Raw genomic sequence first — 56519 nt, 5'->3', positions numbered from 1 at the left:
AGGTGGTGACATGCAGCCCCTCGGCCGCCCCGCTCACGGATCCATGGCGGGCCACGGCGTGCAGCGTGCGGAGACGATCCAGGTTCATGTAAGCAATACTACGCGATACCGCGAACGAATTCTCGCTTGTCCTAAGAGGTTGTAGCCCACATCGTAAGGGCATGACCTCAGCCGCCGCCTCGGCGCCCCCTGCCGCCGCCTCCATCGCGGAGCCCTCCTCCGACCCCGTCCGCCGACCGCTCCTGGACTGGCGCATCCGCTTCGGCGCGCTCTCCCTGGTCTGGGGGTTCAGCTTTCTCTTCATCAAGGTGGGCAATGAGGCGTTCGCCCCCTTGTACGTCACGCTCGGGCGGATGCTGTTCGGCACGGCCGTGCTGCTGGTGACGCTGGCGGTGAAGCGGGAGCGGCTGCCGCGCGGGGCGCGGGTCTGGGGTCATCTGGCGGTGGCCGCGTTCTTCCTGAACGCGCTGCCGTTCTCGCTGTTCGCCTACGCCGAGCTGACCATCCCCTCCACCCTGGCCGGGATCTGCAACGCCGCCTCGCCGCTGTGGGGGATGCTGCTGGCGGTGGTCGTGGTCTCCGACGACCGGCCGACCCGTCAGCGTGTCGCGGGTCTCGGGCTCGGCTTCATCGGCGTGTTGATCGTGCTGGGCGCCTGGCAGGGCTTCTCCGGCCAGGATCCGCTGGGCACGGCGCTGGCGCTGATCGCCTCGGCCAGCTACGCGGTCGGCTGGCAGTACGTCCGGCGCACGCTGAGCGAGACGGGCCACTCCCATCTGTCGATGTCCGGCGGGCAGTTGCTGCTCGGCACGGTGCAACTCGCCCTCGTGGCACCGGTGTTCGCACCGACGCCCACCTCCTTCCCGGTCCTGCCCCTGCTCTCGGTGCTCGCCCTGGGCGCGCTGGGCACCGGGGTGGCGTTCCTGGTCCAGTACGGACTCGTCGACGAGGTCGGCCCGACGACGGCGATGATGGTCACGTACTTCGTCCCGGTGATCGCCACCACCGCGGGCGTGGCGATCCTCGGGGAGCACCTCACCTGGAACACGCCGGTGGGCGCCGTGATCGTCCTCATCGGCGCGGCCCTGACCCAGCGGCGCTCCGGCGCGTCCCGGGCACCCTCCGGCGGACATATCCGGACCGTACGGATCCATCGCACAGGCTCCTAGTCCAGCCGTCCCGACAGCGTCGCCCCCGCCGCCGCGGCCACCGCGTCGGCGACCGTCCCGATCTCATCGGCGGCCAACGGCGAGACCGTCAGCCGCACCGCCGGTGGCGAGGCCACGCGGAAGCGCGCCCCGGGGGCGACGGCCCAGCCCGCGGCCAGCAGCCGGGCGACCGCGCCGGTCTCGTCGGGGACCGGCACCCACACATTCATCCCGCTGCGCCCGTGCGCGGCGATCCCCCGCCCGCGCAGCGCCCGCACCAGCGCCGCGCGCCGCGTGTCGTACGACGCCGCCACCGCCGCCGGGTCGACCGCGCCCGTCCGCCACAGCCGGGCGACGGCGTCCTGCAGCAGATGGCTGACCCAGCCAGGCCCCAGCCGCTGGCGGCCGCGCACCCGGTCCAGGGTGACGGCGTCGCCGGTGAGCACGGCGAGCCGCAGATCGGGGCCGTATGCCTTGGCGGTGGAGCGGACCAGCGCCCAGTGGTCGGTGCCCCCGGCCAGGGGGCGCAGCGGGACGTCCACGATGCCGTGCCCGTGGTCGTCCTCGATCAGCAGCACATCGGGGTGGGCGGCGAGCACGCCTCGCAGCTCATGTGCGCGTGTCGCGCTCACCGCCGCGCCCGTCGGGTTCTGCGCCCGGTCGGTGACCACCAGCGCCCGCGCGCCCTGGGCCAGCGCGTGCTCCACCCGCTCGGGCAGCGGTCCGTCGTCGTCGACCCCTACGGGTACGGCGCGCAGCCCGAGCGCCGGGATCAGGTCGAGCAGACTGCCCCAGCCGGGGTCCTCGACCGCGACCCCGTCACCGGACCGCAGATGCGCGGCCAGCACCCGCTCGATCGCGTCGAGCGAGCCGGAGGTGACGGCGACCGGCCCGGGCGGCACCCCGTCCGCGTCGAGGGCGACCCGGGCGAGCTCGGCCACCTCGGGGACGACGTCCGGCGCGCCGTACAGCGTGGGGCGCTCCGCCGCGCGCGCCGCGGCCGCCGCGAGCGGCGCGCCGAGCGGGGGCAGCAGCGCGGGGTCGGGGTTGCCGCTCGACAGATCGCGCGCGCCGGCGGCGTCGACGCCGATCCACTCGCGGGGCGTGCTGGAGGGACGGGAGCGCACCCGGCTGCCCCGGCGCCCCGCCGTCTCGATCACACCCCGTTCACGCAGCACGCGATAGGCGGCCGCGACCGTATTGGGATTCACACCCAGCCGCTGGGCCAACTCGCGCAAGGGCGGCAGCAGTTGGCCCGGTGGCAGCTCACCGGCGCCGACCGCGCGCTCCACACTGGCCGCGATCTCTGCTGCGCGACGACCTGCGATCGGATATTCTCCTAGCACAAACGCTATTTTGCACTAGTGCAATGGAGGACGCAAATGCCCGCCCCGGACGCCACCGCCGCGACCAACGCGCCCGACAGCGCCTACACCCCGACCGACCGCACCGTGCCCACCCGCTCCCGCGAGCGCGCCTCGTACGACCGGGAGGTGGTGCACGCGATCCTCGACGAGGGCTACGTCTGCCATCTGGGCTTCATACGCGATGGCGCCCCCGTCGTCCTGCCGACCCTCTACGGCCGGGTCGGGGAGCGGCTGTACGTCCACGGCTCGACGGGGGCGCGGCCGCTGCGCATGGCGGGCGGGGCGGGCGCCGAGGAGCCGGGGCTGCCGGTGTGTCTCACCGTGACCCATGTCGACGGGCTGGTCCTGGCCCGCTCCGCGTTCCATCACTCCGTCAACTACCGCTCGGTTGTGGTGCACGGCACCGCCCGCCCGGTGACCGATCCGGACGAGCGCACCGCGGCCCTGGACGCCCTGGTGGACCATGTGGTGCCGGGCCGCGCCGCCGACTCCCGGCCCGCCAACGCCAAGGAGCTGGCCGCCACCGCGGTGCTCCGCCTCGACCTCGAAGAGGTCTCCGCGAAGGTCCGCACCGGCGGACCCAACGACGACGACGAGGACCTGGAGCTCCCCCACTGGAGCGGCGTGGTACCGGTCGCCCGCACCTACGGCGCGCCGGTCCCCGCCGACGACCTCGCGCCCGACACGCCGGTGCCCGGCTACCTCACCCGGCTCTGACCGGGCCGCCCCGCCGCGCTTCGGGGTGTCGTTCACGACGTCGCACGCAGGGCGGCGGGGCCGGTCATCCTCCCGCCGTGAACTCCCGTTCCCCCTCCACCGGCGCCGAGGCCGCCACCGGCTCGGCCGCGGCGGCCTTCGGGGTGGAGGTCTGGGCGATCAGGGCGCCCGTCAGCACCACCGCACCGCCGACGACCTGTGCCACGCCCAGGTGCTCATCGAGCAGCACCCACGCCAGAACGGTCGCGATGACCGCCTCCAGACAGGCCACCACCCCGGCCACCTGCGGTGAGAGCCGACGCACCGACACCACCCCGGTGAGATACGCGAGCACCGTCGCCACCAGCACGATCCAGGCGAGCAGCGCCAGTGCGGGGACCCGGGCGCCCGCCAGGTCGGCGCGGCCGGTCAGGACCGTCCAGTCCATGCCCCAGGGGCGGCCGACCACGGTCAGCGCCACGGCCCCGATCAGCAGTCCATAGGCGATGACGCCGAGCGGATCCGCCGGGTCCCGGCCGTCGCTGCCGTGGTCGGAGAGGACGAAGTAACCCACCTGACAGAACGCCGCGCCGAAGGCGAGCAGCACTCCGGGGGGGTTGAAGCTCAGCCCGGACCAGACCTCCACCACACAGGTAAGGCCGCCGACCGCGAGGATCACCCCGACCGCCGCGGCCCGGCTCACCGGCCGGCGCTGGACGAACCGCACCCACCCCAGCACCAGCGCGGGCGCGAAGTATTCGATGAGCAGCGCCACGCCGACGGGGATCCGGGAGAGTGCCGCGAAGTAACACGCCTGCACCCCCGCGACGGCCAGCAGACCGAACCCCACCAGCAGCGCGGGGCGGCGGGTCAGCAGCCCGCGATGGCGCCAGGCCAGGGGCAGCAGGACCAGGGCCGCGCCCGTCACCCGCAGCCAGGTGACCTCGAGCGGTGCGAGCCCCGCCTCGATCAGCGGTTTGGCGGCGACGCCCGATCCGCCGAACGTGAACGCCGACAACAGAGCGAGCCCGAGGCCGACGTTCCTTTGCTGTGAGTGATCTCCGGATACGCGCACCGGGCCATCATGTCAGCTCGCGTCAGCACCGTCACCCCTTTGACTCCTGTCAGATTCCCCCCTCCAACGCGGTGACCAGTGGCGCGACGGCGACACCCGCGCGTCGCAGTACCTCCACGGCACGACACTCGCGGTCACGGACGAACGCGGCGAGGAGATCGAGACCGTCGGCACGGGACGCGCCACGGGAGGCGGCGCGGCGGACCGCCGTATCGAGGGCGGCCACCGCGGCGGGCGACCAGCCGGCCATCCCGCTCCCCGCCGACGGCGCCGCCCCCGAGCCCTCGACGCTGCCGCTCCACCGGAGCCCGTAGCCGATGGCGCGCTGCACCAGATACCCCAGCAGCCGGATCATCTGGGGCGGGCCGCCGGGAAACGCGTCCCGTACGCCCGGGTCCGACTCCAGGAGGCCGTGCAGCAGATGGGCGGTGTCGATCTGCGCGTCACCGTCGCGTACGGCGCGCCGGCGGGCCCCCGCGATCACGGCGGCCACCACGTCGCTCACCCGGTCCTCGCATCCGGTGGCGTCCGGGCCGGCGGAAAGGGTAGGACTTCGCACACTCTCACCCCATCAGTCCCTTGAGGCCGGAGCATCCTCGCCGGGAAGCATGTGCGCATCCCACCGTGGTTGTGCGTGGATGACCGGTTCTCCTCCTCGGGGAGGAGAGGGGCGGAGACCGGCCCTGACGGACGGGAACTGATGACCCGTCAGTATTGAATGTTCCGCAGCCCGGGGCTACGTTGCCCGGCACCGTCGCACCACACCCCGCAGCAACGCGCCGAAGGGACTCCCCCATGGCCGAGGTCAGCGCGCAGACACGCATCGAGGCACCGGCCGAGAAGGTCTGGGCCCGGCTGACGGACTTCTCCACGTACGGCGACTGGAACGCCACCCACACCAGCTTCCCGCAGGGCGGCCCGGCCACGTTGGACGTGGGGGCCACCTATCAGGAGAACATGAAGCTGATGGGCTTTCCGGCCGAGGTGACCTGGACCGTCGAGGAGTGCGAACCGGCCCGGCTGCTGACCACCCGGGGCAAGGGCCCGATGGGCGTGAACCTCACCATGCGGTACTCGCTGACACCGGACGGCGATGCCACGACGGTGCGCGTCGACGGGGAGTTCACGGGGGCGGCGGTCTCCTTGATGGCCGGGAAGCTGAAGGACTCGGCGACCACCGCGCTCAATGAATCGCTGCGCAAGCTGAGCGCACTGGTCGTCTGAATCCCCCTCGACCCCGAGCCCCGCCCCGCCGCCCGCGTGCGGCCGCACCCCCGTCCCCAGCGGGGCTCAGCTCTCGCCGCCGCGCTCGGCGCCGCCGTTCGCCTCCTCCTGCTCGGCGAGGATGAGGTACAGCCGCTTGCGCGACTCATTGATGACGGAGACGGCCTTCTGCCGCTGCTCCGCGCTGCCGGTACGCCAGACCTGGGCGAACGCCTCCATCAGCCCGAAGCCCGCCTGGCGGACCTCCTGCATGGCCTCCCAGTCGATGCCACGCCCGGCCTCCTCCCACGGGGCGGCGGGCCCCGCCTCGGCCTCGGCGCGGCCGGCGTCGGTGAGCGCGAACAGCTTCTTGCCGCCCTCGCTCTCGCTGCCGATCAGCCCCTCGTCCTCGAGCAGCTGAAGGGTGGGGTACACCGAACCGGGGCTGGGCCGCCAGGCTCCCCCGCTGCGCTCGGTGATCTCCTGGATCATCTCGTAGCCGTGCATCGGGCGGTCCTTCAGCAGGGCCAGGATCGAGGCGCGCACATCGCCGCGCCGCGCCCGACCGCGCATCCCCCGGCCACCCGGCCCGCCGCGGCCACGGCCGCCGAACGGGGGGCCGCCGAAGGGCGGCCCGTCGAAACCGGGGCCGAACGGGCCGAACGCCGCGCGCCGCCCCTCACCTTCACCCAAGCCACGGTGGCCGGGTCCGCAGTGCTCACGTCCGTGTCCATGTCCATGAGAACGCATCGTGACGCTCCTTTCTATCGTCGATCCATCACGACATCTCAACGATATATCGGAACCGATCGGATGCCAAGCCCGATGTCGATCCGGTACGTGCGTCGAGTGGGCCGCGATCTGGAAGCCGCTCCCCAAGGTGGTGTTCTCCACCACGCTGTCGGCGGTGCAGGGCAATGCCCGCCTGGCCTCCGGCGGCCTGGCGGAGGAGATCGAGCGGTTGCGAGCCGAGCCGGGAGAGGGCGACATCGCGATCGGCGGCGCGACTCTCGCCGCCGAGGCGGCCGCGTTGGGTCTGATCAACGAGTACCGGGCCAGGGTCTGCCCGGTGCTGGTCCCCGGACAGCACACCTAGGCCGTGTCGGACACCCGAGACCCCGGTCACCCTGAGAGCCGATTCCCGCACCGCGGCCCCCCGTCAAGCAACCCGACCCGCTCCAGAGAGAGCCACATCCGAGCGATTGGCCATGGCTCACCCGCCGCTCGCCCCCTACGGTCGGCTTATGCGGATACGAATCGTCGACGCGTTCACCGACCGCCCCTTCGCCGGCAACCCGGCCGGGGTCGTCCTCCTCGACTCCGACGCCTTCCCGGACGACCACTGGCTCCAGCAGGTCGCCGCCGAGGTCAACCTCGCCGAGACCGCCTTCGCCCATCCCCTCCCCCGGGCCGCGGATGCCGACTGGGCGCTGCGCTGGTTCACCCCGGCCACCGAGGCGCCCATGTGCGGCCATGCCACGCTCGCGACCACCCATGTACTGAAGACCACGGGCGCCGCGACCGGCACGGTCCGCTTCGCCACCCTCAGCGGGGTGCTGTCGGCGACGGCCGACGACGGCGGCTCGATCACACTGGACTTCCCCACGGCCTCACTCACCGAGCTGCAGGTGCCCGGGAAGACGGCCGAGGTCGGCGCGGCGCTGGGCGCCGAGATCGTGGCCGCCCATCACGCCGGCCCGTTCATCGACGACCTCCTGATCGAGGTGGCCGACGAGAAGACCGTGCGCGCCCTGGCCCCCGACCTCGCCGCGCTCAAGCGGATCAGCCACCGGGGCGTCATCGTCACGGCGGCCGCCGAGGACCCCGGGCGCGGCTACGACTTCGTCTCACGGATGTTCGCCCCGTGCGTCGGCATCGACGAGGACCCGGTCACCGGCAGCGCGCACACCGCGCTCGCGCCCTACTGGTCGGCCCGGTTCGGCCGCGACGAGCTGACGGGACTCCAGGCGTCCGCGCGCACCGGCCTGGTCCGCACCGCGCTGCGCGGCGACCGTACGCTGCTGACGGGCGGCGCCGTCACCGTCATCGACGGCGAGCTGCTGACCTGAGACTGGTAGGACACGCCGGACGGCGGGTCAGGCCGTGGGCAGCCAGTCCACCCGGCCCGCCAGCACGGCGTATCCGACGAAGGCCACGATGTCGATCAGCGCGTGTGCGGCGACCAGCGGCCCCACCCGCCCCCAGCGGCGGTAGAGCAGCACGAAGACCACGCCCATCGCCAGATTGCCGAAGAAGCCGCCGATCCCCTGGTAGAGGTGGTACGAGCCGCGCAGCACCGAGCTGGCCAGCAGGGCGGCCATCGGGGTCCAGCCCAACTGCCCGAGCCTGCGCAGCAGATAGCCGACCACGACCACCTCCTCCAGCACCGCGTTCTGCACGGCGGAGGCGATCAGTACGGGGATCTTCCACCAGACGTCGGGCAGTGACTCGGGCACCACCGTGAGGTTGCCCCCGGCGGCCCGCGCCCCGAGGTACAGCAGCAGCCCGGTGCCGCCGATCGCGGCCGCGACCGCGGCGCCCCACGCCAGGTCGAACCGGGGCCGGTCGCGGTCGAAGCCGATCACCCGCAGCCCGGCGCCCTCGCGCAGCAGCAGATGGGCCACGAGCGCGACCGGCACCAGCGCGGTGGTGATGCCGAACAGCTGCCAGGCGAGATCCAGCCAGGGCCGCCCCGGCGCCGCGGAGGAGTTGAGATTGGCCGCCTGGTCCTTCAGCCCACCCGGTTTGGTCACCGAGCCGATAAAGCTGATCAGCGCGGACAGCCCGCTCGCGCCCAGGGACAGCGCCAGCACGAGCAGCGTCTCATCGCGCAGCATCCGCCGCGAGAGCCCGTCCTCGACCACGGACGACTCCGCGCCCCGCGCCTGTGACCGCACTCCTGTCCCCACTTCCGTCTCTCCGCCTCATCGGTGCACCCGCCCCGCTCACCGGACAATACGGGGTCGTGGTCCACGGTGGGGACGTCACCCGGAGAGATCGGTGGGCCAGGTGTGCACCGGTGCGTCGGTCCGCATCAGGGCGCAGTAGCGGCGGGTCATGGCCGCGAGGGCGGCGTCCCGGTCCAGTCCGCCGCCCAGCGCCCGGTGATAGGTGGCCGCCTGCCAGGACGCGCCGTTGACCCCCAGCTTGCAGCGCTCCTCGATCACGCCGAGATAGCGGTCGCGGTCGGCGGGCTCCACGCCCCAGGAGTCGAGGCCGGACGCGGCGAGCGGCAGCAGCTCCTCGCGGACCAGGCGTACGGCGGAGGTACGGGTCAGGGACGCCGAACGGCCGGATTTGGGCCACTGGAGGACCGCGTCGATGCCATGCCGGCACGCCGCCTCGAAGTTGGCCGTGGCGGCCGCGAACGGCAGCCGGGTCCACACCGGGCGGGACTCCGCGGCGAGCGCCCTGACCAGCCCGTAGTAGAAGGCGGCGTTGGCGATGACATCGGTGACGGTGGGCCCGGCCGGGAGCACGCGGTTCTCCACGCGCAGATGCGGCACACCGTCCACGACGTCGTAGACGGGCCGGTTCCAGCGGTAGATCGTGCCGTTGTGCAGCGCCAGTTCCTGGAGCTCGGGCACCCCGCCCTCGTCCAGCACCCGCAGCGGGTCCTCGTCCTCGCCGGTGGAGAGCAGGGGCGGGAAGTAACGCAGATTCTCCTCGAACAGCTCGTACGCGGAGTCGATCCAGCGCTCGCCGAACCAGGTGCGCGGGCGCGCCCCTTGGGCGGCGATCTCCGGCGGGCGCACATCGGTGGCCTGGAGGAACAACGGCGGCCGGGATTCGCGCCACGCCTCGTGGCCGAAGACGAAGGGGGAGTTGGCGCCCACCGCGATCTGCGCGGCGGCCACCGCCTGCGCCGCGTTCCACGCGTCCGCGAAGCGGCCCGGGGTGACCTGGAGATGGAGCTGGACGGAGGTGCAGGCCGCCTCGGGGGCGATGGAGGAGCTGGCGTAGGTGAATCGCTCCCGGCCCTCGATGTCGATGAGGAAATCCTCGCCACGAGCGGCCAGCATCTGCTCATTGAGAAGTTTGTAACGGTCGTCATAGGAGAGGTTCGTGGATCCCAGATCGTCTGCGGCGAGGGTCGGCAGAATTCCGATCATCACGATCTCGGAGGACACTTCCCGCGCCTTGCGATCGGCATATGACAAACCGGTTCGGAGCTCTTCGGAGAGCTGATCGAGAACGCGTCCGTGCAAACGGTGGGGCACGATGTTTACTTCAAGATTGCACTGCCCGAGTTCGGTCTGGAAATCATGACTCCCGATGCGCTCCAGAACCTCCGCGTTCATCATCCTCGGCAGCCCGTCGGCCCCGGCGAGATTCAGCTCGATCTCCAGCCCCATCAGATTCTTCGGGCGGTCGAATCGCTTGTCGTCCAGGAGCCGGCCCAGCCCGTCGAGGCACTGCCGCAACCGGACGCGCTGCCGTCGCCGGCCGGACGGGTCGAACTCACCGGCTATGAGCTTCTCCCCCATCGAAGCGTCCCTCCTCGAGTGGATCATCGGTGCCGGCCGTGTGCACACCACGCTCGATGATGCCCACCAATGTGATCGATAACGCCCCGCGATCCCCACCCAGCCGGTAGGCTCTGTGGCACTGCGCATTGCGCTGGGAAATGGACCAGCGAGTTCCAGCCTACCGCGCGGGCCTCAAAATGCCAGGTCATATCCGTTCATCTGGCACTGAATCGGGGAAAATCCCCGCCTTCCCGGGGTCTGGATAACCTCTTGTCGGCGATATCGGCAACGGCTAGATGAAACACAACGGGAACACTTGTCGTATAAACTCGGCTAACGAGGCAGAGAGATAACGCCCGAACAGTCTGTTCCGGCTCCCCTCTGACCCGTGTTCCACCGACAGCGCCGCCCAAACCCGGCCCGCTATCGCTTCACCGTGTCTTCAAAGCGAGAGGCGACCCACCATGCCGCTGCATGTGCCCCAGGCCCCCGCGCCCGCCCTGCGCAGCGTCCTCACGGCCCTTGATTCCCCCACCGCCGTCCGCGAGGCCCGCACCCCCGTGCTCTCCACGCTCACCGGCCCCTTCGAACCCGAACTCCCGCTCCCCGTCCATGTCCTGGACGACATCACCGCCGCCGACGGCCCGCCGCGCACCCGGCTCACCGGCTGGCGGTTCCTGATCCGCGACGGCGACCGCACGGTGGCCGCCGCGGAGGCGGTGCTCACCGCAGACGGCTGGACCTTCTCGCACTTCTCCGAGGGCCCGTATGTCAGCTCGGCCGAACTCGCCCTGAGCGAGGCCGAGTCGCTGCTCTCGGCGTACCAGCCGCGGCTGCTGTCCATCCCCGAGCTCTACATGGTCACGCTCTGGCTGCACGGCGACCTGACCGCGGACGGCGCCGAAGGCGGCCTCGGCGCCGGGGACCTGCTGGTGCCGCTCGCCCCGGCCCCGCCCGGTATCGCGGCCCACCGGGCGCACCGCGCAACCGATCTGCTGCCCGTCCTCACCCACCGGCTGACCCGGGCTCCCTTGCTTGGCTCACCCGCCTGACCTGGGCCTTCATCAGATTGGGAGCGCCCCGTGACCGCCGGGTCACGGGGCGCTCCGCAGCATCCTCGTAACAGTCCGGCCGCGATGAACCTACCGGACGGGTGATGCGTCATTATCTAGCGAGACCGGTACCGCGAAATCCCTGCGGATTCCAGGCCGCGGGGCAACACTGGAGCAATCGACCGACTCAACCACGGGGGGCGGCCATGAACGCCGCAGCGAGCCGCAGGACCTTCACCACTCCGCAGCGAAAGAACCCTGTCATGTGCCAGCATCAACCACCCTGCCCGTCAGCCGACTCCGCCGACCGGGAGGCCGCCCATCTCGTGGCGCACCACCCGGAGCAGGGATGGAGCCTGCTGTGCAACGGCGTCCTGCTCTTCGAGGACACCGGTGAGCTGCTGCCGGACGGGCGCGTGATCGCACCGTGCCGACCGCTGGGTTCCGAGCACGTCGTCACCGCGGCCTGACGGCCGCCGTCGACGGCACGTACATATAGGGGCCGGCCCGGCGCATCCGCCGAACCGGCCCCACTGACGCATCGGGCGGGCTCGAGCCCCCCTCAGCCCTCGTAGGACTCCAGCGGCGGGCAGGAGCAGACGAGGTTGCGGTCCCCGTAGGCCCCGTCGATCCGCCGCACCGGCGGCCAGTACTTGTCGGCCGCCGAGACCCCGGCCGGGAAGACCGCTTCCTCCCGGGAGTACGGGCGGTCCCACTCCCCGGTCAGCGACGCCGCCGTGTGCGGGGCGTTCCGCAGCGGATTGTCCTCCTTGGCCCACTCGCCGGAGCCGACCTTCTCGATCTCGGCCCGGATGGCGATCATCGCCTGGCAGAACCGGTCCAGCTCCGCCAGGTCCTCGCTCTCGGTCGGCTCGATCATCAGCGTCCCGGCGACCGGGAACGACATCGTCGGCGCGTGGAAGCCGTAGTCGATCAGGCGCTTGGCCACATCGTCCACGGTCACGCCGGTGGCCTTCGTCAGCGGACGCAGATCCACGATGCACTCATGCGCCACCAGGCCGCCGGGGCCGGTGTAGAGCACCGGGTAGTGCGGCTCGAGGCGCTTGGCGACGTAGTTGGCGCCGAGCACCGCGACCTGGGTCGCGCGGCGCAGCCCCTCGGCGCCCATCAGCCGAATGTACGCCCAGGAGATCGGCAGGATCCCCGCGGAGCCCCACGGCGCGGCCGAGACCGGGCCCACGCCGGTGGCCGGGCCGGCGGCGGGCTGCAGCGGATGGTTGGGGAGGTAGGGCGCCAGGTGCTCGCGCACCGCGATCGGGCCGACACCGGGGCCGCCGCCGCCGTGCGGGATGCAGAAGGTCTTGTGCAGGTTCAGATGCGAGACATCGCCGCCGAACCGGCCCGGCTCGGCGAGCCCGACCAGCGCGTTGAGGTTGGCGCCGTCCACGTAGACCTGGCCGCCCGCGTCGTGCACGGTCGCGCAGATCTCGGTGATGTGCTCCTCGAACACCCCATGGGTGGAGGGATAGGTGACCATCAGGACGGCCAGCTGGTCGCCGTACTGCTCGATCTTGGCGTGCAGGTCGTCGGTGTCCACCTCGCCGTCCTGGCCGGTCTTGACCACGACGACCTTCATGCCGGCCATCACGGCGCTGGCGGCGTTGGTGCCGTGCGCGGAGGACGGGATCAGGCAGACGGTGCGCTGGGTGTCCCCGCCTGCCCGGTGGTAGGCGCGCACCGCCAAGAGCCCGGCGAGCTCGCCCTGGGACCCGGCGTTCGGCTGCAGCGAGACCTTGTCATAGCCGGTGACCTCGGCCAGCCGCTCCTCCAGCTCACGGATCAGGGTCAGATAGCCCTGGGCCTGCTCGGCCGGTGCGAAGGGGTGCAGCGCGCCGAACTCGGGCCAGGTGACCGGCTCCATCTCGGTGGTCGCGTTGAGCTTCATGGTGCAGGAGCCGAGCGGGATCATGCCCCGGTCCAGGGCGTAGTCCCGGTCGGCCAGGCGCCGCAGATAGCGCAGCATCGCGGTCTCGGAACGGTGCTGGTGGAAGACCGGGTGGGCCAGATAGCCGTCCTGGCGCAGCAGGGCCGTGGGCAGCGCGTCCGGCGCCGAGGCGTCCAGCTCGTCGATCCCCGGGATCCCGGAGGCGTCGCCGTTGCCGCCGTCCGCCCCGAAGGCGGACCATACGGCGGCGAGCTGCGCGCGGCCGGTGGTCTCGTCGCAGGCGATGCCGACGTGGTCGGCGTCGGTCAGCCGGAGGTTGACCCCGGCCTCGCGGGCCGCGGCGACGACCTCGGCGGCCCGGCCCGGCACCCGCGCGGTGAGGGTGTCGAAGAACGCGCCGTGCACCACCTCGACGCCACCGGCCCGCAGCCCCTCGGCGAGCACGGAGGCATAGCGGTGGGTGCGGCGGGCGATCGCCGCGAGCCCGTCCGGGCCGTGGTAGACGGCGTACATCCCGGCCATCACGGCCAGCAGCACCTGAGCCGTGCAGATGTTGCTGGTGGCCTTCTCCCGGCGGATGTGCTGCTCACGGGTCTGCAGCGCCAGCCGGTACGCCTTGTCGCCGTCGGCGTCCACCGAGACCCCGACCAGACGGCCGGGGAGGTTGCGGGCGTAGGCGTCGCGCACCGCCATGAAACCGGCGTGCGGCCCGCCGAAGCCCATCGGGACGCCGAACCGCTGGCTGCTGCCCACCGCGATGTCCGCGCCCAGCTCACCGGGCGAGGTGAGCAGGGTGAGCGCGAGCAGATCGGCGGCGACGGTGACGACGGCGCCCAGCTCATGGGCGCGCTCGATGACCGGGCGCGGATCGCGCACCACACCGGAGGCGCCCGGGTACTGCAGCAGCACACCGAAGACCCCGCGCTCGGCGATCTCGGCCGGGATGCCCTCGGCCAGGTCGGCGACGACGACCTCGACACCGGTCGGTTCGGCGCGGGTCCGTATGACCGCGATGGTCTGCGGCAGACACTCGGCGTCGATCAGGAAGACGCCCTCCTTGACCTTGCCGACGCGCCGCGACAGCGCCATCGCCTCGGCGGCCGCGGTGGCCTCGTCCAGCAGCGAGGAACCGGCCGTGGGCAGCCCGGTCAGATCGGCGACGACGGTCTGGAAGTTCAGCAGCGCCTCGAGCCGGCCCTGGGAGATCTCCGGCTGGTAGGGCGTGTACGCGGTGTACCAGGCGGGGTTCTCCAGCACATTGCGCAGGATCACCGGCGGGGTGTGGGTGCCGTAGTAGCCGAGGCCGATCATCGACGGCAGCACCTGGTTGCGGTCGGCGAGCGCGCGCAGCTCGGCGAGGACCTCCGGCTCGCTGCGGGCCGGGGGCAGGGCGTCCAGCGCCTCGGTGCTCTTGATGACGTCCGGTACGGCGGCCTCGGTCAGCTCGTCCAGCGAGCCGAAGCCGACCTGGGCGAGCATCTTGGCCTGTGCCTCGCCGTCCGGACCGATGTGGCGCTGCTCGAACGGAGTACCAGATTCCAAGTCGGAGAGTGCGATGCGATTGGCGGTCATCTGCGGGGGCCTCCTGGTCTGTGACGACCTACGAGGGGCACCGCGACTCGGGTGCCCGGACGGCCTCCCCCTCTGTCATCTCAACCTGAGAGCTTCACCGGCCCGCATACCGCCTGACCGGCTTTCACCGTCGGTGAGGAGGGGTTCCGGAGCTCTGCTCGCCCGTGGCCCACCCTGCTTTCCAGAGTGACCTCACCCGCACGGTACGTGTGCCTGAGAGATTCCGGGGAGGGTTTGCTCCTTCGGCGCCTCCGACAGCGTCGGCGGAGGACTCTCCCGCACGGGGTCTGCAGCCACAGTCAGCGTACCAGCGGTTCTGCCACGGGGGACGGTCGCGGGCGTTCGAGTGGCCGAGCGCGGCGATGTGGCTTTTTGTAGGTAGCAATGGGCACTTGCCACGTGCTTGTCATCTGTTTGCCACCTGTGGGAGAGAGCGTGCAGACCGATATCGACCCGCGGACCCTGATCGGCCGCAAGGCATTCGACCGCGAGGGCGCCAAGATCGGCACCGTGGACGAGGTCTATCTCGACGACGCGACCGGCGAGCCCGAATGGGCGGCGGTACGCACCGGGCTGTTCAGCCGGGACGTCTTCGTACCGCTCGAACCGAGCGAGGTCGTCGGCGACACCCTGCGGGTGCCGTACGACCGATCCCTGATCAAGGACGCCCCGGACTTCGGGGTAGGCCGCCATCTCTCCCCCGAGCAGGAGCTTCAGCTCTACCACCACTACGGCTTGGACGTCACGGGCTGACCCCGCCCCCGGCCGGGCCCGTGCTCGGACCGGCCACCGGGCTCCGGGGCCTGCCCGTCCCGGCCCTCGGCCTCCTCTGGGGCCGGGCCTATGTCCTCACCCGGGTGTGGGGCCGAGATCCCCTCCGGGGCCGGGTCCGCGGTCTCCTCCGGAGCCAGGCCCACGACCGCCTCCCGGTCCGCCTCGGGGTCCGGAGCCTCATCCGGGGCCTCTCCCGGGGCCGAGTCGGCGACTGCCTCCGGGGCCGGATCCGGACCATCGGGCTCTTCCGAGTCCGACTCCGCGTCCGGGCGCAGCAGCGGTAGGGGGTCGGCAGGCTGTAGCGCCGGGTCGTCCACGGGGAACGTCCGTACTCGGCCCGGTGGCGACCATGGTTCCTCGAAGCGCACGGTCACCCGGCCCACCCCGCTCCCCTGCACCCAGCCCGCCCCGTACTCGGCGTGCCGGACATCCGAGCCCGGGAGCCAGCGCCGCGGCTTCTCAGCGTCCCCAGACGGCCCTCCCGCGCCCTCTCCGACGGGCTCCGGTCTCTCGGGGCCCGGCGGACGCCCGGCGCCCGCCAGGGCCTCGTGAGCGGCTTGAGCGACCGGAGCGGTCTGGGCCGCTTGCGCGGCCTGTGCGGCCTGTGCGGCCTGAGCGAAGAGATCCTCCTGCGTGTAGTCCGCCAGACCGCTGACGCCGACCCCCAGCAGTCGCACACCCGCCGTGGTGTCCACCCCGTCGATCAGCCGCGCCGCGGCCTCCCGCACCACCGCCGGATCGTCGGTCGGCCCGCGCAGGGTCTCCGAACGGGTGAGCGTGGAGAAGTCGTACCGCCGCACCTTGATCACGACCGTCCGCCCCGAGCGGCCCGCCTCGCGCAGCCGCCGCACACAGCGGTCGGCGAGCCGCGCGATCTCCAACTGCACCCGGGTGCGGTCGGTGAGGTCGACGTCGAAGGTGTCCTCCACCGAGATCGACTTGGCGTCCCGCTCGGCGACGACGGGCCGCTCGTCCCGGCCCTCGGCCATCAGGAACAGCGACGCGCCGTGGGCCCGGCCCAGCAGCCGCACCAGCTCGGCCTCGCCCGCCTCCCGCGTCTCGGCCACGGTGTGGATCCCGGCCCGGCGCAGCGCCTCCGCCGTGGCCGGGCCGACCCCCGGGAGCGTCCGCACCGGCATGGGGCCGAGCAGATCGCGCTCCGTCCCGGGCTCGATGACCACCAGGCCATCCGGCTTGGCCTGCTCCGAACCAATCTTGGCGAGCATCTTGGATCCGGCGAGCCCCACCGATCCGGTCAGCCCGGTGACCGCCCGGATATCGGCCCGCAGCCGCTCCGCCACGGCGCGCGCCGCGTCCACGGTGGGCTCGGTGCCGCCCGCCTCCAGATCGACGAACGCCTCGTCCAGGCTCAGCGGCTCCACCAGGGGCGACAGCGTGTGCAGCAGGGCCATGACCGCGTCGCTCACCTTGCGGTAGAGGGCGAAGCGGGGGATGAGGAACGCCGCGTTCGCACACAGGCGGCGGGCCTGGGCCATCGCCATGGCCGAGTGCACCCCGAAGACCCGGGCCTCGTAGGAGGCCGTGGCCACCACGCCACGCGGCCCCAGGCCCCCTACGATCACCGGCTTTCCGCGCAGGCTGGGCTTGGCCGCCTGCTCCGCCGAGGCGTAGAAGGCGTCCATGTCCAGATGGAGAATCGTCGGCGCACCCCTCACACCTCCGATGCTGCCGCACACCACTGACAATGGGGCGGCACGACGGCCGGGGGCGGGCCCGGGGCGCCGTTCGGTTCACCACCGGGGCGCCCGACAGAAGGGCTGGTGCTAACCCGCCCGATTGCGGCGTGCCGCGAGCTCGTCGGTCGGATTGGGCCGGATCAGCGTCTCGCCGGTGTCCACCCGCTCGCCGTGCAGCTGGGACAGCGCGCTCTCCACATCCCGCCAGACGACGCCCACGGCGATGCCGAAGACGCCCTGGCCGCCCTGAAGGAGGTCCACGACCTCATCGGGCGAGGTGCACTCGTAGACGGTCGCGCCGTCGCTCATGAGCGTCATCTGGGCCAGGTCCTCGAGCTCCCGGGCACGCAGGTGTGCCACCGCCGCCCGGATGTTCTGGAGCGACACACCGGTGTCCAGCAGCCGCTTCACGATCTTGAGGACGACCACGTCCCGGAAGCTGTAGAGCCGCTGGCTGCCCGAGCCGTACGCCGGCCGGACGCTCGGCTCCACCAGCCCGGTGCGAGCCCAGTAGTCCAGCTGGCGATAGGTGATGCCCGCGGCCGCACACGCCGTGGGTCCGCGGTATCCGATCCGCTCCGTCCCCCCCGCGGCGGGCTCACGCGGCGGTGCGGCCTGTGCCGCGACCCGAGCCTTCAATGCCGGATCGGCCGATGCGCTCCCCTGGAGCGCGTACGGACCTCCGGCCGCCGTGCCGTCGCCGGTGCTTCTCACGCCGACCTCCGTCCTCGACCTGCCACCTTGAAGGTAGGCAGTCACCCGGGGTGCGTCAACGATCGCCACACTCGGCACGCCGAGTGATAATCACCCTAAGGGTGGTTTCCCGTGTCCCTCGTCCGGGAAAGGCTACTCGAATGCGCGAGCGAGGACCGGCATACGGTTCACTGGCTGCTGGTTCCGAAGTCCTCGGGCGAGATCTGGTCGAGGAACTCGCGGAACTTCTCCACCTCGTCCTCCTGCTCGTCCGGGATCGCGATACCGGCGTCGTCCAGCACGCCGTCACTGCCGTAGATCGGCGTTCCGGTGCGCAGCGCGAGCGCTATGGCGTCGGACGGCCGAGCGCTGACCTCCACGCCGCTGGCGAAGACCAGCTCCGCGTAGAAGACCCCCTCGCGCAGATCCGTGATCCGGACCTCCGTGAGCTGCTGGCCGACCGCTTCGAGTACATCTTTGAAAAGGTCATGGGTCAGCGGGCGCGCCGGAGCCATGCCCTGCTGAGCGAAGGCGATCGCGGTCGCCTCACCTGGTCCGATCCAGATGGGGAGGTAGCGGTCGCCTCCCACTTCACGCAGGAGCACGATCGGTTGGTTGGAGGGCATTTCCACCCGGACACCCACGACGTCGAGCTCGTTCACACAGCAACCCTAGGACGTGCCCGGCCGGTTTGGATAGTCGGGGCCCGGTCGGTCACCGCTCCTGGACCCTCAGAGCCGACCGCACCAGCGCCGCGTGCAGCTGTACGGAGAGCGTGGCGAGCTCCCGCACACTGGCCTCCGCATGCGCTCTGGTCTGCGGGTTTCTATGCAACCGCAGCGGAGCGACCACCTGCTCGACCATTCCGGCCTCGCGCTCGGCGGAAGCTTTCATGATGCGCAGGTGACGTGGTTCCAGGCCGAAACGACCGAGCTCGGCGATGAGCCGGGCGACGGTCACCGCCTCGATGTCGTACCCGCCGGCCGCGGTCGGCGCGAGCAGCCCGTACGACTCCCATTCGGCCAGCTCCGCCTCGCTGACCTCGACCGTTGCCAGCAGCTCGGCACGGCCGACCCGGGCGGCCGTGGGGCCGTCCGGCGCCGCTTCGGCGCCGCCGTCGAGCAGCCCGGACTGCCGCGCTCCCTGCGAAACGGCAGGAAGCTGCAACGGTTCGCCCCGCTCCAGGGCGTCCAGATGCTCCCGGATGACCTTGAGCGGCAGGTAGTGGTCACGCTGCATCCGGAGGATATGGCCGAGCCGCTCCACATCCTGCTGGCTGAATTTGCGGTAGCCGGACGGCGTCCGCCGCGGCTCCACCAGCCCCTCCGACTCCAAGAAGCGGATCTTGGAGATGGTGACCTCGGGGAACTCGTCCCGCAACAGGTTCAGCACGGTGCCGATGCTCATCGACCGGCTGCCCGTGGGGGCGGTGCCGGTATCGGCACCGCCCGACGGTGTCTGAAGCATGGACCTCCCCTGACGGGTCAGATGCCGACGCCCCGCTGGCTCGGGTAGAAGACCAGCCGGTACTTACCGATCTGCACCTCGTCCCCACTGGTCAGGACCACTGCCGCGTCGATCTGCTCCCGGTTGAGATACGTCCCGTTGAGGCTGCCGACGTCCGCGACGGTGAAGCTGCCGTCCTGGCCGCGCCGGAACTCCACATGGCGGCGGGAGACCGTCACATCGTCCAGGAAGATGTCGCTCTGCGGGTGACGGCCCGCCGTGGTGACATCACTGTCCAGCAGGAAGCGGCTGCCGGAATTCGGCCCGCGGCGGACCACCAGCAGCGCCGACCCCAGGGGCAGCGCCTCGACGGCGGCCTGCGCCTCCGGGCTGAGCGACGGCAGCGGCGTCTGCCCGGTCACCTCGGAGTCGTACGCCTCGAGACCCGAGATCGAAATGGTGGAGGTGGTCTCCGAGGCACGCTCGGAGGGCGCGCCGCCGCGCAGCGGGGCGCCGCAATTGGAGCAGAACCGGCTGGCCTCCGCGTTCCGGTGGCCACACCGCTGACAGACCGGCAAGCCGAACCCTCCACCACTGCGAGAGGCCGATGGGTCCTCGAAACCTATGGGCCCGGCCGCGGAGGGGTCAACAGACGCGCCCTGCCCGCCGACCTGGTCACGGAAGAGCGGGCGCTCCTCGGTTCCCCCTCCGCTCTCCTCCGCGGCACGCGAGGCGCGGTGGCGAGCGGTGCTGCTGCCGCCATCCTGGCGGGCACTCTTACCGAACAACTTCCCGAACAACTTCACGGGCGATTCCCCTTGACTGAAACAGACCCGCCCGTGGGGCAGGACAAACCCTCGATGCACACACCAGACGGTCCGGACATCCTCACAACGTCCGTGACCACCAGACAGTTTCCATCACGCGCGGATCTTCCGGTGCGTTGACCCCCCGCGTCCACATGGTCTCCCCGAGAGACCCTCATTTCGAACCGCCTCACCGTGATGACGACCGAGCGTAGTCAGGCCGCTTCGCCGATCGCAAGGCATCCACAACGATCTTCTTATCCCGCCGCACGGACACAGTGGCCTGCTCCTTCTCCAGGCTCTGCACCACCCCGCCCGGGATGTTCAGGGCCGGCTCCAGATCCTCCGGCTTGCCGATCACCTTCACAACATACGGTCGCGTGACTTTCCGTCCATCGATCCGGATCGCACCACCGCTGTCCGAGAAGTAGGTGCCGGCGACCACGCGCACCTTGCCGATCTGGATCGCCTCGGCGCCCGCCGCGCGCAGCTCCTGGACCGTGTCGAGCAGCATGTCCGACTCCACGGAGCCCCGGGAGTCGTCGATGGTGATCGTGATACCAGGACCCTGTGCTGCCACCGTACCGGCGAGCACGCCCAGCTGCTGCTCCTTCTGGAGCGTCTGCTTCCGGGCCTCCTCGGCCTGGTCCGAGCTGTTCTCCAGCTCGGTGCGCTGGTTCTCCAGCCGGCGCTTCTCGTCCTGGAGCCGCTGGGTGCGGGAGTCCAGCTCGTCGAGGATCCGGACCAGGTCCTCCTGCCGGGCGCCGCGCAGCACGCTGTTCTCGTTGGTCGAACGCACCTGGATGGCGAGGCCCAGGCCGAGGCCGAAGAGCAGCAGGGCGACGATCAGCTGCGCACGGGTGAGCCGCGGCGGCCATACGCCCTTCACCAGCCGCTGGCGGCCGGTCAGGGCGTCCTCCGGCCCCTGATCGGCCCCGGGGCTCCCAGGGCCGGAGGCGGGCCCGGGGGCGGGCCCCACACGCTCTCCGGGGCCGCTCCGGGATCCGCCGGTGGACCTGGGGCCCTCGGCACGTGTCCCGGGCGTGTCCGCCGTGACGGACCGGCCCTGGGCCTGCGGCGGCAGGGCCTCGGGCAGCACGGCCTTGGGCAGGGGCTTCCTCAGAGCGAGGTCCTTGAAGCCGCCCGGCGGGGGCGTGGGGGGCCTGCCCGGCCGCTCCGCGGGCGCGTCACGGCGCTCGGGCCTCCGGGCCGGCGACGGGGTGGCCGGGCGCGGCGGCCCGGCCGCCGACGGCCGCTTGGGCTCGGCACGCTTGGGCTCGGCCCGCTCGCGGGGCTCCCCGGGGCGCGCGGGCTGCTCGGGCGTCTCCGGCCGACGGGGCGGTTCGGGCGACCGCCGGGGCTGCTCAGCGGCCTTCTCGGGTGTTTCGGCCCGCGCCGCTCGTCCGTCCTTCGCCGGCTGCTCGGCCTTCGCGTCCCTCTCGGCCGGCTCCGGCGTGTCGGCCGACTGGCGCGGTGTGTCGGCGGACTGTCGCGGCGTATCGGCCGACTGCTGTCGCGGCGCGCCGACGGACCGACGCGGCGTGTCGGCCGGCTTTCGTGGCGTGTCGGCCTGCCGTCGGTTTTCGGCCGACTGTGCCCTCTCGGGCTTCTCCGGGGTGTCGTCGGTCGTCATCGGCCTCACGCCCGGAACACATGGCGGCGGATCGCGGCCGCGTTGGAGAAGATCCGGATACCGAGCACGACCACGACTCCCGTCGACAGTTGGGCACCGACGCCCAGCTTGTCACCGAGGAAGACGATCAGTGCGGCCACCACCACATTGGACAGGAACGATACGACGAAGACCTTGTCGTCGAAGATCCCGTCCAGCATCGCCCGGAAGCCCCCGAAGACCGCGTCGAGTGCCGCCACGACGGCGATCGGCAGATAGGGCTCGACCACCGTCGGCACCACGGGTCGGACCACAAGTCCCACCACGACTCCCACGATGAGCCCCAATACGGCGATCACGATGTGCCCTTCCCTGTGTCGGCGTCACCCTTGCCGGAGCCACCGGCTATCGGTTCCGCGGTGCGTACGATCAGGCTCGGCGCGGCCGGAAGCCGGAGCGAGTCCTGGGCGGAAATGCTCGTACGGATGTCATAGTTCTGCTGCAGCACATGCAGGTACTGTCCGTCCGCACTGTTCTGGAAAGCGGTGCTCAGCCGCTGCCCGTCCCCCACCGCGAGCACCGTATACGGCGGCGCCAGCGGCTTGTTGTCGACCAGTATGGCGTCTCCCGCGGCCCTGATCGCCGAGAGCGCCGTCAGCCGCTGCCCATTGATCGAGACAGCCTCCGCGCCCGACTCCCACAGGCCGTTGACGACGCGCTGCATGTCGTGGTCGCGCACCCGGCCGGTGTCGGAGAAGTCGGCGCTCTCCCGTGGTCCCCCGCCGCTGCTCGCCGCGTCCTTGGCGTCGTCGACCACCAGCTTCACCCCGGGGCCCGTCACCTCGTTGGCCCCCGAGAGCAGCGCCACCAGATCGGCCTTGGCCCCGCCGTGCTTCTCCAGTGCCTGCCGCTGCTTCTCCCCGACCTCGCCGCGGAGCTTGTCCACGCTCCTGGCGAGCTTGTCCGCGTTCGAGTTCCCCGTCTCGATGCGGTCGATCAGCTCTCCCCGCTCCTTGGCCAGCGTCGGCGCCGATATCCGCGCCTCGGCGGCGCCGATGGTGATGACGACCGCGACCAGGACGAGACCGAAGGCCAGCCCCAATTTGGCCCGCACCGTGCGCGGCAGGCCCGAGCGACCGGTCTCCCCGCGCCGCGCGGCGGCCTCGGCGTAGCCGTCGTCGAGGCTGTGGTCCATCACATTGGTCAGCAGCGACATGGACGCGTCGAGGCGCGGGCGCGGGCGCGGCGATGCTGTGCTCCGAACGGGGGGCTGCTGCGACATGCCGCACATCGTCGCACGTGGCGGCCGCCGCCACCGAATGGCCCCTCCGGCGTGCCGGATCCGGGACCTCGGGACGGCGGCCCCACGCGCTCAGACGTGCTCGGGCGGCCCCGGGATCAGCGCCCCGCGCTGTCCACGACGCTGGACCACTCGTCCAGCAGGGCCTGCGCGGACGCGTCGTCCGGGCCCTCCGCCCACAGATGGGTGACCGCCTCGGCCGGGTCGGGCAGCACCATGACCCACCGCCCGTCGGTCTCCACGACCCGCACCCCGTCGGTGGTGTCCACGGAACGGTCCCCCGCGGCCTCCACCACATGCCGCATGACCAGGCCCTTGACCGCCCAGGGGGTGGCCAGATCGCGCCGCTGGACATGCGCCCGCGGAATCCGCGCATCGATCTGACTCAGCGTCAGCTGAGTGCGCGCCACCAGGCCGATCAGCCGGACGAAGGCGGCCGTGCCGTCGAAGACGCTGCTGAACTCGGGGATGATGAACCCACCGCGCCCGTCGCCTCCGAAGATGGTCGACTCCGACCGGGCGACCCGGGTCAGATCGTCCGCCGCGGTGGTCGTCCACTCCACCTGTGTGCCGTGGTACGCCGCCACCTGCTCGGCGATACGGGTCGTGGTCACCGGAAGCGCCACCCGTCCGCTCCGCCGCTCCGCGGCCACCAGGTCGAGCATCACCAGCAGCGCCCGGTCGTCCTCCACGATGCGGCCGCGCTCGTCGACGAGCGAGAAGCGCTCACCGACCGGGTCGAACCGCACTCCGAACGCGGCACGCGCCGAGGCGACGATCTCGCCGAGCCGGGCCAGCCCCGACCGGCGGGCGTCGGCGGTCTCCGTCGGACGCGACTCGTCCAAGCCCGGGTTGATGGTCAGCGCGTCCACCCCGAGCCGGCCCAGCAGGCTGGGGAGCACCAGCCCGGCGCTGCCGTTGGCGGCGTCCACGACGACCTTCAGGCCGGACTCGGCGATGCCGCTGATGTCCACGGCGCGCAGCAGCGAGCCCGTGTACGAGTCGAAGACGCTCGACGGGAAGCTGAGGTCACCGATCTCGCCCGGGAACGCCCTGCGGTACTCCTGGCGGGCGTACACCCGGTCCAGCTTCCGCTGACCGCCCGCGGAGAGATCGGCGCCCCGCTCGTCGAAGAACATGATGTCGACCGAGTCGGGCACCCCGGGCGAGGTCCGGATCATGAAGCCGCCGGCGCTGCCGCGCGCGGTCTGCTGCCGGGCCACCGGCAGCGGCACGTTCTCCAGGTCCCGCACGTCGATGGCGCTGGTCTGCAGGGCGGAGATCATCGCCCGCTTGAGCGCCCGCGCGCCCCTGGAGTGGTCACGCGCCGTGGTGACGGTGGAGCCCTTCTTGAGCGTCGTGGCGTACGCCCCGGCGAGCCGCACCGCGAGCTCCGGGGTGATCTCCACATTGAGGATGCCGGAGACGCCGCGGGCGCCGAACAGATGGGCCTGCCCCCGGGACTCCCAGATCACCGAGGTGTTGACGAACGCGCCCGCCTCGATGGTCTTGAACGGATAGACCCGGACATTGCCCTGGACGATCGATTCCTCGCCGATCAGGCACTCATCGCCGATGACGGCGCCGTCCTCGATCCGGGCGGCGCGCATGATGTCGGTGTTCTTGCCGATGACACAGCCGCGCAGATTGCTCTGCTGGCCGACATACACGTTGTCGTGCACCACCGCCTTGTGGAGGAAGGCGCCGCTCTTCACCACGACATTGGAGCCGACGACGGTGTGCTCACGGATCTCGGCACCGGCCTCCACCTTGGCGTAGTCGCCGATGTAGAGCGGACCGCGGAGCACGGCCTCCGGATGCACATCCGCCCCTTCGGCGACCCATACGCCGGGCGAGATCTCGAATCCGTCGAGCTCGACATCGACCTTGCCCTCGAGAACGTCCGCCTGGGCCTTCACATAGCTCTCATGGGTGCCGACGTCCTCCCAGTAGCCCTCGGCGACATAGCCGAAGATGGGCTTGCCTTCCTTCATCAGCTGGGGAAAGACATCTCCGGACCAGTCGACCGGAACATCGGGATCGACATAGTCGAAGACTTCCGGCTCCATGACATAGATGCCGGTGTTGACCGTATCGGAGAAGACCTGGCCCCAGGTGGGCTTCTCCAGAAAGCGCTCGACCTTTCCACCCTCGTCGACGATGGTGATACCGAACTCGAGCGGATTGGGAACGCGCGTCAAGCAGACGGTGACAAGGGCGCCCTTTTCCTTATGGAAATTGATCAGATCCGTGAGGTCGAAATCCGTCAGGGCATCACCCGAGATCACAAGGAAGGTGTCGTCCTTGAGCGCCTCCTCCGCGTTCTTGACGCTTCCGGCGGTGCCGAGTGGCTTCTCCTCATTCGCGTACGTGAGCTCCATGTCGAGCTCCTCGCCGTCACCGAAGTAGTTCTTGACGAGGGAGGCGAGGAACTGGACTGTCACCACGGTCTCGCTGAGACCATGCCGCTTGAGCAGCCGCAGCACATGCTCCATGATCGGCCGGTTGGCCACGGGCAGCAGCGGTTTGGGCATGGTCGAGGTCATCGGGCGCAGACGAGTCCCCTCGCCCCCTGCCATCACGACGGCCTTCATATCGGAAGCGTCCTCCTTGAAGAGACGACGGTCATGCCGACCGCGCACGCCCGATGGCCCTCACACCTAAAAGCGCTACGGGCCCCGGCCTCTATGGACGCCGCTACGGCGAGCTCAGTCGGCCGCGGTGTCCGCCCTGACGAGTCGGCGGACCTGAACCACGTAGAGGACTCCTGCCCACCAATAGAGTGTTGTACCCCATCCGGCGAACGCCCATCCGAAAATAGCGGCGGTCGTGTGAAGCCAGCCACTTCCCTCACTCAGAAGGAGCAACGGGAAGGCATACATCAGGTTGAAGGTGGCCGCCTTGCCGAGGAAGTTCACCTGGGGCGGCGGATAGCCATGGCGCCGGAGGATGCCCACCATCACCAGCAGGACCAACTCGCGCGCGAGAAGGACCGCGGTGAGCCAGAGGGGCAGGATCTCGCGCCAGGTGAGACCGACAAGAGTCGACAGTATGTAGAGGCGGTCGGCCGCCGGGTCGAGAAGCCGGCCGAGACTGCTGATCTGGTTCCAGCGACGGGCCAGCTTCCCGTCGAGATAGTCGCTGACACCGCTGAGCGCCAGTACCAGCAGCGCCCAGCCATCGCTGTTGGGCCCGCCGAACTCGGGCCGGAGGATCAGCCACAGGAAAAGCGGCACGCCGACGAGGCGCGCAGCGCTGAGGATGTTCGGGATGGTGAGCACACGGTCCGTCTGAACGCGTGTCTCCTGTACCTCCACCCGGGAGCCTCCCGTGAGAAACAGGCCGATGATGCCCCATGACTCTACCGGTAGGCCCGCACAGGCCCCGCACCGGGGCGTAGTGGACATGGGCACGAAAAAGACCCCGAGGGGAATGAATTTCCCATCGGGGTCTTTAGAAGAATTGTTCGGCGGCGTCCTACTCTCCCACAGGGTCCCCCCTGCAGTACCATCGGCGCTGAAAGGCTTAGCTTCCGGGTTCGGAATGTAACCGGGCGTTTCCCTAACGCTATGACCACCGAAACACTATGAAACAAACACCGGACACAACCCATACACATGGGGGTCAGACGGTTCATTGCTTCAGAACCAACACAGTGGACGCGAGCACCTGAGGACAAGCCCTCGGCCTATTAGTACCAGTCAACTCCACCGGTCACCCGGCTTCCATATCTGGCCTATCAACCCAGTCGTCTACTGGGAGCCTTAACCCATCACGTGGGTGGGAGCCCTCATCTCGAAGCAGGCTTCCCGCTTAGATGCTTTCAGCGGTTATCCCTCCCGAACGTAGCCAACCAGCCATGCCCTTGGCAGAACAACTGGCACACCAGAGGTTCGTCCGTCCCGGTCCTCTCGTACTAGGGACAGCCCTTCTCAAGACTCCTACGCGCACAGCGGATAGGGACCGAACTGTCTCACGACGTTCTAAACCCAGCTCGCGTACCGCTTTAATGGGCGAACAGCCCAACCCTTGGGACCGACTCCAGCCCCAGGATGCGACGAGCCGACATCGAGGTGCCAAACCATCCCGTCGATATGGACTCTTGGGGAAGATCAGCCTGTTATCCCCGGGGTACCTTTTATCCGTTGAGCGACGGCGCTTCCACAAGCCACCGCCGGATCACTAGTCCCGACTTTCGTCCCTGCTCGACCCGTCGGTCTCACAGTCAAGCTCCCTTGTGCACTTACACTCAACACCTGATTGCCAACCAGGCTGAGGGAACCTTTGGGCGCCTCCGTTACCCTTTAGGAGGCAACCGCCCCAGTTAAACTACCCACCAGACACTGTCCCTGATCCGGATCACGGACCCAGGTTAGACATCCAGCACGACCAGAGTGGTATTTCAACAACGACTCCACACTAACTGGCGTCAATGCTTCACAGTCTCCCACCTATCCTACACAAGCCGAACCGAACACCAATATCAAGCTATAGTAAAGGTCCCGGGGTCTTTCCGTCCTGCTGCGCGAAACGAGCATCTTTACTCGTAATGCAATTTCACCGGGCCTATGGTTGAGACAGTCGAGAAGTCGTTACGCCATTCGTGCAGGTCGGAACTTACCCGACAAGGAATTTCGCTACCTTAGGATGGTTATAGTTACCACCGCCGTTTACTGGCGCTTAAGTTCTCAGCTTCGCGGGATCGAAACCCCACTAACCGGTCCCCTTAACGTTCCAGCACCGGGCAGGCGTCAGTCCGTATACATCGCCTTACGGCTTCGCACGGACCTGTGTTTTTAGTAAACAGTCGCTTCTCGCTGGTCTCTGCGGCCACCACCAGCTCAAGGAGAAAATCCCATCACCAGCAATGGCCCCCCTTCTCCCGAAGTTACGGGGGCATTTTGCCGAGTTCCTTAACCATAGTTCACCCGAACGCCTCGGTATTCTCTACCTGACCACCTGAGTCGGTTTAGGGTACGGGCCGCCATGAAACTCGCTAGAGGCTTTTCTCGACAGCATAGGATCATCCACTTCACCACAATCGGCTCGGCATCAGGTCTCACCCTTAAATGAGGGACGGATTTACCTACCCCTCGGGCTACACCCTTACCCCGGGACAACCACCGCCCGGGCTGGACTACCTTCCTGCGTCACCCCATCACTCACCTACTACAAGTCTGGTCCGGCGGCTCCACCACTCCCCTTCACCCGAAGGATCCAGGGCGGCTTCACGGCCTTAGCATCGCCTGATTCAGCGTTGACGCTTCAAAGCGGGTACCGGAATATCAACCGGTTGTCCATCGACTACGCCTGTCGGCCTCGCCTTAGGTCCCGACTTACCCTGGGCAGATCAGCTTGACCCAGGAACCCTTAGTCAATCGGCGCACACGTTTCTCACGTGTGTATCGCTACTCATGCCTGCATTCTCACTCGTGAACCATCCACAACTCGCTTACACGGCTGCTTCACCCGGCACACGACGCTCCCCTACCCATCACAGCCCCCGTTAGGGGTCATGCTGCAATGACACGACTTCGGCGGTACGCTTGAGCCCCGCTACATTGTCGGCGCGGAATCACTTGACCAGTGAGCTATTACGCACTCTTTCAAGGATGGCTGCTTCTAAGCCAACCTCCTGGTTGTCTCTGCGACTCCACATCCTTTCCCACTTAGCGTACGCTTAGGGGCCTTAGTCGATGCTCTGGGCTGTTTCCCTCTCGACCATGGAGCTTATCCCCCACAGTCTCACTGCCGCGCTCTCACTTACCGGCATTCGGAGTTTGGCTAAGGTCAGTAACCCGGTAGGGCCCATCGCCTATCCAGTGCTCTACCTCCGGCAAGAAACACACGACGCTGCACCTAAATGCATTTCGGGGAGAACCAGCTATCACGGAGTTTGATTGGCCTTTCACCCCTAACCACAGGTCATCCCCCAGGTTTTCAACCCTGGTGGGTTCGGTCCTCCACGAAGTCTTACCTCCGCTTCAACCTGCCCATGGCTAGATCACTCCGCTTCGGGTCTTGAGCGCGCTACTAAACCGCCCTATTCGGACTCGCTTTCGCTACGGCTTCCCCACACGGGTTAACCTCGCAACACACCGCAAACTCGCAGGCTCATTCTTCAAAAGGCACGCAGTCACGACCGTGCTCCAAAGAACACGGCGACGCTCCCACGGCTTGTAGGCACACGGTTTCAGGTACTATTTCACTCCGCTCCCGCGGTACTTTTCACCATTCCCTCACGGTACTATCCGCTATCGGTCACCAGGGAATATTTAGGCTTAGCGGGTGGTCCCGCCAGATTCACACGGGATTTCTCGGGCCCCGTGCTACTTGGGTATCGCACAAGCAAGTTGCTGACATTTCAGCTACGGGGGTCTTACCCTCTACGCCGGGCCTTTCGCATGCCCTTCGCCTACATCAACAATTTCTGACTCACCCAGCCGCCGGCAGACGACTGAAGTACGAACCCACAACCCCGCATGCGCAACCCCTGCCGGGTATCACACACATACGGTTTAGCCTCATCCAGTTTCGCTCGCCACTACTCCCGGAATCACGGTTGTTTTCTCTTCCTGCGGGTACTGAGATGTTTCACTTCCCCGCGTTCCCTCCACATACCCTATGTGTTCAGGTATGGGTGACAGCCCATGACGACTGCCGGGTTTCCCCATTCGGACACCCCCGGATCACAGCTCGGTTGACAGCTCCCCGGGGCCTATCGCGGCCTCCCACGTCCTTCATCGGTTCCTGGTGCCAAGGCATCCACCGTGCGCCCTTAAAAACTTGGCCACAGATGCTCGCGTCCACTGTGCAGTTCTCAAACAACGACCCGTACCCCGTCACCCACACTCACCGTGCAGTACACCGGGACCGGCCCGAAGGACAGACCCATGGCCCGTACCCTCAGACACCCAACAGCGTGCCCGACACCCTCAACCCTCCATCTCACGTTCCACGCCGAAGCAGTACTAGCGACCAGAGCAGGTCAAGTGTGCCGAATAGTCAACGTTCCACCCATGAGCAACCGTGCAAGACACTTGCTTGCAGTCGGCCATGTGCTCCTTAGAAAGGAGGTGATCCAGCCGCACCTTCCGGTACGGCTACCTTGTTACGACTTCGTCCCAATCGCCAGTCCCACCTTCGACGGCTCCCTCCACAAGGGTTGGGCCACCGGCTTCGGGTGTTACCGACTTTCGTGACGTGACGGGCGGTGTGTACAAGGCCCGGGAACGTATTCACCGCAGCAATGCTGATCTGCGATTACTAGCGACTCCGACTTCATGGGGTCGAGTTGCAGACCCCAATCCGAACTGAGACCGGCTTTTTGAGATTCGCTCCACCTCACGGCTTCGCAGCTCATTGTACCGGCCATTGTAGCACGTGTGCAGCCCAAGACATAAGGGGCATGATGACTTGACGTCGTCCCCACCTTCCTCCGAGTTGACCCCGGCAGTCTCCTGTGAGTCCCCATCACCCCGAAAGGCATGCTGGCAACACAGAACAAGGGTTGCGCTCGTTGCGGGACTTAACCCAACATCTCACGACACGAGCTGACGACAGCCATGCACCACCTGTACACCGACCACAAGGGGGACCCTGTCTCCAGGGTTTTCCGGTGTATGTCAAGCCTTGGTAAGGTTCTTCGCGTTGCGTCGAATTAAGCCACATGCTCCGCCGCTTGTGCGGGCCCCCGTCAATTCCTTTGAGTTTTAGCCTTGCGGCCGTACTCCCCAGGCGGGGAACTTAATGCGTTAGCTGCGGCACGGACAACGTGGAATGTCGCCCACACCTAGTTCCCAACGTTTACGGCGTGGACTACCAGGGTATCTAATCCTGTTCGCTCCCCACGCTTTCGCTCCTCAGCGTCAGTATCGGCCCAGAGATCCGCCTTCGCCACCGGTGTTCCTCCTGATATCTGCGCATTTCACCGCTACACCAGGAATTCCGATCTCCCCTACCGAACTCTAGCCTGCCCGTATCGAATGCAGACCCGGGGTTAAGCCCCGGGCTTTCACATCCGACGCGACAAGCCGCCTACGAGCTCTTTACGCCCAATAATTCCGGACAACGCTTGCGCCCTACGTATTACCGCGGCTGCTGGCACGTAGTTAGCCGGCGCTTCTTCTGCAGGTACCGTCACTTGCGCTTCTTCCCTGCTGAAAGAGGTTTACAACCCGAAGGCCGTCATCCCTCACGCGGCGTCGCTGCATCAGGCTTGCGCCCATTGTGCAATATTCCCCACTGCTGCCTCCCGTAGGAGTCTGGGCCGTGTCTCAGTCCCAGTGTGGCCGGTCGCCCTCTCAGGCCGGCTACCCGTCGTCGCCTTGGTAGGCCATCACCCCACCAACAAGCTGATAGGCCGCGGGCTCATCCTGCACCGCCGGAGCTTTCCACCACCAGACCATGCGGTCGGTAGTCATATCCGGTATTAGACCCCGTTTCCAGGGCTTGTCCCAGAGTGCAGGGCAGATTGCCCACGTGTTACTCACCCGTTCGCCACTAATCCCCGGCCGAAACCGGTTCATCGTTCGACTTGCATGTGTTAAGCACGCCGCCAGCGTTCGTCCTGAGCCAGGATCAAACTCTCCGTGAATGCTTCCGGGCTATCCCGGCAACACATCACGAGAGCGGAACGGAACCGGAGGAATAACCCGGACCGTCCACAGCGTCCTCGCTGTTGTGTTTCTTCAAAGGAACCTCGTCCAAGAAGGACGGGGTATCAACATATCTGGCGTTGACTTTTGGCACGCTGTTGAGTTCTCAAGGAACGGACGCTTCCTTCGAAACCGTTTCACCGGCTTCTCCGGGCGCTTCCCTTCGGTGTTTCACACGCTATCAGACTATTTCCGGCTCTCCGTACCCGTGTCTCTCGCAAGGCATGCGAAAGCGGATCCGAGATTTGGATCAAGTAACTGATGGCGCCGCCCTGAACCTGGATGTGCACGCGGATGTTCGCGGTGCTTCATCCGGTGGGCAGGGATACGACAGTACAGCGCCCCGCGCGGCCGTGGCAAATCGATTCGCGGCCCGGGCACCCCCTCCTGCCTGCGCCACGTGTGCGGAATCCGTAGTTCCTATGACTTACTCTTCTGGGCAGTGCGCTGTCCGGGACAGGTGGTGACGGCGCGTGATGAATCTTCACCCCCCGGGAGGCTCCCATGACCAGCGTGACCTCACCGGTCGCCGGCCGCGTGATCGGACTCGAAGCGGTACCCGATCCGGTGTTCTCCGGCGCCATGGTCGGTCCGGGCACGGCGATCGATCCGGTGCTCGAGCCCTTCGTGGCCGTGGCTCCGGTCGACGGCATCGTCGTCTCCCTGCACCCTCACGCGTTCGTCGTCGTGGACGGGGAGGGGCACGGTGTGCTCACCCACCTCGGCATCGACACGGTGCAGCTGAACGGTGAGGGATTCGAGGTCCTCATCAACAAGGGGGACACCGTCAAGCGCGGTGACGCGATCGTGCGCTGGGACCCGGCCACCGCCGTGGCCGCGGGCAAGTCGCCGATCTGCCCGATCGTGGCGCTCGAGGCCACGGCCGATGCCCTGTCCGACGTCAAGGAGGACGTCGATGTGAAGGCGGGCGACGCACTCTTCGACTGGTGAGCCGGGCGTGCGCCCGGCGGCCGATGGGGACCGGGCCGGGCGGCGCACTGCTGGTACGACATCCACCATGGCGGGGTTCCGCCGCATCGACCGGGGACGGGTGACATGGAGACAACGCTGCGAGGCGTCGGCGTGAGCCACGGGGTGGCCATCGGCGAGGTGCGCCATATGGGAACGGCGGTCCTGGAGCCGCCGGCGAAGCAGATTCCGGCCGATGAGGCGCCGCGCGAGCAGGGGCGGGCGCGCCAGGCGGTGGAGGCCGTGGCAGCCGATCTGGTCGCGCGCGGCAATCTGGCGGGCGGCGAGGCCCAGGCCGTGCTCGAGGCGCAGGCCATGATGGCGCAGGACCCGGAGCTGATCGCCGATGTCGAGCGGCGCATCGCCGTGGGCAGCACCGCCGAGCGCGCGGTGTACGACGCCTTCGCCGCCTACCGGGCGCTGCTGGCGGGGGCCGGTGACTATCTGGCAGGCCGGGTGGCCGACCTCGACGATGTGCGGAACCGGATCGTGGCGCGGCTGCTGGGTGTGCCGATGCCGGGTGTGCCGGACAGCGATGAACCGTATGTGCTGATCGCGCGGGACCTCGCCCCCGCCGACACCGCGCTGCTCGACCCGACGCTGGTGCTGGGGTTCGTGACCGAGGAGGGCGGGCCGACGAGCCACAGCGCGATCCTCGCCCGTGCCCTGGGGGTGCCGGCCGTGGTCGCGCTGCCCGGTGCCGGGGATCTGGTCGAGGGAACCCTGATCGCCGTCGACGGCAGCACCGGTGAGATCTTCGTGTCCCCGAGCGAGGCGAAGCGGGACGAGCTGACGCGGGCCGCCGAGGAGCGCCGGGCCGCGCTGGCCGCCTCCTCCGGTCCGGGCGCGACGTCGGACGGGCACAAGGTGCCGCTGCTGGCGAACGTCGGCGGACCGGCCGATGTACCGGCGGCGGTCGAGGCGGGCGCCGAGGGTGTGGGGCTGTTCCGCACCGAGTTCCTCTTCCTCGACGACAGCACTCAGGCGCCGTCGGAGGAGAAGCAGGTCGCGGCGTACCGGCAGGTGCTGGAGGCGTTCCCCGAGGGCCGGGTGGTGGTGCGGGTCCTGGACGCGGGCGCGGACAAGCCACTGGACTTCCTCACCCCGGCCGATGAGCCCAACCCGGCGCTGGGCGTACGCGGTCTGCGTACCCTGCTGGACCACCCCGAGGTGCTGCGGACGCAGCTCACGGCCCTGGCCAAGGCATCGGAGGGGCTGCCGGTCTATCTCGAGGTGATGGCCCCGATGGTGGCCGACCGGCTGGATGCCAAGGCGTTCGCCGACGCGTGCCGTGAGGCGGGGCTGCGGGCCAAGTTCGGCGCGATGGTGGAGATTCCGTCCGCCGCGCTGCGGGCGCGCTCGATCCTCCAGGAGGTCGAGTTCCTGTCGCTGGGCACCAACGACCTGGCGCAGTACACCTTCGCGGCCGACCGTCAGGTCGGTGCGGTGTCACGGCTCCAGGACCCGTGGCAGCCCGCGCTGCTCGACCTGGTGGCGGCGTCGGCGGAGGCCGCGCAGGCCGAGGGCAAGAGCTGTGGTGTCTGCGGTGAGGCCGCCTCCGATCCCCTGCTGGCGTGTGTGCTGGCCGGTCTGGGTGTCACCAGCCTCTCCATGGGCGCGGCCTCCATTCCGTATGTGCGCGCGACGCTGGCCAAGCACACGCTGGCGCAGTGCGAGCGGGCCGCCTCCGCGGCGCGCGCGGCGGACACCGCGGAGGATGCCCGCCGGGCGGCACAGGCGGTGCTGTCCGGCGAATGAGCCGGTGAACCGCGCTATGTGAGCCGTGGGCTTTGAGCCGTGAAATATGAGCTTTGGGCTTTGATCTGGAGTGAAGGCGTCCCGCCGGGTGGCGGGACGCCTTCGGTCATTCCGGGCGGCTGAGCGGGATGCCCGCCCGGTATTCGACGCCGTGCTCCGGAGGGATGGGTTCACCGGTCTCGGCGTCGGTGCAGTACGCCGTGAACACCTCCGCTTCGCTCAGCGGGCGCAGCCAGCCGTCCTGCAGCGCCCAGCCGCGGACCGTCTCCGGGGAGTCCGCCACGATGGTGCGCAGCACCAGGCCGCCGGGGCTGCGCAGGGCGAAACCACAGGCCAGGACGGTACGGAAGACCAGCCCCGAGGGCTCGGCCAGCTTCGGCGGGCCCGCTTCCCGCGCGTCGGCGTGGAGCACGGCGACCAGCGAGGTGCCGTCCGCCGGGACGCTGCAGACCAGATGGTGGATGCCTGGCCCGGCCGCCTCGACGGCCGCGCGCAGCGCGGCCCCGGCGCGGTCGAACGCGGCGCGGGCGGTGGTGTCGTCGCGGCACTCCCCCCGGTGGCCCGCGCGGGAGAGCAGCGCCGTGGCGTACTCCCAGGTGGCCTGCTCCTCGGCCACGCCGATGAGCCGTGGCACCAGGCGGGCGATCGGCTGGCCCTCGTAGGTGACGGTGCCGCCGGCGGCGGCCAGCTCCGCCGTATAGCGCGTGCGGCTGGCGGCGGTGTCGGGGTCGAGCCTGGTGTCCGCGCAGAACTCCTCGTAGGCGACGGGGTCGAAGAGGGCGACGGTGGTGTGGACGCCCTTGGCGGCGAGCGCCTTCAGCAGCCCCTCCATCTCCCTCAGATACGCTCCGTGGTCGTCGAAGGCGAACGACGCGTAGTGCCGCATGGCGGCGAAGTCCCGCTCGTCGGCGAGCAGGGCCACGGTGCTGGGCACCTCTCTGCGGAGGGCGCGCCGGGTGGTCTGCCTCCTCGTACGCTGCCGCGTCGTCGGCTTCTGTGTCTTCGGCTTCTGTGTCGTCGGCTTCCTGTGCCCGCCCGGGCGGTTCCGGTGGCTCCTGCGTCCGGTGTGCGCCATGACTCCCCCTCAGCGCGGATGTTCAGTGCTCACTCACCGTAACCGGGGCCACTGACAACGCTCCGTCACCGCGAGGGGCCCGCGCCGCGCCGGACGGCCTGGGCCGGGCCGTGCACACCGAGGGAGGCGCCTTGTGCGGCGGGCGGGGCGAGGACGACGGACAATTCCCAGGAGATCGTGACGTGCGGCATCTCCGCCACGGTGCGCCGGAGGGTGTGGCTCCACCCGGGGCGCCTCAAACGCCGGAGGGGCTGAGCACTCAAGCCCCCGCCCCGCCCTTCTCCTGGGCCAAGCGTTCGTAGTACCGCAGCAGTTCCACGTCGTCCACCGAGCCCGGGTTCACCGCCTTGTCCAGGGAGGTGCCCTGGAGGAGGCGCTTGACCGGGACCTCGATGCGTTTGCCGGTGAGGGTGTGGGGGACGCCGGGGACCTGGATGATCTCGTCGGGGACGTGGCGGGGGGAGAGCTGGGTGCGGATGGTGGTCTTGATGCGGGTCAGGAGTTCTTCGTTCAGGGTGGCGCCGGGGGCCAGGTGGACGAAGAGGGGCATCCAGTAGCCGCCGTCGGGCTGTTCGACGCCGATGACGAGGGATTCGCGGATCTCCGGGAGGCGTTCGACCGCCTCGTAGATGTCGGCGGAGCCCATTCGGACGCCCTGGCGGTTGAGGGTGGAGTCGGAGCGGCCGTGGATGATCACGGTGCCGCGGGAGGTCAGGGTGATCCAGTCGCCGTGGCGCCAGGCGCCGGGGAACATCTCGAAGTAGCTGTCGCGGTAGCGGCTGCCGTCGGGGTCGTTCCAGAAGCGGACCGGCATCGACGGCATGGGGCGGGCCACGATCAGCTCGCCGACCTCCTCGACCACCGGTTCGCCCTGTGGGTCCCACGCCTGGAGGTCGGTGCCGAGGCCGGGGGCCTGGAGCTCGCCGATGTAGACGGGGAGGGTGGGCACGGCGCCCGCGAAGCAGCTGCACACATCGGTGCCGCCGCTGACGGAGGCGATCCACATGTCCTCGGCCACCTCGTCGTGGATCCACCGGAAGCCGTCGGGCGGCAGCGGGGAGCCGGTGGTGGCGACGCATTTCACGGCGGAGAGGTCGAAGTCGCGGCCCGGGTGGACGTCGGCCTTGCGACAGGCCATGACGTACGCGGCGGAGGTGCCGTAGAGCGTGGTTCCGGTGCGCTCGGCGACGCGCCACTGGGCGGCGGTGTCCGGGTGGCCGGGACTGCCGTCGTAGAGGACGACGGTGGCGCCGACCAGCAGCCCGGACACCAGGAAGTTCCACATCATCCAGCCGGTGGAGGTGTACCAGAAGAAGCGGTCGTCGGGGCCGAGGTCGCAGTGGAGGCCGAGCTGCTTGAGGTGTTCGAGCAGGATGCCGCCCTGGGACTGGACGATCGCCTTGGGCAGGCCGGTGGTGCCGGAGGAGTAGAGCACCCACAGGGGGTGGTCGAAGGGGAGCTGTTCGAAGACCGGCTCCGCCGGTTCGCGGACGATGTCGTCCCACACCAGCGTCCCCTCGGGAGCGGGCGTGCCCAGCAGCGGGATGTGCACGACGGCGCGCAGGCTGGGCAGCTCGGCGCGCAGCTCGGTCACGGTGGCGGTGCGGTCATGGGTCTTTCCGCCGTAGCGGTAGCCGTCGACGGTGAAGAGCACCACCGGCTCGACCTGCTGGAAGCGGTCCAGGACGCTCCGGGCGCCGAAGTCGGGGGCGCAGGAGGTCCATACGGCGCCGACGGCGGCGGCGGCCAGGAGGGCCACGGTGGCCTGGGGGATGTTCGGGACGTAGCCGCTGACCCGGTCGCCCGGGCGGACACCGAGGCGGCGCAGCTCGGCGGCGACCGCGCCGACCTGGCCGCGCAGTTCGGCCCAGCTGACCGGGCGCGGGTCGTGGACCTCGTCGACGTGGAGCAGCGCGGGGTCGTCGGCGCGGGCGGGGTCCTCGGCGGCGCGCAGGGCGTGCTCGGCGTAGTTGAGGGTGGCGCCGGGGAACCAGCGGGCGCCGGGCATGGCGGCGTCGGCGAGCACCCGCTCGTACGGGGTGGCGAAGCGCACCTCGAACCATTCGGAGACCGCCCGCCAGAAGGTCTCCAGCTCGGCCACCGACCAGCGGTGCAGCGCGGCGTAGCTCGCGGCCGGGTCGTCCGGGCTGGGCGCGGGCGCGCCGTGACGCTCGGCCGCCCAGGTGTGGAAGGCGGTCAGCCGGGACCGGGCGATCCGGTCCGCGCCGGGCTGCCACAGGGGGTGCGGCCGGTGGTCGGAGTGGGCTGCGGTGGTCATGGGTGTCGGCTCCCGGGCTGTCCGCGTCGGATGTGGTCCACGGGTGGCACATCCGCCTCGTATGCGTCCGCTCAGGACGATGCCATGTGATCGACTCCCGCACCAGGGGCGCCACTCCACATCACAGGCCGGGATCATGTGCGAGGACCACAGGTGAACGGCAGTTGAATCATGTCCCTGGCGGCCGTCGGCGATGGCAGGCTGATCAGTATGGATGCGCGTGACCTGGTGCGGTCGGAGAAGCTGGTGCGGTCGGTGAGGGTGCTCTGCACCGCGCAGGGACTGCGGTCACTGCGCTCGGCGTGGCGGCGTCGGCGTTCCGACGCGGCCGGGCTGCCCCGCCGGGGCACCGAGCTGGCCCGGGTGCCGGGTGAGGTGCAGGGGGCCGAGCCGGAGCCGGGGGGCGGGGTGGTGCGGTTCGCGCGGTCCTCGCTGCGGGTGCGGGTGACCACCGGCGGCGCGGTGTTCTGCGGCTGGGACGGAGCCGAGCCGGAGCCGTCGTACGCGCTGGACGGGCCCTGCCCGGAGGCGGACGAGCGGGCGGAGCTGGAACCGGACACCGATGGCGGCTGGCGGGTGGTGTCCGAGCGGGTCACGGTGATGGTCGGGCGGACCGGCACGGTGGAGGTGCGCACCCCGGGCGGGGTGGTGCTGCGGCGGGATCTGCCGCCGCGGTGGTGGGAGCCGGCCGGGACGCGGGGGCCCGCGGAGCCGGGGGCGGGGTCAGGGCCCGGGTCGGGGCCCGCGGAGCCGGGGTTGAGGGTGGGGTTCCCGGAGCCGGGGCTCGGGGCGGGGCCCGCGGAGCCGGGGCTGAGGCCGGGGTCCGCGGAGCCGGGTGCGGAGCCAAGGCTCGCGGAACCGGAGGCGGGGCCCGCAGCGCCGGGGCTGGGGGCGGGGCTCACGGAGCCAGGGCTCGGGCCGGGGCTGGGCGGGGAGGGTGCGCGCTGGCTCCAGCGGTCCGAAGTGGCCGCGGACGCACGCTTCTTCGGGCTCGGCGGACGGGCCTCGGGGCCCCGGCTGCGGGACGGGGTGTACCGGCTGTGGAACACCGATCCGGGCGGCAGCTTCGAGCCGGGGGACGATCCGCTGTATCTGACCATGCCGGTGCAGCTGGTGGTGGCCGACGCGGGCACCCATCTGGTGTTCCACGACAACTCCTGGGACGGCACGATCACCCTGCGGGAGGGCGAGGAGGGCGCGGGGTCCGGCCACGACCGGCCCGGCGGCTGCCGGACGCGGATGGAGGGCGGCCCGCTGCGCTACTGGGTGATCGTGGGCACCACCCCGGCGCGGGTGCTGCACGGCTGGACGGCGCTGACGGGCGCCCCGGCGGTGCCGCCGCGGTGGGCGCTCGGCCATCACCACGCGCGCTGGGGGTTCCGCGACGCGGAGGAGGTCCGGCGGGTGGTGGCGGGCTACCGGGAGCGGGATCTGCCGCTGTCCGCGCTGCATCTGGACATCGACCACTTCGTCGGCCACCGGGTGTTCACGGTGGACGGCGCGCGCTTCCCCGATCTGCCGGGACTCGCCGCCGAGTTGCTCGAGGACGGGGTGCGGCTGGTGTCGATCGTCGACCCCGCGGTGAAGGCGGAGCCGGGCAACGCGGTGTACGAGAGCGGGGTGGCGGACGACGTCTTCGTCCGCGACGCCCGGGGGCGTGAGGTGCGCGGAGTGGTGTGGGCGGGCGAGTCGGTGTTCCCCGACTTCACCGATCCGCGGGTGCGCAAGTGGTGGGGCGGGCTGTACGCGGAGCGGCTGGCGCAGGGCTTCTCCGGGGTGTGGCACGACATGAACGAGCCGGTGTCGTTCGCCGCCTTCGGGGAGACCACGCTGCCTCGCTCGGCCCGGCACGCCCTGGAGGGCCGGGGCGGCGACCACCGCGAGGCGCACAACGTCTACGGGCTGGCGATGGCGCGGGCGGGCTACGAGGGGCTGTGCGAACTGCGCCCCGACGAGCGGCCGTTTCTCTTCTCGCGCTCGGGGTGGGCGGGGCTCCAGCGGTACGGGGGCAGTTGGTCCGGCGATGTGGCGACGGGCTGGGCGGGGCTGCGGGCCTCGCTGTCGCTGGTGATCGGGCTGGGCCTGTCCGGGGTGCCGTATTCGGGGCCCGACATCGGCGGCTTCACCGGTTTTCCGTCGCCGGAGCTGTATCTGCGCTGGTTCCAGCTGGGCGCGTACCTGCCGCTGTTCCGCACCCATTCGGCGATCTCGGCGGGGCGGCGGGAACCGTGGGAGTTCGGGCCGCGGGTGCTGGAGCACGCGGCGGCGGCGCTGCGGACGCGGCAGCGGCTGCTGCCGTACTTCACCACGCTGGCGCAGCTCGCCGCGCGCACCGGCGCCCCGTATGTGCGCCCCGTGTGGTGGCGGACGCCCAAGGACCGGGCGCTGCGCGACTGCGAGGACGCCTTTCTGCTGGGGGACGCGCTGCTGGTGGCGCCGGTGCTGGAGGAGGGCGCCCGCCGCCGCCCGGTCCGGCTGCCGCGCGGCCGCTGGTACGACACGGTGACCGGCCGGGCCTACCACGGCCCCGGCCAAGTGGTGCTGGACGCTCCCCTGTCGGGCATCCCGGTCCTGGCCCGGGCCGGTTCGGTGGTGCCGGTGGCGGCGCCGGACGGCGGGGTGGAGCTGGAGGTGTGGACCCCGTGCCAGGGCCGCAAGGGCGCGGGCGCGGGCACGCTGGCCGTGGACACGGGCGACGGCTGGGAGAAGCCGGAGCTTCTGCGCTTCACCACCCGGCTGCGGGACGGCGAGGTGACGATCGAGCGCGAGGGCGGCGGCGAGGTGGGCTACCCGGTACGCGTACGAGGGGAGGCCCCGCCCGCCGAAGACCGCCGCGGCCCCCGGGCGAGCTGACCGCGACGCGCGGCCACCCGGTGCGCCCCGGACGGCGCGCCGGGCGGACCACCGCCCTTGTCCGCTCGGACCGCCGCTCTTGTGGGCTCCCCCGGGCCCACGGGGTGAGATCCACGGGCGAAGGGCAGCCCCCCCCACGTCGGCCTCGCCCGGACCACGCGCGCCTCGCTGGACGGCAAGCGGGCCCGACATCAGGTCCCGCCGCCGGAGGCGGCCGCGGGGTTGTTTCCTCGCCTGGGGGTGGGATAAGTGATGGGCATGCCAAGACTCACCGTCGCGCTGCGTGCGCTCGTTCTGCCCGTTGCCGCTCTGCTGGCCGTCGCGCCGTACACCCCGGCGCAGGCGAAGGCGGAGCCCAAGGCTCCGAAGGAGTTCGTGGCGCTCCGGGATGTCGATCCGACGATTCGGCAGGAGATCCGCTACTTCACGCCGCACAACTTCACCGGCGATCCGGTGGACGGCTATCGCCGCCCGATGTGCATCCTGACCCGCCCGGCCGCCGAGGCGCTGCACCGGGCGCAGCGTCAACTTCTGCGGCAGGGCTACACCTTGAAGGTGTACGACTGCTATCGGCCGCAGCGCGCGGTGAACGACTTCGTGGAGTGGGCCAAGGATCTGGGCGATCAGCGGATGAAGGGCGAGTTCTATCCGGAGGTCGACAAGACGCGGCTGTTCGAGGACGGCTATATCGCGGAGAAGTCGGGGCACAGCCGGGGCAGCACCGTGGATCTGACGATCGCGCGGCTGCCCGCGCTGCCCACACGTCCGTATGTGCCGGGCGAGAAGCTGGTGCCGTGCTACGCGGCCAAGAAGGACCGCTTCCCGGACAACTCCGTGGACATGGGCACCGGGTACGACTGCTTCGACACGCGCTCGCATACGCTCGATCCGCGGATCAAGGGTGTGCAGCGGGCCAACCGGCTGCTGCTCAAGGGCACGTTGGAGAAGCTCGGGTTCGTCAATCTGGCCGAGGAGTGGTGGCACTACACCTTCAAGCCGGAGCTGTTCCCGGACACCTACTTCGACTTTCCCGTCGCGCGCCGCTCGCTGACCGGCTGAGCGCGTCTCACAGCCGTCCCCCCGCCGTGTCGGAGGACAGCCGCTGGGCGATGTACACGGGCACCACGGACACCAGGATGAGCAGCGCGGCGACGACGTTGACGACGGGGGCCTGGTGGGGGCGGGCCAGGTTCTCGTAGATCCAGATGGGCAGGGTGCGGGTGCCGGGCCCGGCGGTGAAGGTCGTGACGACGATCTCGTCGAAGGAGAGCGCGAAGGCCAGCAGCCCGCCCGCGAAGAGGGCCGAGCGCATGGCGGGGAAGGTGACGTACCGGAAGGTCTGCCAGGAGCGCGCCCCGAGGTCGGCGGACGCCTCGGCCAGGGAGGGCGCGATGCGGCGCAGCCGGGCGCCGATGTTGTTGAAGACGATGACGACGCAGAACGTGGCGTGCCCGACGACCACCGTGAACAGCCCGAAGCCGATGCCGATCGGGTCGAGGACGGTGCGGAAGGCGGCGTTGAGGGCGATGCCGCTGACGATGCCGGGCAGCGCGATCGGCAGGACGAGCAGGAAGGACACGGTCCGCCGCCCGAAGAAGCGGTGGCGGTGGACGGCGTAGGCGGCGAGGGTGCCCAAGCCCAGGGCGATCGCGGTGGCGGCGAGCCCGGCCTTGAGCGAGGTGAGCAGGGCCTCGCGGGCGCCGTCGCTGTGCAGGGCGGCCCGCCACCAGCGGGCGGTGAGGCCGCTGGGCGGCCAGCCGAAGGAGCGGTCGGCGTTGAAGGAGTTGAGCAGCACCAGCAGCAGCGGGACGCAAGAGATGGCGAGGCCGGCCGCGGTGACACAGCCGAGGACCACTCGGGCGGTGCGCGAGAGGCGCATGGGCCCACCTCCTGGGGCGTCTGGAGTGGCTAGAGCGAGTCGAGGGCGCCCGCACGGCGTACGGCGGCCAGGTAGCAGACGATGAGGACCACGGGTACGGCGGAGAGCGCGGCCGCCATCGGCAGGTCCAGGGTGACCTGTGAGGCGATGACATTGCCCAGTAGCTGGGTCTTGCCGCCGACGATCTGCACGGTGAGGTAGTCGCCCAGGCTGAGCGAGAAGGTGAAGACGGATCCGGCGAGCACGGCGGGGCGTACGGCGGGCAGGACGACGGAGCGCAGGGTGCGCCAGGCGCCGGCGCCGAGGTCGGCCGAGGCTTCCAGCATCCGCTCGGGGAGCCGTTCGAGGGCCGCGTACACCGGCAGGATCATGTACGGCAGCCAGAGGTAGGCGAGCACGATGACGACGGCGGTGGTGCCGTAGCCGGGCCCGTGCAGCCCGAACGGGGCGAGGGCGGCGCCCACGACGCCGTCCTCGCCGAGCATGACCCGCCAGGCGTACGCCTTGACCAGATAGCCGGCCCACAGCGGGGTGAGCACGGCGACCAGCAGCGGCCGCCGCCACCGCCGCCCCGCGACCCGCGCCATGCAGAACGCCATGGGCAGGGCGAGGAGCGCGTCGATGACGGTGACGGCGATCGCGATGGACAGGGTGCGCAGGGCGATGGTGCGGTAGACGGGGGTGGTCAGCAGCTCGTGGAAGTTGTCGGTGTTCCAGGTGTGGACGACGTCGGAGGTGAAGGAGTCGGTGGCCCAGAAGGCCGACAGCAGCAGGATGGCGAGCGAGCCCAGATAGGCCAGGGTCAGCCAGAGCAGGGGCGGGGCGAGGAGCGCGGTCAGGCGCAGCCGCGAGCCTGAGGTGGGCGCGGCGGGCATCTCAGCCCTTGACCTCCGTCCAGGCCCGGGTCCACTGGGCGTAGTCGGTGCAGGTGGCGTCCTTACGGCCGTCGAGGCACTCCTTGATGGGGGTGGTCCAGAAGTGGACGCGCTGGAAGTACTTCTCGTCGTCCGCGTGGAAGATCGCGCAGTGGTGGGGGTCGGCGGTCTCGGTGCACGCCTTACGGTTGGACGGAGCCTCGCCGAAGTACTCGGCGACCTGGGCGTTGACCTTGGGCGAGACGATCCAGTCGAGCCACTTGTAGGCGCAGTTGGGGTGTGCGGCCTTGGCTGACACCATCCAGGTGTCGGACCAGCCGGTGGCGCCCTCCTTGGGGAGCACCGCCTTGACCGGGGCCTTCTCGGCCTTGGTGAGGTTGGCGATGACCTGCCAGGTGGTGCCGATGACGCTGTCACCGCCCTTGAAGGCGGTGATCTCCTTCTGGTAGTCGCTCCAGTACTCCCCCACCGCCTTGTGCTGCTTCTTCAGCAGGGCGACGGCGGCGTCGAGCTGCTTCTGGTCCAGCGCGTAGGGGTTCTCGATGCCGAGCGAGGGCTTGGCACGCATCAGGTAGAGCGCGGCGTCGGCGATGTAGATGGGCGAGTCGTAGGCGGTGACGTGCCCCGCGTACCGCGCGGAGTCGTCGAAGACGGCGCGCCAGGAGTCGGGCGCGGGCTTCACCTTGTCGGTGCGGTACATCAGGAGGTTGGCGCCCCGGCCGTGCGGAATGCCGTACATCCGGCCGTCCTTGGAGTTGAACGGCTGCTGTTTGAGGGCCGGGAAGATGTCCTTGTAGTGGGGGACCAGCTTGGTGTTGACGGGGGCCGCGTCGCCGGAGGCGATGAGGCGCAGGGTGGCGTCGCCGGAGGCGGAGACCGTGTCGTACTGCCCGGTCTTCATCAGCGAGACCATCTCGTCGGAGGTGCCGGCCGTCTTGGTGTTCACCTGGCAGCCGGTCTTCTTCTCGAACGGGTGAACCCAGTCCACCTTGGGGTCGTTGGAGCCGTCCTCGGCGTAGCCGGCCCAGGCGATGATGTTGACCTTGCCCTCGCCCTTGCCGAGCTTGTCGGGTGCGTGGCCGCCCTTGTCGTCGTCACCGCCCGAGCCGCACCCGGCCGCGGTCAGCAGCAGCGCGCAGACGGCGGCCGCGGACCTCCACGCAGATGTCGTGCGTTTCCGCATCCGGTCCTCCTCGTCCCACTAGGCACTTGAGGCCCGGCCAGTATCGGGCCGGCGGTGGGCCCTCGCCAGGGTGCCGTCGGCAATGACAAGGTCAACTCGGGACCGGGAAGGCGTCCTTGTCGTCCCAGGACAGCCCGATCTCGTCGTCCGGACGGGCGGATTGAGGGAGTCCGGTGAGGTTCTGGCGGAGCACGGTGAGCCGGTCGCCGTGCGGAAGCGCGATGGTGAAGCGGGTGTGCGCCCCGGCGTGCACGATGTCGGTGATGCGCCCCGTGACGGTCCGCCGGCCGTCGGCGGACGGTTCCGCGGGCGGCTTCGCGGACGGTTCCGCGGGGTCCGTGAGCAGGATCCGCTCCGGCCGGATGGAGTACGTGCCGGGGCGGCCCACGACACGCACCGCGGCCTCGCCGCGCAGCAGGTTGGTGATGCCGACGAAGCCCGCGACGAAGGCGGTGGCGGGGCGCTCGTACACCTCGACCGGCGGGCCGGTCTGCTCGATGCGGCCGTCGCGGACCACGGCGATACGGTCGCTCATCGTCAGCGCCTCGTCCTGGTCGTGGGTGACCAGGAGGAAGGTGATGCCGGTGGTGCGCTGCAGCTCCTTGAGCTCGGTCTGCATCTCCTGCCGCAGCGCCAGGTCGAGCGCGCCGAGCGGCTCGTCGAGCAGCAGCACGGCGGGCCGGTCGACGAGCGCGCGGGCGAGGGCGACGCGCTGGCGCTGGCCGCCGGAGAGCTCGGCGGGGCGGCGGGCGGCGAAGCCGTCCAGCCGTACGCTGGTCAGCGCCTCGCGGGCGCGGGCGAGCCGCTCGGCCTTGCGGACGCCGCGTACGGTCAGGGCGTAGGCCACGTTCTGTTCGACGCTCATGTGCGGGAAGAGCGCGTAGTCCTGGAAGACGGTGTGCACATCGCGGCGGTTGGGAGGCGTCGTGGTGACGTCGTCCCCGGCGAGTTCGATACGCCCCGCGGTGGGCTGTTCGAACCCGGCGACCAGCCGCAGCAGGGTGGTCTTCCCCGAGCCGGACGGGCCGAGCAGCGAGAAGAACTCGCCCTCGCGGACGGCGAGATCGACGGCGTCCACCGCGCGCACCGTCCCGAAGTCCTTGGTGACGGCCTCGAGCCGGACGGCCGTGCGCGTCGTCGTGGTCCCGGTCCGCGTCCTGGTCTCCGTCTCCGCCACCGACCGCTCCCCTCGCCCTTCGGCTGATCAGGCCCGTGATCGCGGCCCGTGATCGCGGTCACTGTACCGGGGTTACGCGCGATACGGTCCCCGTGCCACACTTCTGACACATCGTCAGTTACGAGTATCGGGAGGGGCCGTGTCCCCCACGCGTGTGCCCGTGGTCGACGGGTGGTTCACCGCCGAGGGCGGGGAGTTCCGGCTACTGGGGACGTGCTGCCGGGACTGCGGGGCGGTGTACTTCCCCCGGGAGGACGCCTTCTGCCGCGCCCCGGGCTGCGCGGGCACCGAACTGGCGGAGGTGCCGCTGTCCCGCCGCGGGCGGGTGTGGTCGTACACCGACGGCCGCTACCGGCCGCCCGCCCCCTACCCGTCCGACCCCGAGCGCACGTGGCGGCCCTGCACACTCATCGCCGTGGAGCTGGCGGCCGAGCGGATGGTGGTGCTGGGGCAGGGAGCGCCCGGGGTGACCGTGGCCGATCTGGCCGTCGGTATGGAGGTCGAGGTGGTGCCGGGGGTGCTGGCCGAGGAGGACGGGCGGACGCTCACCACCTGGCACTGGCGGCCCGTCCCCGAGGGGGGCCCGGTTCCCGACGGGCGGCCCGTTCCCGGGGAGGCGTCATGACCGGTGAGGTGGCGGTGCTCGGCGCCGGGATGCACCCCTGGGGGAAGTGGGGCCGCGGCTTCGTGGAGTACGGCACGAAGGCGGCGCGGGCCGCGCTCGCGGACGCCGGGCTCGAGTGGTCCGCGATCCAGTCCGTGGTCGGCGCCAACACCGTGCGCTGCGGCTACCCCGGGCAGGTCGCGGGCGCGACCTTCGCCAAGGCGCTGGGCTGGCAGGGCGCCCGCGTCACCAGCGTGTACGCGGCCTGTGCGTCCGGCGCGCGGGCCATCGACACCGCCCGCGCCCAGATCCTGTCGGGGATGGCGGACACCGTTCTGGTGGTGGGCTCCGACGCGGCGCCCAAGGGGTTCTTCGCCCCGGCGGGCGGTGAGCGGCCGGACGATCCGGACTGGCTGCGCTTCCGGGTACTGGGCGCCACCAACCCCGCCTACTTCGCGCTCTGGGCGCGCCGCCGGATGGCGCTGTACGGCGACACGGCCGAGGACTTCGCGCGGGTGAAGGTGAAGAACGCGGCCTCGGGTGCCGCCAATCCGTACGCCCGCTACCGCTCCCCCGTCACCGCCGAGGAGGTCGCCGCGTCGCCGGTCGTCGCCGATCCGCTGCGGCTGCTGGACATCTGTGCGACCTCGGACGGGGCGGCGGCGCTGGTGCTCGGCAGCGTGGAGACGGCGCGGCGGCTCGGGATGGCGCGCCCGGTCCGCATCCGCGCGGTCTCGTCGGTCTCCCCCACCCATCCGCGCACCGCGCTGGACCTGCCGGACATCGCCACCGACTCCGCCCCGCCGGGCTCCCCCGTCCCCGATCCGTTCCGGCCCTCCATCGCGCGGGCGGCGTACGAGGAGGCGGGTCTTGGACCGGAGGATCTGTCGCTGGCCGAGGTGTACGACCTGTCCACCGCCCTGGAGCTGGAGTGGTACGAGGACCTGGGGCTGTGCGCGCCCGGGGAGGGCGCGAAACTGCTGCGCGAGGGGGCGACGGCGCCGGGCGGGCGGGTTCCGGTCAATCCGAGTGGGGGGCTGGCGTCCTTCGGGGAGGCGGTTCCGGCGCAGGCCATCGCCCAGGTGTGCGAGCTGACCTGGCAGTTGCGCGGACAGGCGGGCGAGCGGCAGGTGCCGGGCGCGCGTGCCGGAATCACCGTCAACCAGGGGCTGTTCGGGCACGGCTCGTCGGTCGTCGCGGTCCGCTGAGCGGTGCCCCGGCGGTATCCCGCCCGGTGGCCGTGCGGTGACAGCCCGGTGGCCGCCAGGTGTCCAAGTGGTGCCGGAGTGTGCGGCGATACCAGGGCAACGCCCTTACGGTTGTCACGAACACCGTTGCCGTCCATCACCTTGACGCCCCCTGACCACCGGTGAACACTGCTGCGGTGTCAGTCGGCGTCGCCGCGCGCAGGCTCTCTCCACGTTGACCCCCCATGGGCGATTCCGATGCACCCGCACGCTCGAAACGACCCAGCACGGAGGACCGGGGCCGTCCGCCCCGGGCGAGGTCCTAGGAGCCGCCATGAGCAATGGGGACATCTTCACCGGTGAGGTCATCGGCACCGCGATACTGATTCTCTTCGGGGCGGGCGTGTGCGCCGCCGTCACCCTGAACCACTCCAAGGCCAAGTCAGCCGGGTGGATCGTCATCGCCTTCGGCTGGGGCTTCGGCGTCATGGCCGGTGCGTACACCGCGGCCCCGCTGTCCGGCGCCCATCTCAATCCGGCGGTGACCGTGGGTGTCGCCGTGGACACCGGCGACTGGGACAAGGTGCCGCTCTACATCCTCGGACAACTGGTGGGCGCCGTGATCGGCGCGGTGCTGACCTGGGCGCTGTACTACGCGCAGTTCGCCGCCAACGCCGATGAGAAGACCGCCCTGCCCACGCTCGGGGTCTTCTCCACCGTTCCGGAGATCCGGAACCCGGTGGCCAACCTCGTGACCGAGATCATCGCGACGGCCGCGCTGGTGCTGCCGCTGCTCGCGTTCGGCCAGGTCGACGGCATCGGGATCGGTCCGGTCACCGAGGGCGGCGGCACCGTGGTCCTCGGCTCGGGCATCTCCGTCCTGCTCGTCGCCTTCCTGGTGGTCGGCATCGGCCTCTCCCTGGGCGGGCCCACCGGCTACGCCATCAACCCGGCGCGCGACCTCGGGCCTCGCCTCGCCCACGCCCTGCTGCCCATCCCCAACAAGGGCACCTCGGACTGGGGTTACGCCTGGATACCGGTGGTGGGTCCGCTGATCGGGGCCGTGCTGGCGGGTCTCGTCTTCAACGCAGCCTTCTGACCGAAGGGGACGCCATGCCGCATCCGACGGACACCTACGTCGCCGCGATCGACCAGGGCACCACCTCCAGCCGCTGCATCATCTTCGACCGGAACGGCGCGATCGTCGCCGTCGACCAGCGCGAGCACCGCCAGATCTTCCCCAAACCCGGCTGGGTGGAGCACGACGCCACCGAGATCTGGTCCAAGGTGCAGGCCGTGGTGGCCGGCGCGCTGGCCAAGGCGGGGCTGCGGGCCGACGAGCTGACCGCGCTCGGCATCACCAACCAGCGTGAGACGACGGTCCTGTGGGACCGCCGCACCGGCAAACCGGTGCACAACGCGATCGTCTGGCAGGACACCCGCACCTCCGGCCTGTGCGAGGAACTCGGCGGCGAGGTGGGACAGGACCGCTTCCGGGACACCACCGGGCTGCCGCTGGCCAGCTACTTCTCCGGGCCCAAGGCCGCCTGGCTGCTGGACCACGTGCCCGGGCTGCGCCGCCGCGCCGAGATGGGCGAGATCGCCTTCGGCACCATCGACTCCTGGCTGATCTGGAACCTCACCGGCGGCACCGACGGCGGAGTGCACGTCACCGATGTGACCAATGCCGGACGCACCCTGCTGATGGATCTGCGGACCCTCCAGTGGGACACCTCGATCCTCTCCGCGATGGGCCTCCCCGAGGCGATGCTGCCGGAGATCCGCTCCTCCGCCGAGGTGTACGGCACGGCGGTCGGGCAACTGGCCGGTGTGCCGGTGGCCTCCGCGCTCGGCGATCAGCAGGCCGCCGTCTTCGGCCAGACCTGCTACGGCGTCGGCGAGGCCAAGAACACCTATGGCACCGGCAGCTTCCTGCTGCTGAACACCGGTGACCGCCCGGTGCCGTCCAAGAGCGGGCTGCTGACCACGATGGGCTACCGGCTCGGCGGTGAGCGGCCCGTCTACTGCCTGGAGGGATCGATCGCGATCACCGGCGCGCTGGTGCAGTGGTTCCGCGACCAACTGGGCATCATCCGCTCCGCCGACGAGATCGAACCGCTCGCCGCGAGCGTGGACGACAACGGCGGGGCGTACATCGTCCCGGCCTTCTCGGGGCTGTTCGCCCCGTACTGGCGCTCGGACGCCCGCGGTGTGATCACCGGCCTCACCCGCTATGTCACCAAGGCGCATCTGGCCCGTGCCGTCCTGGAGGCGACCAGCTGGCAGACGCGCGAGGTGGTCGACGCGATGTACCAGGACTCCGGGGTGCGGATCAGCACGCTCAAGGTCGACGGCGGCATGACCGCCAACGGGCTGCTGATGCAGCACCAGGCCGATGTGCTGGGCGTCCCGGTGATCCGTCCGGTGGTCGCCGAGACCACCTGTCTGGGCGCGGCGTACGCGGCCGGGCTCGCCACCGGCGTCTGGCAGGACCTGGACGAGCTGCGGGCCCACTGGAAGCGGGATGCCGAGTGGACCCCGCGGATGTCCGAGGAGGAGCGGACGCGCGAGTACGGCAACTGGCGCATGGCGGTGGAGCGCAGCTTCGGCTGGCACAAGGAAGGGCAGCGGGCCGAGGACTCCTGAGCCTCGCCCGGCGCCGCGAACGGCGGCCCGTACCGCGGGCGCGAACGGCGGCCCGTACCCTGGACGGCGGGGTGCGGGCCGTGCCGTTCAGCCCCGCGTGGAAGCCAGCATCGCGTGCTCCACCACCGAGATCAGCACATGCTTGACCGAATCGCGCTCCCGGGCGTCGCACAGGACGACCGGGGTGCCCGGGTCGAGGTCCAGGGCGTCCCGTACCGAGTCCTCCGGATAGCGGTCGGCCCCCTCGAAGCAGTTGACGGCCACGGTGAAGGCGATGTCCCGCCGCTCGAAGTAGTCGATGGCGGCGAAGCAGTCCTCGAGACGGCGGGTGTCGGCCAGCACCACCGCGCCCAGCGCGCCGGTGGCCAGTTCGTCCCACAGGAACCAGAAGCGGTCCTGGCCCGGTGTGCCGAAGAGGTAGAGCACCAGGTCCTCGCGGAGCGTGATGCGCCCGAAGTCCATGGCGACGGTGGTGGTCGTCTTGGACTCCACCCCCGCGATGTCGTCGACCGGCCGGCCCGCCTCGGTGAGGATCTCCTCGGTGCGCAGCGGTTTGATCTCGCTGACCGCGCCCACCAGGGTCGTCTTGCCCACCCCGAAGCCGCCGGCCACCAGTATCTTCAGCGTGACCGGTTCGACGATATGAGGGCGGCCCAGGTCAGAGTGCCCGTAGCCCATTGATCACCTCGCGCAGAATCCTCTCGTCCGGCAGTTCCGCCGGAGGTACGGGCCGGGACACTCGGACGAGTGCGGCGTGGAGCAGATCGCCGATGAGCACACGGATCACGCCGATCGGAAGGTCGAGTTCGGCCGCCAGCTCGGCGACGGACTGCGGGCTGTCCCGGCTCAGCTCGACGATGTCGATGTGCTCCGGGGACAGCGTCTGGTCGGCGACGGTCCGGTGGTCGGCGCTGTCGGCGACGACCACCGCGATCAGATCCAGCTTCTCCTCGGCGGCGCTGCGGGTGCGTCCCCGCGTCATCGCGTAGGGCCTGACCACCGGTCCCGCCGCGTCGTCGAACCACCGGGCGGCGCGCTCCGGGTCTCCGCTCATTTCCCCCGGCCTCCGTCACCCGGTGGAGCGCGGGGCCGAGCCCAGATGCACGCCCACCCGCTTGACCAGCAGCGTCATCTCGTACGCTATCTGGCCCACATCGGAGTCGGCGTCGGCCAGGACGGCGAGACAGCTTCCGTCGCCGGCCGCGGTGACGAACAGGAAGGCGTCGTCGAGCTCGACGATGGTCTGCCGGACCCGGCCGACGTCGAAGTGGCGGCCGACGCCCTTGGCGAGGCTGTGGAAGCCGGAGGCCACGGCGGCCAGGTGCTCACCGTCCTCCCGGGACAGATCGCGTGAGCCGCCGGTGGGGAGTCCGTCCCCGGAGAGCACCAGCGCCTTGCGGATGCTGCCCACTCTTCCGACCAGTTCGTCCAGCAGCCAGTTCAGCTCGCCCGACGCGTTGGGCGATCCGTTGGGCGCTGCGGCGTTCGATGCGGTCATCGACCGTCCCCCTCATGTGTCGTTCCCGGGCTTGCGTCCGCGCCTCCGGATCCGGTGGCCGACTGCCGCCGACCGCGCTGCCAACCCCGTTGGAGCGAGGCCATGGTGGCCCTCGCCTGCTCGGCTTCGCGCTCGGGATCGGTCTCGGCAGGGGTTCGGTCGTCGGTCGGGGGTGCGGGGTCGTTCTTCAGCTGCGGGGCCAGGCTGGCCTGCCGTACCCGCTTGGGGAGGCCGGAGGCCGCCCGCTGGGTGGGCACCGGGCTCTGCTCCGGGCCCCGCCGCTCCGGCCCCGTGCGCCGCGGGCCCTGGTCGCGGCCCTGGGCCTGGTCCTGGCCCTGCGCCTGGGCCTGGTCGCGGCCCTGGTCTTCGGAGCGCTCGGCCCAGGACGGCTGCCCCGGACCCTGGGTACGGCTGTGCCGTCCGCCGGACGTGCCCTCGACCGGCCGGCCGTGGTCGGCGACCAGGACCGGCGGGACACGGCGGGGCAGCGGCGCGGGGCCGCCGCCCGGTTCGGCGCCCGGGCCGTCCGGAGCCTGCTGGTGCTGCTCCACGGTGGACGGGCCGGGCCCGGTGCGCGCGGACTGGCGCGCCTTCAGGCCGCGGGCGCGGAAGATGCCGCCCACTTCGTCGTCCTCGTCGGCGTCGTCGTGGTGGGCCTCGTGCGTCAGGGACGCGGTCAGGGAGGCGAGCTGGGAGCCCTGCTCGGCCTCGTCGGCGGGCCCGAGCCGGACGTCGCCCACGCCGCGCCGCGCGGTGTCGCCGTAACGGCCACCGGTGGCGCGGTCGTCGGTGTCGCCCCGGGTGCCGTCGTCGGTGAGCAGGTTGGAGGGGATGAGCACGATGGCCGTGGTGCCGCCGTACGGGGAGGGCTGGAGCGAGACCCGCACCCCCTGCCGCTGGGCGAGCCGGCTGACCACGAACAGCCCGAGCCGGTCGGTGTCGGACAGCTCGAACTCGGGGGTCTCGGCCAGCCGGAGGTTGGCCTCCAGCAGCGCGTCGGGCGTCATGCCGAGACCGCGGTCGTGGATCTCCAGGGTGAAGCCCTTGGCGACCCGCTCGCCGTGCACCTGGACGGCGGTGTGCGGCGGCGAGAAGACGGTGGCGTTCTCCAGGAGTTCGGCGACGAGGTGGGTGAGGTCGCCGACGGCCGGGCCGACGACCGCGATCCGGGGCAGCCGGCGGATCTCGATCCGCTCGTAGTCCTCCACCTCGGCGACGGCGGCGCGCACCACGTCCATCAGCTGGATCGGCTTGCGCCACTGCCGGGAGGGGGCCGCGCCGGAGAGGATGACCAGACCCTCGGCGTGCCGCCGCATACGGGTGGTCATGTGGTCCAGGCGGAACAGGTCGGCCAGTTCGTCGGTGTCCTCGGTGCGCCGCTCCATGGTGTCCAGGAGGGTGAGCTGACGGTGCAGCAGCACCTGGCTGCGGCGGGCGAGGTTGACGAAGACCTCGGAGACGCCCTGGCGGAGTTCGGCCTGTTTGACCGCGGCCTCGACGGCCGCCCGCTGAAGGGTGTTGAGCGCCTGGCCGACCTGGCCCATCTCATCGGGGCCGTAGTCCAGCCGGGGCGCCTCGGTCTCCACGTCGATCTGCTCGCCCGCGCCGAGGCGGCGCATCACGCTCGGCAGCCGGACGCTGGCGACCTCCTGGGCGTCCCTCCGCAGCCGGGACAGGTCCCGGACCAGGCTGCGGCCGATCCGGAACGAGACGAAGACGGAGACGATGAGGGCGACCAGGCCGAGGATACCGGCGATCCCCGCCTTGAGCATCACGCTGCCGGCCACCGGGTCGATGCGCTTCTGGAGCCGGTCGGTGGCCTCCTCGCCCAGCCGGTCGTAGTCGTTGAGGACGGGCTGGGCCGCGGCCTCCCAGTGCTCCTGGTCCAGCGACTTGATGGCGGTGGCCGGGTCCATCGAGGAGAGGATCTTGCCCTCGGCCACGCGCAGGGCGGCCGGGGCGGCGTTGGTGCGCCGGTAGTCGGCGAAGACCTTCTGCTCGGAGTCGGGGAGGATCGGCAGGTTGATCTCGTAGAGCAGGGTGCGCTCGGCGATGAGGTCGGACATCGCCTGGAGGTCCGCCAGCGTCATCTTGCGCGCCGTCAGCGCCGAGGCGTACAGCGCGTCCTCGCGGGAGAGCGCCTCCCGGGCGCGGATCATGGCGACCAGCGCGCGGCCCTGTTTGTCGAGGTCGGTGTCGGGCACCGCGTGGAGGGAGCTGCGGAAGGTGTAGCAGAGGTCGACGAGCTTGTTGTAATACTCATACGCCTGGGTCGAGGAGATGCCGTCGTCCTCGACCTTGCGGCGCAGACTGTCCAGTCCGTCCGCCGCCTTGAGGATGTTGTCGAGCTGTTCCTCGGAGTCGTCGTTCATCTTGCCGTGCACATCGCCGTCCGACTCGGCGGCCCGCAGCTTGTCGATCGCCTGGTCGGTCTTGCGCTGCAGGGAGTGGAGCACGGGCAGGGCGTCCGACTGCCGCGGATCGGCCAGCAGGATGAGCGTCTGCCGACGCTCCTTCTGGACGGCGTGCACCGCGTCCTCGGCCGGCTGGCCCGCCTTGTCGATGATGTCGGACGCGTCCACCAGTTGCATTGCCTCGCGACCGGTGATCACCGTGGCGAAGGCCCATATCGCCGTCAGTGACACGAGCGGCACCAGCAATAGCGCCACGATCTTCCTGCGGATGGACTTACCGCGAAAGCGCATGGCCTCCCTAACGTCAACCCCGAATGCCAGGGGCGGGGTTCCGAGTTTTCGACAACGAGCGGGCGCGAGCCTACTACTGCCGGTTGGACAGATCGAAGGCATGTCCACTTGATGCAGGGAGTCCCTTACAGTCCGTGATCAGGAGTTGTCGGGCGATTCCCCGACTTACCCCCCGCCGCTCGGCACTCCTCCCCCGGTCGCCGCATGCGGCCATTCGGCGGCGCTTGGCTTGTTTTCCCCTCCCCAGGGGAACCCGGGGTCGGTGCCATTCGTGATCCAACGGGGCACACTAGGGGGGCATACGACCCAAGTCCCGCTATCTGACTCGGCCGCTCCGGGGCAGAGCATGGAAAGGGGTGGGAGCGTCATGGACGCGATGGACAAGGATCGCGACATCCCGGCGCACGGGGTCCGGCCGTTGTGGACCGAGGAGCCGGCGCGCAGGCGGCGGCTGCCCGATCCCGTCCGTACGGCGGCGGTGCGGGCGGTCATCATCATCGCCGTGACTCTGGTGGAGGTGATGGTCGCTCTGCTGTGCACCCTGGCGGGCTCGTGGTCCGCCTTCCCCGTCGTGCTCGCCACGGTGGCGAGCACGGTGGTGGCGACCTGGGGGGTGCTGGACGTGTGGGTGACCCGGCAGGTCTGGCGCCAGCGCTACGGGGTGGTGTCCCGGCCCAGCAGCACGGCCCGGGAGTTGCGCCGTCAGCGCCGCCGGGAACGGGCCCGTGAGGCGGACCCGACGGTCACCTCCCGGCCGGCTGCGGAGCGCGGGCCAGCTCGCGGCGCAGCCGCATGAAGGGCCGGGGCCGGTCCACGCCGAGGGCGGCGGTGGTGATCCCGTCCCGTTCGTAGACGGCGAGGAAGCCGCCGCCGTCGGCAGGGTCCCCCTCGAGGATCCGGACCGTGTCCCCGGGTTCGCGCCGCCCGGCGTACTGGATGCGCGCGCCGTACTGGTCGGACCAGAAGTAGGGGAGCGCGTCGAAGCGTTCGACGGTGGATCCGGCGAGCAGATTGCGGGCGGCCACGTCGCCCTGGAGCATGCCGCTGGTCCAGTGCTCGGCCCGGACGGTGCGCGCGGTGCCCGGCTGGGCCAGCCGGGCCACGTCCCCGACGGCCACGACGTTGGGCAGCGCGGTGACACAGCCCTCGTCGCACCGCACCCCGTCGTCCAGGGCCAGACCGGAGCCTTCCAGCCACCCGGTGACGGGACGCACCCCGACGCCGACGACCACCACATCGGCGGGCAGCACCCGCCCGTCGGCGAGCTCCACGCCGGTGACCCGGCCGGCTCCGCGCAGACCGGCCACACCGGTGCCGCACAGCAGGGTGGCCCCGCCCCGCGCGTGCAGCCCGGCGCACACCCGGGCCATCTCCTCGCCCAGTTGGGGCACCAGCGGCAGCGGCGCGGCCTCCACGACGGTGACGTCGAGCCCGAGGGCGGCGCAGGAGGAGGCCACCTCGGCGCCGATGAAGCCCGCGCCGATCACCACCGCCCGCGCGGCGCCCGCGCGCAGCTCGGCGCGGAGCCGGAGCGCGTCGTCGAGGGTGCGCAGGGTGTGCACCCCGTCCAGGTGCGGGAGGGGCAGCGTTCTGGGCGTGGCGCCGGTGGCGATGACGACGCCGTCGGTGCGCAGTGCGCGGCCGCCGGTGAGACGGATCTCACCGGCGGCGGTGTCCAGCGCCTCGGCCCGGACGCCGAGCAGCCACTCGGCGTCCAGCTCGGCCTCCTCCTCGGGGTCGGTCAGGGCGAGCGGGCCCAGGCCCTCGCCCGGGTCGCCGTCCCCGGTCAGGAACTCCTTGGACAGCGGCGGGCGGTCGTAGGGGCGGTGGCGCTCCTCGCCGACGACGACCAGCCGCCCGTCGTACCCCTGGGAGCGCAGGCCCCGCGCCGCGTGCAGACCCGCGAGCGAGGCCCCGATCACGGTGACCGTCCTGACCGCCGTCATGCCACGGCTTCTTCCGGCGCCGCGTGCACGGGCTGACCGGCAACGATCTGCGCCGCGGGGTGGACATACAGCATTCCGTCCACGACCGTGACAGCGTGGGTCCGTACGGGCTTACGGGCGGGCAGACAGGTCGGCTCGCCGGATCGCAGATCGAACAGCGCGGCGTGCAGCGGGCATTCCACGTAGCAGCCTTCCAGCCACCCGTCGGAGAGGGAGGCGTCCTGGTGGCTGCAGGTGTCGTCGATGGCGTAGAACGCACCGTCGGTGTGGAACACCGCGATCGGCGCGGTGGCATCGCCGGCCTCGATACGCACCGACTCACCCTCCGGCAGGTCCTCGATACGGCAGACGGGAATCATTGGCCCCCCTCACGTTGATCGGTATCATGCGTTGTGGATAGTGCACTGAAAAGC

At 70.3% G+C, this 56519-nt stretch carries 47 protein-coding genes, 3 rRNA genes, 1 pseudogene and 2 riboswitches (1 of these 53 running past the window's edge); of the genes and pseudogenes, 17 read left to right on the top strand and 34 right to left on the bottom strand.

Annotated elements, in window-relative coordinates; genetic code table 11:
* Positions 1-88 carry the beginning of a LysR family transcriptional regulator gene (locus ACZ6TD_RS40730; RefSeq protein WP_137976665.1) on the bottom strand. The gene continues 818 nt to the left of window position 1, outside the view, so the window shows 88 of its 906 coding nt (coding positions 1-88); it begins with the start codon at positions 86-88; its stop codon lies beyond the left edge, outside the window.
* A 73-nt stretch (positions 89-161) separates the two neighbouring features.
* On the opposite strand from ACZ6TD_RS40730, the gene ACZ6TD_RS40725 reads away from it, so the two are divergent.
* A complete protein-coding gene (locus tag ACZ6TD_RS40725) occupies positions 162-1169 on the top strand; it encodes a DMT family transporter (RefSeq protein WP_471346242.1) in 1008 nt (335 codons plus the stop codon).
* Here the strand turns inward: ACZ6TD_RS40725 and ACZ6TD_RS40720 are convergent.
* A complete protein-coding gene (locus ACZ6TD_RS40720) occupies positions 1166-2494 on the bottom strand; it encodes an aminotransferase class I/II-fold pyridoxal phosphate-dependent enzyme (RefSeq protein WP_471346240.1) in 1329 nt (442 codons plus the stop codon). The two genes, ACZ6TD_RS40725 and ACZ6TD_RS40720, sit on opposite strands and share 4 nt — an antisense overlap.
* Positions 2495-2530: 36 nt before the next feature.
* Here ACZ6TD_RS40720 and ACZ6TD_RS40715 point away from each other — a divergent pair, with 36 nt between their 5' ends.
* Entirely contained in the window at positions 2531-3232 is a 702-nt protein-coding gene (locus tag ACZ6TD_RS40715; protein ID WP_471346239.1) for a pyridoxamine 5'-phosphate oxidase family protein, read from the top strand.
* A 64-nt stretch (positions 3233-3296) separates the two neighbouring features.
* Here the strand turns inward: ACZ6TD_RS40715 and ACZ6TD_RS40710 are convergent, their stop codons facing one another.
* Positions 3297-4286 (bottom strand): EamA family transporter, encoded by a 990-nt coding sequence (locus tag ACZ6TD_RS40710; RefSeq protein ID WP_471346237.1) that lies wholly within the window; start codon positions 4284-4286, stop codon positions 3297-3299.
* Positions 4287-4335: 49 nt separating this feature from the next.
* Complete coding sequence (locus ACZ6TD_RS40705; protein ID WP_471346235.1) at positions 4336-4845, bottom strand: Clp protease N-terminal domain-containing protein; 510 nt, start codon at positions 4843-4845, stop codon at positions 4336-4338.
* A 236-nt stretch (positions 4846-5081) separates the two neighbouring features.
* On the opposite strand from ACZ6TD_RS40705, the gene ACZ6TD_RS40700 reads away from it, so the two are divergent.
* Entirely contained in the window at positions 5082-5510 is a 429-nt protein-coding gene (locus ACZ6TD_RS40700) for a type II toxin-antitoxin system Rv0910 family toxin (protein ID WP_471346233.1), read from the top strand.
* A gap of 66 nt (positions 5511-5576) precedes the next feature.
* On the opposite strand, the gene ACZ6TD_RS40695 is transcribed toward ACZ6TD_RS40700, so the two are convergent.
* On the bottom strand, positions 5577-6239 hold the full coding sequence (locus ACZ6TD_RS40695; protein WP_471346231.1) for a PadR family transcriptional regulator: 663 nt from the start codon (positions 6237-6239) through the stop codon (positions 5577-5579).
* Positions 6240-6333: 94 nt separating this feature from the next.
* Here ACZ6TD_RS40695 and ACZ6TD_RS40690 point away from each other — a divergent pair.
* Positions 6334-6573, top strand: a pseudogene (locus ACZ6TD_RS40690) (dihydrofolate reductase family protein); the annotation flags it as partial.
* Between the two features lie 160 nt (positions 6574-6733).
* Entirely contained in the window at positions 6734-7558 is an 825-nt protein-coding gene (locus ACZ6TD_RS40685) for a PhzF family phenazine biosynthesis protein (RefSeq protein ID WP_471346230.1), read from the top strand.
* A 27-nt stretch (positions 7559-7585) separates the two neighbouring features.
* Here ACZ6TD_RS40685 and ACZ6TD_RS40680 read toward each other — a convergent pair whose 3' ends face one another.
* Positions 7586-8326 (bottom strand): CPBP family intramembrane glutamic endopeptidase, encoded by a 741-nt coding sequence (locus tag ACZ6TD_RS40680; RefSeq protein WP_471358492.1) that lies wholly within the window; start codon positions 8324-8326, stop codon positions 7586-7588.
* A 147-nt stretch (positions 8327-8473) separates the two neighbouring features.
* A complete protein-coding gene (locus ACZ6TD_RS40675; RefSeq protein WP_471346228.1) occupies positions 8474-9976 on the bottom strand; it encodes a glutamate-cysteine ligase family protein in 1503 nt (500 codons plus the stop codon).
* A 446-nt stretch (positions 9977-10422) separates the two neighbouring features.
* Between ACZ6TD_RS40675 and ACZ6TD_RS40670 the strand changes: the two genes are divergently transcribed.
* Both ACZ6TD_RS40670 and ACZ6TD_RS40665 read left to right on the top strand, forming a co-directional pair.
* The gene (locus ACZ6TD_RS40670; RefSeq protein ID WP_471346226.1) at positions 10423-11010 is read left to right on the top strand and encodes a hypothetical protein; all 588 of its coding nucleotides are present in this window, start codon (positions 10423-10425) and stop codon (positions 11008-11010) included.
* 263 nt (positions 11011-11273) lie between these two features.
* The gene (locus ACZ6TD_RS40665; protein ID WP_037964925.1) at positions 11274-11480 is read left to right on the top strand and encodes a DUF5999 family protein; all 207 of its coding nucleotides are present in this window, start codon (positions 11274-11276) and stop codon (positions 11478-11480) included.
* A gap of 92 nt (positions 11481-11572) precedes the next feature.
* Here ACZ6TD_RS40665 and gcvP read toward each other — a convergent pair whose 3' ends face one another.
* Entirely contained in the window at positions 11573-14488 is a 2916-nt protein-coding gene (gene gcvP / locus ACZ6TD_RS40660; RefSeq protein ID WP_471346224.1) for an aminomethyl-transferring glycine dehydrogenase, read from the bottom strand.
* Between the two features lie 65 nt (positions 14489-14553).
* Positions 14554-14678, bottom strand: a riboswitch (glycine riboswitch).
* Between the two features lies 1 nt (position 14679).
* A riboswitch (glycine riboswitch) is annotated at positions 14680-14777 on the bottom strand.
* 146 nt (positions 14778-14923) lie between these two features.
* Between gcvP and ACZ6TD_RS40655 the strand changes: the two genes are divergently transcribed.
* Complete coding sequence (locus ACZ6TD_RS40655; protein WP_020873604.1) at positions 14924-15241, top strand: PRC-barrel domain-containing protein; 318 nt, start codon at positions 14924-14926, stop codon at positions 15239-15241.
* Here ACZ6TD_RS40655 and ACZ6TD_RS40650 read toward each other — a convergent pair.
* The 13 genes from ACZ6TD_RS40650 to ACZ6TD_RS40590 all read right to left on the bottom strand — a co-directional run bounded on the left by ACZ6TD_RS40650 (position 15217) and on the right by ACZ6TD_RS40590 (position 31412).
* On the bottom strand, positions 15217-16938 hold the full coding sequence (locus tag ACZ6TD_RS40650) for a DNA polymerase IV (RefSeq protein WP_471346222.1): 1722 nt from the start codon (positions 16936-16938) through the stop codon (positions 15217-15219). The genes ACZ6TD_RS40655 and ACZ6TD_RS40650 overlap by 25 nt on opposite strands.
* 108 nt (positions 16939-17046) lie before the next feature.
* The gene (locus tag ACZ6TD_RS40645) at positions 17047-17673 is read right to left on the bottom strand and encodes a MerR family transcriptional regulator (RefSeq protein WP_471346220.1); all 627 of its coding nucleotides are present in this window, start codon (positions 17671-17673) and stop codon (positions 17047-17049) included.
* 167 nt (positions 17674-17840) lie between these two features.
* Entirely contained in the window at positions 17841-18314 is a 474-nt protein-coding gene (locus tag ACZ6TD_RS40640) for a bifunctional nuclease family protein (protein WP_014058684.1), read from the bottom strand.
* Positions 18315-18366: 52 nt separating this feature from the next.
* Complete coding sequence (gene ftsR / locus ACZ6TD_RS40635) at positions 18367-19119, bottom strand: transcriptional regulator FtsR (RefSeq protein WP_471346218.1); 753 nt, start codon at positions 19117-19119, stop codon at positions 18367-18369.
* A 17-nt stretch (positions 19120-19136) separates the two neighbouring features.
* Positions 19137-19964, bottom strand: a complete 828-nt coding sequence (locus ACZ6TD_RS40630) for an FHA domain-containing protein (RefSeq protein WP_471346216.1) — start codon at positions 19962-19964, stop codon at positions 19137-19139.
* 130 nt (positions 19965-20094) lie between these two features.
* A complete protein-coding gene (locus tag ACZ6TD_RS40625; RefSeq protein ID WP_471358489.1) occupies positions 20095-20883 on the bottom strand; it encodes a DUF881 domain-containing protein in 789 nt (262 codons plus the stop codon).
* A 659-nt stretch (positions 20884-21542) separates the two neighbouring features.
* Positions 21543-21875: a small basic family protein gene (locus ACZ6TD_RS40620; RefSeq protein ID WP_014058688.1), complete on the bottom strand. Its 333-nt coding sequence runs from the start codon at positions 21873-21875 to the stop codon at positions 21543-21545.
* Entirely contained in the window at positions 21872-22798 is a 927-nt protein-coding gene (locus ACZ6TD_RS40615) for a DUF881 domain-containing protein (RefSeq protein WP_413099402.1), read from the bottom strand. Before ACZ6TD_RS40615 ends, ACZ6TD_RS40620 begins: the two co-directional genes overlap by 4 nt.
* A 116-nt stretch (positions 22799-22914) precedes the next feature.
* Positions 22915-25410: a mannose-1-phosphate guanyltransferase gene (locus ACZ6TD_RS40610; protein WP_037964941.1), complete on the bottom strand. Its 2496-nt coding sequence runs from the start codon at positions 25408-25410 to the stop codon at positions 22915-22917.
* Positions 25411-25524: 114 nt separating this feature from the next.
* The gene (locus ACZ6TD_RS40605) at positions 25525-26133 is read right to left on the bottom strand and encodes a CDP-alcohol phosphatidyltransferase family protein (RefSeq protein WP_137976679.1); all 609 of its coding nucleotides are present in this window, start codon (positions 26131-26133) and stop codon (positions 25525-25527) included.
* A 147-nt stretch (positions 26134-26280) separates the two neighbouring features.
* Positions 26281-26397, bottom strand: a 5S ribosomal RNA gene (gene rrf / locus ACZ6TD_RS40600).
* A 90-nt stretch (positions 26398-26487) separates the two neighbouring features.
* Positions 26488-29608 (bottom strand): 23S ribosomal RNA (locus tag ACZ6TD_RS40595).
* Positions 29609-29885: 277 nt separating this feature from the next.
* Positions 29886-31412: ribosomal RNA gene (locus ACZ6TD_RS40590) — 16S ribosomal RNA — on the bottom strand.
* Together the 16S, 23S and 5S rRNA genes form the textbook arrangement of a ribosomal RNA operon.
* Before the next feature lie 565 nt (positions 31413-31977).
* On the opposite strand from ACZ6TD_RS40590, the gene ACZ6TD_RS40585 reads away from it, so the two are divergent.
* Positions 31978-32424, top strand: a complete 447-nt coding sequence (locus tag ACZ6TD_RS40585; RefSeq protein WP_471346213.1) for a PTS sugar transporter subunit IIA — start codon at positions 31978-31980, stop codon at positions 32422-32424.
* A 105-nt stretch (positions 32425-32529) separates the two neighbouring features.
* Entirely contained in the window at positions 32530-34200 is a 1671-nt protein-coding gene (ptsP, locus tag ACZ6TD_RS40580; protein WP_471346211.1) for a phosphoenolpyruvate--protein phosphotransferase, read from the top strand.
* Positions 34201-34306: 106 nt separating this feature from the next.
* On the opposite strand, the gene ACZ6TD_RS40575 is transcribed toward ptsP, so the two are convergent.
* From ACZ6TD_RS40575 to ACZ6TD_RS40565, 3 genes are all read right to left on the bottom strand, one after another.
* Positions 34307-35275 (bottom strand): hypothetical protein, encoded by a 969-nt coding sequence (locus tag ACZ6TD_RS40575; RefSeq protein ID WP_471346209.1) that lies wholly within the window; start codon positions 35273-35275, stop codon positions 34307-34309.
* Positions 35276-35340: 65 nt separating this feature from the next.
* Positions 35341-35466, bottom strand: a complete 126-nt coding sequence (locus ACZ6TD_RS40570) for a hypothetical protein (RefSeq protein WP_471346207.1) — start codon at positions 35464-35466, stop codon at positions 35341-35343.
* A 68-nt stretch (positions 35467-35534) separates the two neighbouring features.
* Positions 35535-37553 (bottom strand): acetoacetate--CoA ligase, encoded by a 2019-nt coding sequence (locus ACZ6TD_RS40565; protein WP_471346205.1) that lies wholly within the window; start codon positions 37551-37553, stop codon positions 35535-35537.
* A gap of 210 nt (positions 37554-37763) precedes the next feature.
* Between ACZ6TD_RS40565 and ACZ6TD_RS40560 the strand changes: the two genes are divergently transcribed.
* Positions 37764-40406: a glycoside hydrolase family 31 protein gene (locus ACZ6TD_RS40560; RefSeq protein WP_471346203.1), complete on the top strand. Its 2643-nt coding sequence runs from the start codon at positions 37764-37766 to the stop codon at positions 40404-40406.
* Between the two features lie 258 nt (positions 40407-40664).
* Positions 40665-41465, top strand: a complete 801-nt coding sequence (locus tag ACZ6TD_RS40555; protein WP_471346201.1) for a M15 family metallopeptidase — start codon at positions 40665-40667, stop codon at positions 41463-41465.
* Positions 41466-41472: 7 nt separating this feature from the next.
* On the opposite strand, the gene ACZ6TD_RS40550 is transcribed toward ACZ6TD_RS40555, so the two are convergent.
* The 4 genes from ACZ6TD_RS40550 to ACZ6TD_RS40535 all read right to left on the bottom strand — a co-directional run bounded on the left by ACZ6TD_RS40550 (position 41473) and on the right by ACZ6TD_RS40535 (position 45520).
* Positions 41473-42285 (bottom strand): ABC transporter permease, encoded by an 813-nt coding sequence (locus ACZ6TD_RS40550; protein ID WP_471346199.1) that lies wholly within the window; start codon positions 42283-42285, stop codon positions 41473-41475.
* A gap of 29 nt (positions 42286-42314) precedes the next feature.
* Positions 42315-43160: an ABC transporter permease gene (locus ACZ6TD_RS40545; RefSeq protein ID WP_471346197.1), complete on the bottom strand. Its 846-nt coding sequence runs from the start codon at positions 43158-43160 to the stop codon at positions 42315-42317.
* A 1-nt stretch (position 43161) separates the two neighbouring features.
* Complete coding sequence (locus ACZ6TD_RS40540) at positions 43162-44343, bottom strand: ABC transporter substrate-binding protein (RefSeq protein WP_471346195.1); 1182 nt, start codon at positions 44341-44343, stop codon at positions 43162-43164.
* A gap of 91 nt (positions 44344-44434) precedes the next feature.
* Positions 44435-45520, bottom strand: coding sequence for an ABC transporter ATP-binding protein (locus tag ACZ6TD_RS40535; RefSeq protein WP_471346193.1), 1086 nt, complete (start codon positions 45518-45520; stop codon positions 44435-44437).
* A gap of 139 nt (positions 45521-45659) precedes the next feature.
* Between ACZ6TD_RS40535 and ACZ6TD_RS40530 the strand changes: the two genes are divergently transcribed.
* The 4 genes from ACZ6TD_RS40530 to glpK all read left to right on the top strand — a co-directional run bounded on the left by ACZ6TD_RS40530 (position 45660) and on the right by glpK (position 49957).
* Entirely contained in the window at positions 45660-46145 is a 486-nt protein-coding gene (locus ACZ6TD_RS40530; RefSeq protein WP_471346191.1) for a Zn-ribbon domain-containing OB-fold protein, read from the top strand.
* On the top strand, positions 46142-47332 hold the full coding sequence (locus tag ACZ6TD_RS40525) for a lipid-transfer protein (protein WP_471346189.1): 1191 nt from the start codon (positions 46142-46144) through the stop codon (positions 47330-47332). The genes ACZ6TD_RS40530 and ACZ6TD_RS40525 overlap by 4 nt, the downstream gene beginning before the upstream one ends.
* 313 nt (positions 47333-47645) lie before the next feature.
* Complete coding sequence (locus tag ACZ6TD_RS40520) at positions 47646-48410, top strand: MIP/aquaporin family protein (RefSeq protein WP_198268793.1); 765 nt, start codon at positions 47646-47648, stop codon at positions 48408-48410.
* Between the two features lie 14 nt (positions 48411-48424).
* Complete coding sequence (gene glpK / locus ACZ6TD_RS40515; RefSeq protein WP_471346187.1) at positions 48425-49957, top strand: glycerol kinase GlpK; 1533 nt, start codon at positions 48425-48427, stop codon at positions 49955-49957.
* 87 nt (positions 49958-50044) lie between these two features.
* On the opposite strand, the gene ACZ6TD_RS40510 is transcribed toward glpK, so the two are convergent.
* From ACZ6TD_RS40510 to ACZ6TD_RS40495, 4 genes are read right to left on the bottom strand one after another with little or no spacing between them, the layout of a single operon-like run.
* Positions 50045-50635 (bottom strand): GTP-binding protein, encoded by a 591-nt coding sequence (locus ACZ6TD_RS40510; RefSeq protein ID WP_471346185.1) that lies wholly within the window; start codon positions 50633-50635, stop codon positions 50045-50047.
* On the bottom strand, positions 50616-51011 hold the full coding sequence (locus ACZ6TD_RS40505) for a DUF742 domain-containing protein (protein WP_137976692.1): 396 nt from the start codon (positions 51009-51011) through the stop codon (positions 50616-50618). Before ACZ6TD_RS40505 ends, ACZ6TD_RS40510 begins: the two co-directional genes overlap by 20 nt.
* Positions 51012-51026: 15 nt before the next feature.
* On the bottom strand, positions 51027-51455 hold the full coding sequence (locus ACZ6TD_RS40500; protein WP_137976693.1) for a roadblock/LC7 domain-containing protein: 429 nt from the start codon (positions 51453-51455) through the stop codon (positions 51027-51029).
* A complete protein-coding gene (locus ACZ6TD_RS40495) occupies positions 51452-54160 on the bottom strand; it encodes a nitrate- and nitrite sensing domain-containing protein (RefSeq protein ID WP_471346182.1) in 2709 nt (902 codons plus the stop codon). Before ACZ6TD_RS40495 ends, ACZ6TD_RS40500 begins: the two co-directional genes overlap by 4 nt.
* Before the next feature lie 346 nt (positions 54161-54506).
* On the opposite strand from ACZ6TD_RS40495, the gene ACZ6TD_RS40490 reads away from it, so the two are divergent.
* On the top strand, positions 54507-54956 hold the full coding sequence (locus tag ACZ6TD_RS40490) for a hypothetical protein (RefSeq protein ID WP_471346180.1): 450 nt from the start codon (positions 54507-54509) through the stop codon (positions 54954-54956).
* Here ACZ6TD_RS40490 and ACZ6TD_RS40485 read toward each other — a convergent pair.
* Positions 54904-56106, bottom strand: coding sequence for an NAD(P)/FAD-dependent oxidoreductase (locus ACZ6TD_RS40485; RefSeq protein ID WP_471346178.1), 1203 nt, complete (start codon positions 56104-56106; stop codon positions 54904-54906). The genes ACZ6TD_RS40490 and ACZ6TD_RS40485 overlap by 53 nt on opposite strands.
* Entirely contained in the window at positions 56103-56465 is a 363-nt protein-coding gene (locus ACZ6TD_RS40480) for a bifunctional 3-phenylpropionate/cinnamic acid dioxygenase ferredoxin subunit (protein ID WP_470014045.1), read from the bottom strand. The genes ACZ6TD_RS40485 and ACZ6TD_RS40480 overlap by 4 nt, the downstream gene beginning before the upstream one ends.
* Positions 56466-56519: the final 54 nt, after the last annotated feature.

The organism is Streptomyces yongxingensis, assembly GCF_055597465.1.
This window is presented reverse-complemented; position numbering and strand designations above follow the sequence as displayed.

Excerpts from the sequence above, each read along its gene's own strand:
- ACZ6TD_RS40725 (WP_471346242.1), top strand. The coding sequence starts at position 162 with ATGACCTCAGCCGCCGCCTCGGCGCCCCCTGCCGCCGCCTCCATCGCG.
- ACZ6TD_RS40715 (WP_471346239.1), top strand. The coding sequence starts at position 2,531 with ATGCCCGCCCCGGACGCCACCGCCGCGACCAACGCGCCCGACAGCGCC.
- ACZ6TD_RS40700 (WP_471346233.1), top strand. The coding sequence starts at position 5,082 with ATGGCCGAGGTCAGCGCGCAGACACGCATCGAGGCACCGGCCGAGAAG.
- ACZ6TD_RS40695 (WP_471346231.1), bottom strand. The coding sequence starts at position 6,239 with ATGCGTTCTCATGGACATGGACACGGACGTGAGCACTGCGGACCCGGC.
- ACZ6TD_RS40685 (WP_471346230.1), top strand. The coding sequence starts at position 6,734 with ATGCGGATACGAATCGTCGACGCGTTCACCGACCGCCCCTTCGCCGGC.
- ACZ6TD_RS40680 (WP_471358492.1), bottom strand. The coding sequence starts at position 8,326 with ATGCTGCGCGATGAGACGCTGCTCGTGCTGGCGCTGTCCCTGGGCGCG.
- ACZ6TD_RS40675 (WP_471346228.1), bottom strand. The coding sequence starts at position 9,976 with ATGGGGGAGAAGCTCATAGCCGGTGAGTTCGACCCGTCCGGCCGGCGA.
- ACZ6TD_RS40670 (WP_471346226.1), top strand. The coding sequence starts at position 10,423 with ATGCCGCTGCATGTGCCCCAGGCCCCCGCGCCCGCCCTGCGCAGCGTC.
- ACZ6TD_RS40665 (WP_037964925.1), top strand. The coding sequence starts at position 11,274 with ATGTGCCAGCATCAACCACCCTGCCCGTCAGCCGACTCCGCCGACCGG.
- gcvP (WP_471346224.1), bottom strand. The coding sequence starts at position 14,488 with ATGACCGCCAATCGCATCGCACTCTCCGACTTGGAATCTGGTACTCCG.
- ftsR (WP_471346218.1), bottom strand. The coding sequence starts at position 19,119 with ATGCTTCAGACACCGTCGGGCGGTGCCGATACCGGCACCGCCCCCACG.
- ACZ6TD_RS40615 (WP_413099402.1), bottom strand. The coding sequence starts at position 22,798 with ATGTCGCAGCAGCCCCCCGTTCGGAGCACAGCATCGCCGCGCCCGCGC.
- ACZ6TD_RS40610 (WP_037964941.1), bottom strand. The coding sequence starts at position 25,410 with ATGAAGGCCGTCGTGATGGCAGGGGGCGAGGGGACTCGTCTGCGCCCG.
- ACZ6TD_RS40585 (WP_471346213.1), top strand. The coding sequence starts at position 31,978 with ATGACCAGCGTGACCTCACCGGTCGCCGGCCGCGTGATCGGACTCGAA.
- ptsP (WP_471346211.1), top strand. The coding sequence starts at position 32,530 with ATGGAGACAACGCTGCGAGGCGTCGGCGTGAGCCACGGGGTGGCCATC.
- ACZ6TD_RS40575 (WP_471346209.1), bottom strand. The coding sequence starts at position 35,275 with ATGGCGCACACCGGACGCAGGAGCCACCGGAACCGCCCGGGCGGGCAC.
- ACZ6TD_RS40570 (WP_471346207.1), bottom strand. The coding sequence starts at position 35,466 with ATGCCGCACGTCACGATCTCCTGGGAATTGTCCGTCGTCCTCGCCCCG.
- ACZ6TD_RS40565 (WP_471346205.1), bottom strand. The coding sequence starts at position 37,553 with ATGACCACCGCAGCCCACTCCGACCACCGGCCGCACCCCCTGTGGCAG.
- ACZ6TD_RS40560 (WP_471346203.1), top strand. The coding sequence starts at position 37,764 with ATGGATGCGCGTGACCTGGTGCGGTCGGAGAAGCTGGTGCGGTCGGTG.
- ACZ6TD_RS40555 (WP_471346201.1), top strand. The coding sequence starts at position 40,665 with ATGCCAAGACTCACCGTCGCGCTGCGTGCGCTCGTTCTGCCCGTTGCC.
- ACZ6TD_RS40550 (WP_471346199.1), bottom strand. The coding sequence starts at position 42,285 with ATGCGCCTCTCGCGCACCGCCCGAGTGGTCCTCGGCTGTGTCACCGCG.
- ACZ6TD_RS40545 (WP_471346197.1), bottom strand. The coding sequence starts at position 43,160 with ATGCCCGCCGCGCCCACCTCAGGCTCGCGGCTGCGCCTGACCGCGCTC.
- ACZ6TD_RS40540 (WP_471346195.1), bottom strand. The coding sequence starts at position 44,343 with ATGCGGAAACGCACGACATCTGCGTGGAGGTCCGCGGCCGCCGTCTGC.
- ACZ6TD_RS40525 (WP_471346189.1), top strand. The coding sequence starts at position 46,142 with ATGACCGGTGAGGTGGCGGTGCTCGGCGCCGGGATGCACCCCTGGGGG.
- ACZ6TD_RS40520 (WP_198268793.1), top strand. The coding sequence starts at position 47,646 with ATGAGCAATGGGGACATCTTCACCGGTGAGGTCATCGGCACCGCGATA.
- glpK (WP_471346187.1), top strand. The coding sequence starts at position 48,425 with ATGCCGCATCCGACGGACACCTACGTCGCCGCGATCGACCAGGGCACC.
- ACZ6TD_RS40510 (WP_471346185.1), bottom strand. The coding sequence starts at position 50,635 with ATGGGCTACGGGCACTCTGACCTGGGCCGCCCTCATATCGTCGAACCG.
- ACZ6TD_RS40505 (WP_137976692.1), bottom strand. The coding sequence starts at position 51,011 with ATGAGCGGAGACCCGGAGCGCGCCGCCCGGTGGTTCGACGACGCGGCG.
- ACZ6TD_RS40500 (WP_137976693.1), bottom strand. The coding sequence starts at position 51,455 with ATGACCGCATCGAACGCCGCAGCGCCCAACGGATCGCCCAACGCGTCG.
- ACZ6TD_RS40495 (WP_471346182.1), bottom strand. The coding sequence starts at position 54,160 with ATGCGCTTTCGCGGTAAGTCCATCCGCAGGAAGATCGTGGCGCTATTG.
- ACZ6TD_RS40490 (WP_471346180.1), top strand. The coding sequence starts at position 54,507 with ATGGAAAGGGGTGGGAGCGTCATGGACGCGATGGACAAGGATCGCGAC.
- ACZ6TD_RS40485 (WP_471346178.1), bottom strand. The coding sequence starts at position 56,106 with ATGACGGCGGTCAGGACGGTCACCGTGATCGGGGCCTCGCTCGCGGGT.
- ACZ6TD_RS40480 (WP_470014045.1), bottom strand. The coding sequence starts at position 56,465 with ATGATTCCCGTCTGCCGTATCGAGGACCTGCCGGAGGGTGAGTCGGTG.